This is a genomic window from Bacillota bacterium (assembly GCA_040757085.1).
In the GTDB taxonomy this organism is placed as follows: Bacteria; Bacillota; Sulfobacillia; order JACIYH01; family JACIYH01; genus JACIYH01.
The window spans coordinates 1-57671 of the sequence record JBFLXJ010000029.1; the positions used below are offsets into that span (position 1 = coordinate 1).

Below are 57671 nucleotides of genomic sequence, written 5' to 3' on the forward strand. Positions count from 1 at the left end.
CTGGCGGGGATGAGCAGGAAGATGCGGGAGAGGCTCACCACGCCGCGGGCAGTGCTGGCCGTGGACCGCTACCTGCGGGGGGACGACCCGGCCACCATCCGGCGGGAGCTGGCGGTGTCGCGGCACCTGTTCAGCAAGTGGTACCTGGGGTTCCAGTACGCGGTGGCCCTTTCTGACCGGCCCGCAGACGAGATCGCGGAAGCAATTGGCGAGCCCCCCGAGGTGGTGGCCGGCTGGCTGGGACTCTGGGCCCGCTACCGGGACAGCAAAGACGGTGCCCGGGAGAGGGTGCCCCAAAAGGGCGTGCTGCCGCCGCCCAAAGCACGCCCGGGGCAGGAGCGGGAAGCCTTCTTAGCCCTGCTGCGGCAGCGGCACGGCTACACCCCCGCCTCCTCGGAGCGGTTCTGCCAGGAGGTGAGCGACCTCGCCTACCGCATCTCCCGCCGGCACCGGGCCTCGGGCCAGGTGGTGTACTTCGGGGTGTCGAGTGCGGAGCCCCCGGGGAAGAGCCTGCGCGACTGCACCCTGCGGGAGGTCATCCTGGACTACGTCACCCCGGAAGATTGGGCCCTGGTGAACCGGGAGAGTCCCCAGGCGCTCAAGTGGGCGCGCCTGGAGCGTCTTGCCACCTCCGCCTACGCCCAATGCGTGGCCCTGTCGCTGGCCGACCTCGGCTTTTTGCTGGGGCTGTCCACCGACGCGGTGGCCGACTGCATGAAGGAGCACCCCAAGGTGGTGCTGCCCATCCGGGGCCGGGTGGCCGACATGGGCCCCACGCTGTCGCACGCGGAGAAGATCATCCGGCTCTACATGGACGGGTACACGGAGACGGACATCGTGCGCCGCACGGGGCACAGCTACGAGAGCATCGAGCGGTACCTGATCGACTTTGCCCGCGTGACCTACTGCCTGGACCTGGGCATGCCCGTGCCCGCGGTGAGGATGGCCGTGGGCAGGTCGCGCAGGCTGGTGGAAAAGTACGCGGCCCTCTACCGGGAGTTCACGGCCACGGACGACTACATCTTCCGCATGGCCAGGATCCGCCGGATGGCCGAGGCCCACCCCCCGGAGAAAAAAGGGGCGCAAAGGGAGGAGATACAGTGACCCGAGAGCGGAAGGGGAGCGAAAGGTACGCGACCCTTCCCGCAAGGGACCTTCTGCCAGTCCAGGTGTCCCACCTCAGGGCGCGGTTCGAACTGGCGCCCCAGTCATACCTCGCGGAAGCCGTGGCCCGGATGACCAACGAGGCCATGGAGGCCTGGGAGAAGCAGCACGGGATCGAGCGGGTCAGGCCGGGCGAGATGCTCGTCACCTACCAGGGCAAGAACGTGAGGCTGCCCCTGCTTGATCCCGGGACCATCTCCCGCCTCGGGGAGCTCAGGGTGGAGGCGGTGAAGCGCCAGATCGAGCACCTGGAACTCGAGCGGCTGCAGGTGGAAAACCCCGCCGCCACCGTGCAGGACGTGTGGCAACTCCTGGACCAGGGCGAACTGGCCCGGCAGCGGGGAGCCAAGGGCCAGGGCTTCCTCCCCGAGGAACCCATCTCCGCCGACCAGTTGCCCCAGGTGCCCAGGAGGCCCGAGGCCGCCGACCCGCCCAGGGAGGTCCTCACCCTCCTGGTCAGCAAGCTCGAGTCGGACTACGGGTGCAAGCCCGCCCAGGCCGAGGGGCTGGTCAGGACGGCGGCCGAGATCCGGGCCTGGTGCTGCCCGGAGGTATCGGAGCTACAGCCCGGGCAGGTGGTGTGGCTGGCCCACGGTACCCACCGCAGCCGCCGCACCGACCCACGCCTGTTCGTCCCCGTGGTGCTCACGCTCCTGACCCCCGAGGAGATGGAGCGCCCGCCGTCGAGCAGGGCGGAACTGAAGCGGCTCAAGATGAGGCAGCTCGAGCGCATCACGGCCGAGGCGTGGCGGCAGGACGGGGTGCTCACCACCGTGGACCTGGAGTGGATCCTGCACATCAGCCCGGGGCTCATCCGCGAACTCCTGGAGGCGTACCAGGAGCGGTTCGGGGTGCTGCTGCCCACGGCCGGCACGGTGCTGGACATGGGCAGAACGCTGACGCACAAGACGATCGTGGTGGAGCTGGCCCTGCAGGGTCTTTCCACCACCGAGATTGCCCGCAGGATCTACCACGCGCCCTCTTCAGTGGACGCCTACCTGCGCCTGTTCGACCGGGTGCTGATGCTGGTGTACTACCGCGTCCCCGAAAAGGCCATGCACCGCATCACCGGCACCAGCCCCGCTCTCGTGAAGGAGCACCTGGAACTGGCGAAGAAACACTTCCCCGACCCGGACGCCATCAAGAACTACCTGGTCAGCCGCGGCGTCAAGGTCGAGGAGCTTGCTTTGGGAGTTTAGCTGTAATCCCCTGATTGGCGATGTGCGGGCGCTGGGGCCCATGGTGGCGGTGGAACTGGTGAAGGACCGGCAGACCAAGGAGCCTGCCACGGCGGAGGCGGCTGCGATCATCCAGTATGCGTACGAACACGGGTTGATCCTGCTCAAGGCGGGCCGGTACGGGAACGTGCTGCGCTTTTTGCCGCCGCTGGTGATCAGCGACGAGCAGCTTGAGGAAGGGCTATCCGTGCTGCGTGACGCGGTGGCTTCCGTGGTGAGCAGGCGGAAGGGTGTTCCAGGGGAATTTTGCCCTGTTGTCCCTGAGCTCGGCTGAAGCGGCGAACTTCACCAACGGGGTGCCTGTGGTGGGCGCAGCTTTAGCATACTTGTTCCTGGGGAAGAAGCTAACGAGTGCCCAGCTGGTGGCGGGGATAGCCGTGGTTGCCGGCGTGTGGCTTTCTACTGCTGTTCCGCGGTGTGGGCGGAGATTTGGCCTGCCGGGAGCCCAGGGGTCCCGGAACAGGGTAGCAATGTAGGAGGCCCCTGGCGCAGGCGATGCGGGCAGTTTCCAGTCCTGGCATGGCTCCGCCCGCGTCAGTCGTAACGCGCCAAAGCTCTCCTGACCAAGTCGACGTTCCAGCGCGCAAGGTGCGCGATGCTCAGTTCTTCCATTCCCCGCACGTAAGTCTGCAGCCGGTCTCCGATGGGTTTCGTCCAATGCTCGCCGAGGGCGCTCGGGCCGAGCGCTACGCCCAGCACCGTCGCAACCTGGGCTGCGTTGCAGTCCACGTCCTGGCCAGCCAGGGCCACAATGCGCATGGTCTCGTCGAAGTCCCCGTTGCCGAACCAGAGGGCCACCACCTCAGCTGCCGCGTTCGGGTAGGCGTGGACCCAGTTGTACCGCTCCAGACGCTTCTCGCATTTCCTCCAGGCCGCCAGCCAGTCGCTTGCTTCCCTGCAGACCCCGAGAGCCTCCCGTACGACGGAATGGTATTCGCTCTCGGGGGGCAGCAGGTCGATGGCGTTCTGTACGATGCCCCGGATGTCCCCGCGTACGAAGGCCAGGGAGGTCATGACGGCGTTGAAGACCTCGCCCAGCACCCCGTTGCCCTCGTGGGAGATCACCCCGTCGATCCAGGCCAGCCGAGCGGCCTGCCGGGGATCCCCGGGCGCCACCAGCCCGCACACGGTGCCCCTCATCTGTGCCCCGATCCATTCGGAGAACGGGTTAGACCGGCGCCCGCTTTCCGGAGGATATACCCCCAGCTTCAGATTCCTGAGGGCGATGTCTTCGGCGGACCAACCGAAGGGGATCAGTGCCACCCATTCCTCGGCGATGTCTTGCGACGTCACGTGGTAGCCCCGGTACTCGAAAGCCTTGAGGAAGGCCAGTTCGTAGGTGATGTCATCGTTGAAGGTGTTGGGTTTGCGCACGTAGCCTCTGATATCGCCGAACACCTCCATGAGTCGGTCGGTGGTGTAGCCCTCCAGGGCGGTCCCGAGGGCGCCTCCGCACACCTGCGCCAACCAGCCGGCATAAACCCTTTCTGTGAACTGGGGTGTATGGGGCGAGACCGGGACGGGGTCAGGGAACCGAACGGCGGCGATGTGTTCCTCCCACGATGTCGGCGTGTGGAACTTCCAGTACGGGGAGCCTTCGTCCCTGGGCGCCTCCTGGAGGGTCTTCAAAATCAAGGAGGTCAACCGGTGAAGGGTTGCGAGGTCTCCCGTTTCCAGGGCCTTCAGGCCGTCTGCAAACAGCGCCTCGGCCTCTTCCACACGGCGGCCGCGGTTTTCCATGGATTGAATCGCCCCGGCCACCAGGCACTCGGGCGCCCCCGACCCGGGGACCTCGCTGCGCCAGTAAATCCTGATGCGCTCGTCCTCTGCGTCTCTCACCCTGAAAATGGAATCCCAGGTCTGTTCCTCTTCCGTGAGGATCCTGGGGACAGCTTGCCTGCGTTGCTCGAGTTCCCACTGCCACGCCTTGATCATGGTACGGGCTAGCCCCCCTGGTGCGGCAACATGGCTACTCTGGCGCACGAACCTGCCCGCGGTCAGTCGTATTTCTCCAGGGCCTCGAACAGCATCCTCATGAAGCGCTCGCGGTCAATCTCGAGGGCCACGTCGGCGTTGGGGGGCCTACCGGTCACCCCGTAAATGTCCACCACCGTGCGCCCGGTGGTAAACTCGCCGTGGCACTCGATGTCCACGCGCAGGTGGCGCGTCGTCAACATGGTGGGATCGATGACGGCCGCCACGGCCACGGGGTCGTGCAGCGGGCTTCCCCGGAAACCAAACCGCCGGTGGAAGAGGGCGTAGAAATCCAGCAGTTCGGCCACCATGCGGGCCACGCGCCGGTTCATGGCGTAGAGGGCCTGGACGTCTTCAGGATACACCTGGGCCTTGTGGGTGACGTCCAGGCCGACCATGGTGATGGGTACCCCCGACTCGAAGACGATACGGGCGGCCTCGGGATCGACCAGGATATTGAACTCGGCCGCCGGCGTCCAGTTGCCCTCGTATGGGGCCCCGCCCATGAGGGTGATCCTCTCGATGTTCTTCTTGATGTCGGGCGCAACGGACAGGGCCAGGGCCACGTTGGTGAGGGGCCCGGTGGGGATGAGGGTCACCGGGGCCGGGCTCCGCCGGAGCGTGTCCACAATGACGTCCACCGCCGACCGCGGACTGGGCCCGTACGCGGGCTCGGGCAGGATGGGACCGTCCAGGCCGCTTTCCCCGTGGACTTGCGGTGCCACGATCAGGGGTCGGCACAGGGGTTTGCCTGCTCCTGCTGCCACCTCCACCTCGATGCCGGCGAAGCTCAGGACGCGCAGGGCGTTGCGCAGAGTCTTGTCGAGGGTCTGGTTGCCGGCTACCACCGTCACCGCCCTGACGTCGAGGAGGTCGGAAGCGAAGGCCAAAAGGAGGGCTATGGCATCGTCGTGTCCCGGGTCACAATCGATGATCACGGGTTTACGCACGGGCATCATCCTTTCCGGCCCAGGCGGGCCAGGCGCACCATTTGTTGGCGGGCGTAGATGGCCAGGCCGAGGACGGTGGCCAAATAGGGCGTCATCTGGACGAACTCCGAAGGGACGCGCAGGGACTGCAGGTAGTTTGAAAAGGCCTCCACAAAGCCAAAGAAGAGGGAGGCCAGGAAGGCACCGCCGGGGGTGCGACCGCCCAGGGCGGCGGCGGCCAGCCCGATGAACCCCCGCCCCGCGGTCATGTCCCGGGCGAACCAGGATACGTACCCCATCGAAAGGTGGGCGCCGCCCAGGGCGGCCAAGAGCCCGCTCACACCCAGGGCGATGAACTGGATGCGGCGGACATCGAGCCCCACCGATTCGGCAGCGTGGGGATTCTCTCCCACCGCCCGCACGCGCAGGCCCAGCGGGGTACGGTACAGGAAGTACCACAGCAGCAGGACGGACAAGAGGGAGGCGTAAACCAGGACGTGCTGGTCGGAAAAGATGGGTCCGAGGACGGGTACGTGGTGCAGGAGCGGTAGCTTCACCTGAGGCAGTACCTTGCTGGCCAGCGAGCTGGAAACACCCTTGTCGTGGGCGACCACGTAGAGCAAAAAGACGGTACCGCCGCTGGCCGCCAGGTTGAGGGCGATCCCGGCCAGGATGATGTCCGTCTTCAGCTTGAGGGAGAAGTATCCCAGGATCAGGGCCATGAGGATGCCGGAGGCGATGGCCGCCAGCAGGCCCAGCCAGGCGTTTTGGGTAAGGGCACTGACCACCACGCCCGTGAAAGCGGCGGTGAGCATGATCCCTTCCAGGGCGATGTTGATGACTCCGGCCAGGTCGGACACCACGGCTCCCAGGGCGGCGAACAGTACCGGGGTGGTGACGCGCAGGATGGAGTAGGCAAACCCCGCGGTCAGGATAGACTCAAGCAGCGTCTGCATGCTCTCTTGCCTCCCTCACCACCATCCGGTGCCTGTAAGTGGCCAGGAACGCCTGCGCGGTGATGAGCAGGATCAGGATGGACTGGATCACGGTGACCATTTCGCTGGTCACGTCGGTCATGCGTGCCATGATGTCGGCCCCAGTGCGGAGGTATGCTAAGAAGAGGGCAGCCGCGGGAACCAGGAGCGGGTTGTTCCGGGCCAGGATGGCGACGATGATACCGTCAAAGCCGTAACCCGGCATGGCCTGCCACTGGAAGCGGCGGTAGATGCCCAGCATCTCGCAGGCCCCGGCCAGCCCGGCGACGGCACCGCTGATGGCCTGGGAGTAGATGAGGACGGAGGCTGTGTTGATCCCCGAGTAGTGGGCGAATTGCAGGTTGAGCCCGGTCATCCGCAGGGCATATCCCCAGCGGGTGCGGTAGAGGAAGCAATGTGAGAACACGACGGCGAGTAAGGCCACCAGGATGCCCCAGTGAATGCGGGTGGGTGGTAGGAACTGATGCAGCCAGGAACTGGCTTTGAGCGGCCAGGAAACCATGGCTCCGGCCTGAGAGTCCCGGAAGTGATAGTTGATGATGTATATGCCCAGGCGGTAGAAGATGTAGTTCAGCATGAGGGAGGAAACCAGTTCGCTGGCACCCCACCGGGCTTTGAGGACCCCGGGGATGTAGCCCACCAGCGCGCCGGCGGCTGCGGCAGCCAGGAGGGCGATCAGGGCGTGGATCACGGGGGGCAATTCCAGGGCGATGCCCACCACCGTCGCCGCCACTGCTCCGAAAAAGAGTTGGCCCTCGGCACCGATGTTGAACTGACTGGCCTGGAAGGCGATAGACACGGCCAGTCCGGTAAAGGTCAGGGGAATGGCCATCTCGATGAAATTGCCGAACCGGCGGGCGGACGTGAGGGGCCCGAAAATGAGGGTGCCAAAGGCCTCGGCAGGTTCCCCGGAGACCAGATAGGTCACCAGGAACCCCAGGGCCAGGGCCAGCACTACTGCCGCGGCAGTCCGGATGGCCTCAAAGAGAAACTCCCGCCTCACTTGGACCTGACCTCCTCGCGGTCGTCGGGGTCCGGTGTTTGCCGCTTGACACCGAGCATGTAAAGCCCCAGTTCTTCTTCCGTTACGTTCCTTGAGTCGGGGAACAGGGCCACGATCTCGCCACTGTACATGACGGCCAGGCGGTCGCTCAAGCCCATCACCTCGTTGAGATCGGCCGAGACGAGCAGGACCGCCACCCCTTTGCGGCAGTAGTCCATGAGTTTGCGGTGAATGAATTCGGTTGCCCCCACGTCGATTCCCCGGGTGGGCTGGTTGGCAATGATCACCCTGGGGTTAGAGGAAAGTTCCCGGGCAACGACTACTTTCTGGATATTTCCTCCCGAGAGCATCCTCACCGGGGTCCGGGTCGAGCGGGTCCGGATATCGAACTCCCTGATCAGGGCCCGGGCAGTTTCCGTCACCGCCCTGGGATCCATGAGGAGGCCCCGGTTGTAAGCTGGCGTGAAGAACCGATCGGAGATGAGGTTTTCTTCGATGCTGCCGCGTTCGGCCACCCCGTGGACCATGCGGTCCTCGGGGATGTGGGAGACCCCGCGGGCCCTGATCTCCCGCGGCGTGGCGTCGGTCACATCCACCCCATCCACCAACACCTTTCCCGCCGACGCTCTGCGCAGACCGGTGAGGATTTCGACCAGCTCGCGCTGGCCGTTGCCCTCCACCCCGGCGATACCCAGGATTTCGCCGGAGTACAGCACCAGGTCGATCCCCTTGAGCACTTCCTTGCCCGTCTCCGCCACATACCGCAGTCCCCTTATTTCCAGTACCGGCTCCCCGGGCTGGGTGGGCAGCTTGTCGATGCGCAATGCGACGTCACGGCCTACCATTAGACGCGAGATGTCGGGCTCCGTGGCCGAAGCAGTCTCCAGCACTCCCACCACCCGGCCGCCGCGCATCACGGTGACACGGTCGGAGATGGCCTTGACCTCGCGTAGCTTGTGGGAGATAAAAATGATGGTATGGCCGCGCTCTTTCAGGTTGACGAGGGCCGCGAAGAGTTCTTCTGTTTCCTGGGGGGTGAGCACGGCGGTAGGCTCGTCCAGGACCAGGAGCTCGGCACCCCGCATGAGGGCCTTGAGGATCTCCACCTTCTGTCGCATGCCCACCGGGATGTCCCGCACCCTGGCGGACGGGTCTACCGGGAGGTTGTAGTTCCTGGCCAGCTCGGCGGTCAATTCGACGGCCCGCGCGCTGTCGTAAAAGATGCCCCGCCGCGGCTCCAGGCCCAGGACCATATTGTCGGCGACGGTCAGCGAGGGCACCAGCATGAAGTGCTGGTGCACCATGCCGATACCGTGGGAAATGGCCATGTGCGGCGAGGTGATCTGGACGGGGCGGCCTTTGTACAAGATGGTGCCCCCGTCGGGTCGCTCGAGCCCGAACAGGATCTTCATCAAGGTGGTCTTGCCGGCGCCGTTTTCGCCCACCAGGGCGTGGATCTCGCCGGGCCGCACGGAGAAGTTGACCCCCCGGTTGGCGACCACGCCGTTGGGATACACCTTGGTGATGTTCCTCATTTCCAGCAGGATGTCCATCGAGACCCTCCCGGCGCTCCCGCCTCAGGGGGAGCAGGGGCCGGGCGAGATTTTAATCGCCCGGCCCCGCTGTACCTAGGGCTTGACCGAATTGCGCAGTTCGTCCAGCTTCTTGGTGTCCATGCCGAAGGCGGTGTCGACCACGATTTCGCCCTTGACGATCTTCTGCTTGATCTCGTCCAGCTTCGTCCGGAACTCCTGGGGCACGAGTTCGCGGTAGAACTCGTTGTCAGCCAGGCCCACGGCCTCTTCTTTCAGGCCCAGGTTCTCGGCCTGGCCGAAGGTGAGCTTGCCTTCCTTGTACAGCTTGATGGCACGTAGCAGGGAGTTGTCGACCCGCTTGAGCATAGAGGTGATGATCAGCTTAGCCTTGGCCGGGTCGGAGTCCTTGAACAGCAAGGCCTGGTCGGAATCCACGCCGATGGCGTACCGGTTCATTTCCTTGGCTGCATCCAACTGACCAAGCCCGGTCTGGCCCGCCACGTTGAAGCCGATGTCGGCCCCCATCTGGTACTGGGCCAGCGCCATTTCCTTGCCCTTGGCGGGGTTGGCGAAGTCCCCCACGTAGGAGATGGCCACCTTGATGTCGGGAACCACGCTCCTGGCGCCCTGGATGTAGCCGACCAGGAAGTCGTTGATGACCGGGATGTCCATGCCACCCAGGAAGCCGATGATCTTCTTGTCGTTGGCCAGCGGCATCTTCGACGTGGTCACCATGGCGGCCAGGGCACCGGCGAGGTAAGAGCCCTCGTTTTGCTTGTACAGGATGGAGTACACGTTGCCGAGGTTACCCTTGCTGTAGTCGACCGCCGTGTCGAAGATGACATACCGGTTGTTCGGGTACTTGGGGGCGATCTTTTCCAGGTGCTCGGTCATCTGCCAGGTACCGACGATGATCAGGTCCCACTTCTGTTCGGAGACGTCGGCCAGGGTGGGTTCCCACTTGCTGGGGTCAGTCCCCATCTCGATGATCTTGGCTTCGATGCCCAGTTCCTTCTTGGCGGCTTCGATGCCGGCGGCGGCGGAGTCGAAGAAGGACTTGTCGCCCAGCGTGCCGTTGATGAGGAGCACGACCCGCAGGGGCTTTTCGCCGCCCTGCTGGGAGCCGGTCTCTTTGGGCTCTTCTTTCTTGGCGCACCCGCCCAGAGCCAGGGCTCCCAGCACCAGGGCTGCGACCAGCAGAACGGACACCAGTTTCCTCACGTTCCGGACCTCCTTTTTGGCTGTTTTCTGACCGCTCAATCGGTCAGGGCTTTCAGGAACAATTCGCCCACGCGGCGCCTGTCCACGCCCAGGCACACGGTGGCGTTGGGCGGGCGACCGCTGAGACCGGCGTAGTCGACCGCGGTCAGCCCGCGGGCGATGGTCCCGCAGGTTTCCACCGCCACATGGGCGTGGGCCTTTTCGGTCATGATGCCCGGATCCAGCGCCACGGCGGCTGCGACCAGGTCGCAGAGGACGAGCCCTTTCAGCCCCAGGCGCTCCTGCACTAACCTGGCGAGGACGCGGCTAGCCTGGAAGAAAGTGCGGGCCAGGGGGCGATCCGAGCTCTGCAGGACATCCACCATCTCGGGTCCCAGTACCGCCTTCAGTGTGGTCTCCCAGGGCACCATGGTGATGGGGATCCCGGATGCGAACACGATGGCCGCCGCCTCGGGGTCGGCGTGGACGTTGAACTCGGCCACCGCGGTCGTGTTGCCCCGGGCGTCGCTGGTTCCTCCCATGAGCACGATGTGGTGGACCGCCCGGCAAAAACTGCGGTCCTGGGCGATGGCCAGGGCGAGGTTGGTCAGCGGACCCAGGGCGAGGATACTCAGCTGACTGGGATGGCGCCGTGCGCTTTCCAGGAGGAAGTCCACGGCGTGGCCCTCGGCGGGCCTGCGCGCCGGGTCGGGCAGGAAGGTGTTCCCAAAACCGTCTTCGCCGTGGACGTCGAGTGCGTGGTGGGGCGGCTCCAGCAGTGCCTGCTCGGCACCCCCGTGCACGGGGACGTCCGCGTCTAGCAACTCCACCAGGCGCAGGCTGTTCCTGAGCGTGTGGTGGAGAGGTGAGTTGCCGAACACCGCCGTGATGCCGATCACGTCCAGGCCCGAACGTATGGCGGTGATGATGGCCGCCGCATCGTCAATCCCGGGATCAGTGTCTATGATCCACTTCATCGTGGCGATCTCTCACTTCACCCCCTCTCCCGCAGGAATTGCTCCACCTCAGGCCGTGAGGGCATGGAGGTTTGGGCCCCGAACCTGGTAACGGACAGGGCCCCCACGGCGTTGGCGAAGGTCACCGCGTTGCTCAGGTCTTTTCCCTCCACCAGGGCCACCGCCAGGCCCCCGGCAAAGGCATCTCCGGCGGCAGTGGTGTCAACTGCCTCTACCGGGAAGCCGCGGCAGTGCTCGAACCGGTTGCCCTCGGCCAGCAGCGCCCCCCGTGGACCCAGCTTGATCAGTACCCGATTGGCACCCTGCCTGAGGAGGTCGGAGGCGGCCAGCTTGGCACTCTTTAAGTCCGTCACCTGGCGGCCGGTCAAGACCGCTGCCTCGCTCTCGTTGGGAGTGATGATGTCCACCTGGCGCAGGAGTTCAGGTGGAAGCGGCCGCGCCGGGGCCGGGTCGAGCAGAACCGTTACCCGCCTGTTGTGCGCCAGTTCCACCGCCTTGCGGACGGTGTCCAACGGTATTTCCAGCTGGAGCATGAGGACCCTGGCGGAAGCGATTACCTCGGCTGCAGTCTCCACGTCGGCCGGAGACAGCAAGCCGTTGGCGCCCGCTACCACCACGATGCTGTTCTGGCCGCTGTGCTCAACGATGATCAGGGCCGTGCCGGTGGGCACGCCCGGGGTCCGCAGGACCCCGTCTGTGTGTACTCCTGCCGCCCTGAGGCTGCCAACGAGGCTCTGGCCAAAGGGATCATCTCCCACCCGGCCCAGCATGGCCACTTTGCCGCCCAAACGGGCGGCGGCCACCGCCTGGTTGGCCCCCTTGCCCCCAGGTATCATCCTGAACTCGTCCCCGGAGACGGTCTCACCGGGAGCTGGTCGGCGTGCGGTGCGTACCACGAGGTCCACGTTGAGACTGCCGATGACGACTATATCCGCCTTCACCCGGTGTGCTCCTTCCCTCCACAAGATTCCCTGATCACCAGTTGGGGGGTCAGGAATACCTCTTGCGGGGGTCCGGTGACCCGGCCGTACATCCGCCGGATGAGCAGCTCGGTAGCCGTGACCCCCATCTGGTACGCTGGCTGGCTGACCGTGGTGAGGGCCGGCCTTACCAGCGACGCCAGCAGGATGTCATCGAAGCCCACTACCGCCACGTCGTCGGGCACCCGGCGGCCTGACTCCTCCAGGGCCCGGATGGCGCCGATGGCCATCAGGTCGTTGGCGGCAAATACCGCAGTCGGGGGATCTGGGGCCTCGAGCAGTTCTTTCATCCGCGCATAACCGGAAGGGTACCTGAAATCCCCCGCCCTGATGAGGGTTTCGTTTGCCTCCAGACCGGCCTCCCCGAGGGCCTCCAGGTAGCCCCTCAGGCGATCCCGGCTGGTGGTCAGTTGCGGTGGCCCGCTGATGTGGGCGATCCGCCGGTGCCCGAGGCGGATAAGATGGCGGGTGGCCTCCCGGGCGGACGCGACGTTGTCCACCAGGACCGCATCCACCCGGGCACCCTCGACCTGCCGGTCGATGAGGGCCAGCGGGAAATGCCCGCGCAACAACTCCCATACGGCCGTGCTGTCGCAAGAGCTGACCGTAAAGATGATGCCGTCGACCCGGCGCTCCCTGAGGGTCTTGACATAGGCCATCTCCTGGGCTGTGTCGCCGTCGGTGTTACACAGGACCACCGTGTAACCCATGGTGCTGGCTGCGTCCTCGACGCCGCGGGCGATGGTGGGGAAGAAGGGGTTGGTGATGTCGGGGATGACCAGGGCTATGAGACGGCTTCTGCCGGTAGCCAGGCTGCGGGCCAGGTTGTTGGGCTGATAGTTCAGCTCCTCTACTGCCCGCAGCACCTTCTGCCGGGTGGCGTTGCTGACGTACCCGTTGCTGTTCAGCACTCGGGACACCGTGGCCACTCCCACCCCGGCACGCCGGGCGACATCCCTGATCGTGGGGGGTTTCCTGTCGGTCCCCGCCGGATGGGACGATGGGGCAGCCGATCGAGGCTTGTCCACCAGCACGTGACCTCTCTTCCGGCATCAGGACTGCCCTGCGCCACGTGGAATCCGTTCCACAACCGTGCCAGAACTCGGGAATCGGTTCCACACTCTCGTGTACACTATTCGACGCGAGTGGTCACATTCCTCCCGTCAGGGTTAGCCGTGAGAGGTCGGGCCGTGTGCGCGTGAGGCAGGGCGAGCGCGGCAAGTACCGTTCCGTCGCTCAACGGGTGTCATACCCAGGGGGAACGAGCTCCTGGCCGGACCCACTGCCAGTTGACCTGCTGGGACTTGGTGGGTCTGGATGCCGGAAGTTCACGGGTCCCGGAGCAGGGTAGCAAGGCAGGGGTTATGGTAGGACACAAGGAGGACGGCTGCCGGAAACGGAGAGAGCGGCACTTGCCTGCCGCTCTCACACTTCCGTCCTGCCCGATTTACGTGCTGCCCGTATGTTCAAGCTCTGGGGGCGGTCCCCTGCAGCCACTGGGCGACCGAGTTGACGTCCTCGGGCCGGGCCGAGGGGTGCTTGTACCAGCCCTTGTCCTCCATGAACTTGTACAGTTCGTAGGCCATGCCCAGGTGCTCGGAAGCCTGCGAAAGGAGGTCGTTGCGCAGGTTGGGGTTGGAGGCTTCCGCGGCGGCCATGGTGGCCCGGGTGGCGAAGTACTTGCAGTCCTTCAGGCAGTCGCTGGCGATGTCGCGATCGGAGAAGATGCGTTCTGGGCTGCGGGCACCAAACTCGCGGGTCACGGGGCCCCCGATGGTGCCGACCTCTACGTCGGTGCCGCCCAGGCGCCCGTGGACGCCCAGGTGCCCTTCCAGCTTCCGGACGTTGTTGCGGAAGCGGTTGGAGTGGCTGTCGATCATGCTCCGCAGCCTGGGGTCCTGACACTGGTCCGAAAGGATGGTCAGCTTCCGCGCGGCGTCCTGCTGCTCCCTGATCATCTCGCTCAGTTCCGTGAGTTCCCTCTGGGTTGGCATTTCCCCACCTTCCTTTCCCGTGGTGATACCGTCAGTTATGCTTTCCCGGCCAGCCCTGTTTATTCGCACCATGGCCCCGCCCAGGAGGAATAGGCAGCCTGCTGGCCGTAATCCTCAATGAAGCGGCAGAGCCAGTGCGCGGCCGCGGGCGCCCGTCTGGCGAGGGTGCACCAGTTGGGCCGCGAGGGTGCCGGCCGGTGCATGACGGTGCCTATCGCGCGATGTTGCTCGTGGAGGGTTGTCGGTATGGCGAAGAAGCGCGTCATGTTCCTCTGTACCGGCAATTCATGCCGCAGCCAGATGGCGGCGGGGTTCGCCCGTCACCTGGGCGGTGACAGGTGGCAGGTATACAGTGCCGGCCTGGAGCCCGCCGGGCTCAATCCCCGGGCGGTGGAGGTGATGAGAGAACTGGGGATAGACATCTCGGGGCAGGTCTCCAGGGCCATCGATCCCGACCTCTTGCGTTCCATGGATCTGGTGGTTACTCTGTGTGGTGACGCCCGCGACCGGTGCCCCGTGACCCCTCCCCACATCCGCCGCCTGCACTGGCCGCTTCCCGATCCGGCCCGGGCGGAGGGGACGGAGGAAGAGATCATGGCCGTGTTCCGCCGGGTGCGGGACGAAATACAAGAGCTGGTTGCTCAACTGTTGCAGGAGGTGGCAGAGTGAACTTCGCCTTTGCGGGGGAAAGACAAACGCCGGCCCTGGACTGGCTGGCGGCGGGGCTGGAGGATGTGCTGCGCCGGCACGGTCATACCCTTGTGGACGCCGGCAGCGACGACATCCGGCTGGTGCTCAACTTCACGCGGGCGGAGCGGCCGGAACCCTACCGGCGCCGGTCGCAGGCGACTTTCGTGGTCTCCGTCATCCAGGTGCCGGAGAGACCGGCCGACATCCTCAGGGCTGCCTACCCGTTACTGGTGCAGTCGCTTTCCAACCTCCTGATCTACGTGGTGGGCGAAGAGCGGGCCGTCCGGGAGACATACTTCGTAACCCTGGAACGGGGCTACTATCCACTGGCCGTTGAGCCGGGGGACGCCGCCTACTTTGCCCGTATATACGAGCGCCTGGCACCGCTGGCCTCCTCGCGGCTGGTGATCAGGAACGAGTTCGTGCCCGACCTGCCCCCGGAACTGTGGAACGGGGACGAAGTCACCGAGCAATTGCGCTGGGCGAGCAGGAAGCTGGAGGAACTGGATCTGCTCCCCGCCCCGTTCCCCATCCGGGAAATCCTCTCCGAGAGGGATTTCCGGCACGTGCAGCACCTGTACGGGATCGGGGGCCTGAGTTACGGGAACCTGAGCGCCCGCCACGGACCCCGCAGTTACTGGATGAGCGCCAGCGGGGTGAACAAGGCCCGCCTGGAGACAATCGGGCGCGACATCCTGCTGGTGACCGGATACGACCCCGAGAAAAACGCCATGATCCTGAGTGTTCCCCCGCACGTGGAACCGCGACGGGTTTCGGTGGACGCCATTGAGCACTGGATGATATACACCACCCACCCCGAGGTGAAGGCCATCGTCCACGTGCACGCCTGGATGGATGGTGTTCCTTCCACCGAAGTGAACTACCCGTGCGGCACCTACGAGCTGGCCTGCGCGGTGGCCGACCTGGTGAGCAGGAGCCCCGACCCCGCCTGCGCGGTGGTGGGGCTGAAGAACCACGGCCTCACCATCACCGGCCGCAGCCTGCCGGAGATATTCGGACGGATCGAGGGCAAGATACTGCGCCAGGTGCCCATGTCCTGAGCGGTTCAGGCCGATGGCAGCCTGACCTCTCCCCTGACCGTTATCACAACCTCGTCTGTGGGGATGCTGGCTCCTGCTCGGGCAAGGGCCTGTCGCACTACGTACGTCATGCCGAAGCAGCAGGGGACTTCCATGTGCACCACGGTGATGCGCTCCGGGTGTGCCGTGCCCACGATGGCCGCCAGCTTCTCGATGTAGGCCGGGACATCGTCGAGCTTGGGGCACCCCACCAGCAGGGCCCGGCCGGGCAGGAAGCGGCGGTGGAAATCGGGGCAGGCGAAGGCGGTGCAGTCGGCCGCCACCACCAGGTCCGCGTTCTGGAGGAACGGGGCTCCCGGCGGCACCAGGTGAATTTGCAGGGGCCAGTTCCCCAGCGTAGATGACAGAGCCCTCACGGCCGCGCCCGGGCATCCACAGGGCAGCTCCGGTGCGGGAGGCGCCGCCCCATGCTCCATCACAGGTTCTGCCCTGTCTTCCACCATCGTTGCTGCGTGCGCGGAAGTTCGGGGGGGTGCGTGATCCGCGGGGTGGGGCGGGGCGAAGGGGTCAGCCTCCCGTTCCTCGACGGTGATGGCGCCCTGCGGGCAGTGGCCCAGGCACGCACCCAGGCCGTCACAAAGGCGGTCATCCACGAGGCGGGCCTTGCCGTCAACGATCTTCAGGGCCCCTTCCGCGCAGGCGGGGATGCACAACCCGCAGCCGTTGCACTTTTCCTCGTCAATCCTCACGATAAGCCTCTTCATTTTCCTGCTCCTTTCTCGCCGGCGGGAGGGGAGTCGAGCTGGTCCCGCTCCCGGCGGGGTGGCATTCCTCTGGCGATTTCCCCCAGACACTGTTGGGCGTAAGCGCACCAGGCGGCACAACCGGGGTCGAAACGGGGGTTGAAGACCCGGCTGCCGCAACGTGGGCAGCACACGGATATGTCGTCTTTCCAGAACTCCAGGGTGTTGCCGCAGTGGGGGCAGGGGTGCTCGAATATGTCGGCGGGCATCCAGAAACGCCTGTCCTGGCCGGGGCATCGCATGGACACGGCAGATCACCACCTGCGGATTCCTAACCAAGTTAGTTATAAATCTTCCTCGTGCCCCTGTCAATACCTGCGGGAGTCTATCTGCCCTTTTCCCCTGGTTTTGCGCTTGATTTTGCTTCGGGCAGGGAGTACATTAGCAACCGATGAGGTTAGGAATCAGGTGATTAGTGATTGCTGGTAACCAGGAAAGCAGAGTATGCCATCGCCGCGCTGGTGGATCTGGCCCTCCAGGAAGGGAGAGAGCGGGTGCCCTCCCGGGAGATCGCTCGGCGGCAGGGCATTCCCGTCAATTTGATCGTCCAGTTGCTCGGGCGCATGAGAGAGGCGGGGTGGGTGGAGGCAGCGCGAGGGCCGGCGGGCGGGGTGCGACTGGTGCGCGATCCTGGCGAGATCTCGCTGCGCCAGGTGATCGAGTTCTTTGAAGGGCCAGTGGGCATCACCCGGTGCCTGGTGTACGAGGGAAGTTGCCAGAACCAGCCCACCTGCCCCTTGCGGGGGATCTGGGCCCGCGCCCAGGCGCGGATGCTGGAGGTGCTCGACAGTACCACCATCCGCGACCTGGCCGAGGCGCGGCGCGTGCTGGAGCGCGCCGGGTCTTGACGGATGGGCGGGGGACGTGCTATCAAGTTGCGATAAGGGGAGTAGCCCCCCGCACCAGCGGTTGTTGCCGCAACTGCGGGGCGCCGGGACCGTCAGCACGGAGTAATCCCGGCCCGGCGATGGCAAGGGCGAGACCTTCCGGGCCTCTGGCCGCGGGGGGTCTTTTTTGTTCCGATCATCGCCGGCTGCTCGCCCGGGGAATCATGTAATGGAGGTACACGAGGTGAAGCGTTTCTTGCCCGTGGTGCTGGCCTTCCTGGCCGCCATGCCCTGGATCGTGCTTCGGCTGATCGGGTACCACTACAGCCCTCCGGTGACGGCGGCCCTATCGGGGCTGGCAATCCTCGGTGCCGCCTTCCTTCTCTCCTGGGCAGCCGAGGTGGCCCAGCTGGAGATATCGGCCGCGCTTGCCGTGGCTATCCTGTCGCTGATCGCTGTACTGCCGGAGTATTCGGTGGACATGTACTTCGCCTGGCAGGCGGGCAAGGATCCCACCTACGCCCAGTACGCCGCCGCCAATATGACCGGGGCCAACCGGTTGCTCATCGGGCTGGGCTGGAGCACCGTACTCCTTCTTTACTGGTGGAAGTCGAAAAAGCCGGTTCTCCACTTCGAAAGGAAGGACGCGGTGGAACTGGGCGCCCTCACGATCGCCACCGTGTACGCCTTCCTGCTTCCCATCAAGGGAACCCTCTCCCTCCTGGATAGCGTCATCCTGATTGCCATCTTCGTCATGTACATCCGGGCCACATCCCGACAGGGGGTGGAGGAACCGGAACTGATCGGCCCCGCCGAGGCGCTTGCCGCATTGCCCCGGGGGCCCAGGCGGGCCGTTACGGTGGCCATGTTCCTCTACGCGGCCTTCGCCATCTTGATGTCGGCGGAATGCTTTGCCGAAGGCCTGGTGGAGACGGGTACCATGCTGGGCATCGACGAGTTCTTCCTAGTGCAGTGGCTGGCACCCCTGGCCTCGGAGGCCCCCGAGTTCATAGTGGCGGCCCTCTTCGCTCTGCAGGGGCGAGCTCACCTGGGTGTGCGCACCATGATTTCTTCCAAGGTCAACCAGTGGACCCTGCTCATCGGCATGCTGCCCCTGACCTACGCTGTTTCCACCAGCAGTATCCATCCTCTGGTTCTGGACCACCGCCAAGTGCAGGAAGTGCTTCTCACCGTGGCCCAGAGCGCCTTCGCCATCGCCGTCCTGGCCAACATGGACTACACGGTGGGGGCAGCCCTGGCCCTCATGGTGCTGTTTGTGAGCCAGCTTCTGACCCCGCACCTGCACTTCGTGTTCAGCATCATCTACCTGTTCCTCACTGCGGGGTTGCTGGTTGTGCAGAGGAAACGCGTGGCGGGCGTGGTCATGGCCGTGGGCAACATCCTCCGCCCGGGCGTCGTCCCTGCGGGGGAAGGGGAAACCGCATCCGGGGCTCCCGAACACGTCACTGAGTAGCGCGGTGCGATCGCGGGCTACCGGCTCGCGGATGACGAGTGACCCCCGGCCTTTCGCCGAGCCGCGTGTCGCTGTTCTGGCCGGCTACTGGCTACCGCTGCCGCCCTGCGCCGCGCTGGCTGGAATTCCCGCCGCGAATGGAGTAGAATTGGGGACGAGCCTGGCAGGTATTGCCGGGCCCGATTTCCTCCGGGGGCTATGGGATGAGGGCCAGCCTGCGCGGCAGGATCATGGGCGGGTACGTGCTCATCACGGCCCTGGCACTGGTCGTGGGGATGTGGTCGGCTTTCAACTACGTCCGCTTCTCGGGCCAGTTGAACGCCATGATGGTGCAGAACTACCGCAGTGTGGTGGCAGCCACCCATATGGTGGCGGCACTGGAGAGACAGGACAGTGCGGCCCTCATGTTGCTGCTCGGCGACCCGGAGTCAGGGGCACTGTTCGAGCGGGCCCGGACGGATTTCCTGGGATGGCTGGCCCGGGCAGAAGATAACGTCACCCTGCCCGGAGAAGGGGAAGTGGTGGCCCGCATCCGGGCGCGCTACCTGGATTACTGCCGTGCCCTGGAGACCATCTGGGGAGACCGCGACCACGCCCTGCCGGCAGACACCGTGAGTGCGGCCTATCGAGGCCTGGTGTTGCCGCGGTTCGATGCCGCCCGCCAGGCCTGCTGGGAACTCTTCGCCATGAACGACCAGGCCATGAGCAACGTGCAGGCCCGCATGACTGCGGCCAGCGCTCGGGCCGCCTGGTCCACCCTGCTGGTGGGGGTGATGGCTCTGGTGATGGCCGTGGTGCTGGGATTCACGGTGTCAGAGGTTATTGCCCGTCCCGTGCGGCGCCTAGCCGAATCCGCCCGCCGGGTGGGGGAGGGGCACCTGGATGAAACCATAGAGGTGCGGGGCCGGGACGAGGTCGGGCTGCTGGCTGCTGAGTTCAATGCCATGGTGGAAAAACTACGGGAAGTGCGGGCCTCCAACGTGGCCCGCCTGGCGGCCAGCCGGCGCAAGCTGGAGGCGGTCATAGACGCCATCGGGGATGGTCTGGTGGTAACCGACACCGCCCTGCGCATCGAATCAGCCAACCCCGTGGCCCAGGAAGTGTTCGGATGGAAGGGGGACGACCTGGCCGGTCGGCCTTTTTCGCACGTGGTGCATGATGCCCGGCTGGTGGAACTGGTGGAGCGCGAGGCGGCCCGGGCTTCCTCCCCTCCGGATGGCGAACCCAGCGAGCCGGTACTGGTTGAGCACGCTCGGGGCGGGAGACGCCGCTGCTACCTGGCGGAGGCCACCGCTGTCCGGCTCGGCGAGGAGGTGCTCGGGGTGGTGCTCCTACTCCGGGACGTAACGGCCGTGGAAGAAGTGGAGCGGTCCCGGTCCCGGTTCATGTCGGCCATTTCTCACGAATTGCGTACTCCTCTGGCATCGCTGACCATGGGGATCGGCCTCCTGGCCGAGAGCAAGGTCTTGCGGGGATGCCCCAGGGAGGCGGAGCTGGTGGACATCCTGAAGGAGGACTCCCGGCGGCTCTCCCGCCTGGTGGACGAACTCTTCGAGTTGAGCAGGTTGCAGTCGGGGCAGTTGCCCCTTAGCTTTACCCGGGTGGAGGTGGCGGAGATGGTAGAGAGCGCCACCCTGCCTTTCGTGGCCCAGGCCGAGGCCCAGGGGGTGGAGTTGCGCCGGGAGGTCCCCGCCGGTTTGCCAGCGGTGCGTGCCGATCGAGAGAAGGTGACCTGGGTGATTTCCAACCTGGTGGCCAACGCCCTGCGCTACACACCGGCCGGGGGCCGGATCGCCGTATCCGCGGAGCCCCACGGGGCTATGGTCTACGTCAGCGTTGCCGACACCGGGATCGGCATCCCCAGGGAGAAGCAGGAGGCCATCTTCCAGCCTTATGTTCAGTTGGAGGACAGGGCCGGGGGAGGTGCGGGCCTGGGCCTGGCCATTTCGCGGGATATCGTGCGTGCCCACGGGGGCCGTCTCTTTGTGGAAAGCGAACCTGGCCGGGGCAGCAAGTTCACGTTCAGCCTCCCTGTGGAGCCTTGAATGCAGGAGGTGGGACCGTTGGCCAGGATCCTGGTGGTGGATGACGAGAAGAACATAAGGGTGACCCTGCAACAGTGCCTGGCGGATGCCGGGCACGAGGTGGACCTGGCGGTGAGCGGGGAACACGCCCTGGAGAAGCTGGAGAAGGGCGAATACGATCTGGTGCTGCTGGACATCAAGCTTCCCGACATAGACGGGGTGGAGGTGCTGCGCCGCATCAAGCACCGCCGGCCGGAGCAGGCGGTGGTCATGATCACCGCTTACGGTACCATCGAGACGGCGGTGGAGACCATGAAGCTGGGGGCGCTGGACTACCTGCAGAAACCCTTCACCCCCGAGGAAATCCGGAACGTGGTCGCCACGGTGCTGGCGAGGGAGCGGGTGACGGAAGAAGAAGCGGAGCAGTCGTTCCGGGCCGCAGTGGAGTACGCCAAGGCCTGCATTGCCCGTTCCCGCCCCGAGGACGCCATCCCTCACCTCAAGCGTGCGGTCTCGCTGAATCCCAACCATCCCGAGGCGTACAGTCTGCTGGGGCTGGTGGCGGAGCTGCGGGGGGACGTGCTGGGAGCCCTCAAGATGTACCGGGCGGCGCTGGCGGTGGACCCGGGATACCGTCCGGCCCTGTCCAACCTGGAGCGCGCCACCGGTTGGCGATATACGCCGCCTGCCCCGCAGCTCTGATTTTCCGGCGGCGAGGGAGAAGATGCGGCTCGGCCGGTCAAGCGAAGAGCCCTGAGTTTGGCTGACGAGCGAAGGGCGTGGCGAGGGAAGGGGCGAGCATGTACATCATAGTGGCAGGATGCGGGAGCCTGGGGGCGGAACTGGCACGCACCCTGGCCGACGAGGGGCATGACGTGGTGGTGATCGACCGGGACCGGACCGCTTTCGAGCGGTTGGGTCCTGGTTTCGACGGGGTCACGGTATCGGGAACCGCCATCGACGCGGACGTTCTGCGACAGGCGGGGGCCGACCGGGCGGACGCCCTGGCGGCGGTGACGGGCAGCGACCAGGTCAACCTTATGGTGGGGCAGGTGGCTTCCCGGCTGTTTGGCCTGCGCCGGGTGGTGATACGGGTTTCCGATCCCCAACTGGAAGAGACATACCGTCGCCTGGGATTTCAGACCCTGCGCCCGGGGAAGTCCGCGGTGGCCCAGGTGCGGTGCCTGCTTGGCGCCGGGGCGCTCATGCACCTTCTGGCCCTTGGCACGGGTGACGTGGAACTGGTGCAGTTTGCAGTCCGTCCCTCGCTGGCCGGGGAGCCGCTGGAGCGACTGGTGATTCCGGGCAAATGCCACCCCGCGGGGGTAGTGCGACGGGGGAGGGTGCTCCTGCCGGGTCCCGATCTCCGCCTGGAGGAAGGAGACGGTGTCTTGGCGCTCATCCGCCTGGACGCCCGTGCCGCGGTCTTGGCCTGGATCCATGAAGAGCCATAGAGGGATGCCCGGGGGAGGATCAGGCATGCGAGTGGTGGTGGTAGGGGGAGGCAAGGTCGGGTTCTACCTGGCGCGCACACTCCAGGAGAAGCATCACCAGGTGAGCGTGGTGGAGAAGAATCCGCGACGGGCGGTCATGCTGGCCGAGCAGCTTCCCGTGCTGGTGATCGCCGGTGACGGGACCAACCCCGCTTACCTTGCCGACGCGGGGGCCGATCGGGCCCAGGTGCTGGCGGCCGTCACCGGGCTGGACGAGGTCAACCTGGTGGCATGCCAGGTGGCCCGGGAGGAGTTCGGGGTGCCGCGCACCATCGCCCGGGTGAACAACCCCAAGAACCAGCATGTGCTGCAACAACTGGGCGTGGACATAGCAGTATCGAGCACGTCCATCATCGCCCGCTTCATCGAGCGGGAGACCAGCATGGGTGCCCTGCGGGAACTGCTCACCTTTCACCGGGGCGAGATGGCCCTCGTGGAAGCACAGCTGGACGAAGGTGCGCCAGCTGCCGGGCGGACAGTCAGGGAGCTGGCCGCTCACCTGCCCGCGGATTCGGTCCTGGTAGCGGTGGTGCGGGGCGAGCACGTGGTATTCCCGCGGGGAGATACCGTTCTGCTTCCCCACGACGGGGTGCTGGCCCTCACCACCACGGAGAGGGAAGAGGCCCTCATGCGCGCCCTGGTGGGCAGGGGGGCAAAGGCTGCCAGCACTCGCCGCCCGGGTGGCGGCACGACCCGGGCCGATGGGCCCGCGGCCGGTGGTGGCGCCGCGCTCGACGGGCCCGCACCGGGCGGTGGTAGCTCCCGGCCCCGGCCGGTTGCGCCCGGGTGGAGAGGGTGAGCGAACGTGAGCCTGGCAGGGCGTGCGGCTGAGCGATTGGTGCCCAAGCGCCCCCTCTGGAATGGCGTGGCGGGCATCCTTGTGGAAGTGGGCGCGGTTGCCCTGTATCTTTTGGTGCTCTTCGTCCTTTGTGCGGTGGTGACCCGGATGTGAGCCGGCAAGACCTGGCGACCGTGGGGCTCCAGACCGGTCGGGTGCTGTGGGGTGTGGCGGCCCTGATGGTCATCCCCATGCTGGTGGCGGTGGCCTCCCGCGAATGGGCGGTGGTGGCCGACTTTCTCAGCGGGGCCGGGGTGGCCCTGGTGGGGGGTTCGGCCCTGGTCATCTTCTGCCGGCGCACTCCCCGGAGGGTAACCTGGACCCAGGGGATGGTCACCGTGGCCGTTTCTTGGTTGGTGGCCATGGTGATATGCGCCATCCCCAGTTGGTTGAGCGGTCACTACGGTTCCTTCGGCGATGCCTGCTTCGACGTCATGAGCGGGTTCACCACCACCGGCCTCGTTCTGATTCAGGACCTCGACCATGTCTCCGACGGCCTCAACACCTGGCGGCATCTGCTGTCGTACCTGGGAGGCCAGGGAATGATTGTCCTGGCCCTCACTTTCCTGGCGCGGGGGCTGCCGGGCGGATACAAGCTCTACGTGGGGGAGGGCAAGGACGAGCGACTGCTGCCCAGCGTCGTCCACACTGCCCGCGCCATCTGGGGGATCAGCCTGGTGTACCTGGCATTGGGTACGCTGGTGCTGAGCATGATCGCCTGGCGCGAGGGCATGGCCCCTTACCGGGCCTTCCTGCACGGCATGTGGGTGTTCATGGCTGCCTGGAGCACGGGTGGTTTTGCTCCTTACAGCCAGAGCATCCTTTTTTACCACAGCGCCCCCTTCGAAGTGGCCACCATGGTGTTCTTCGTCCTGGGCTCATTGAACTTCGGCCTTCACCATGCGGTGTGGACGGGAAACCGGCGCGAGGTGCTGCGCAACCTGGAAACCCAGGCCTTTGCCGCCACCTCCACCGCGCTGTCCCTGATGGTGCTGGGGGTGCTGGCCGCCCGGGGCGTGTACACTTCTGCCGTGGATCTGTTCCGTAAGGCGGTATATCAGGTCCTCTCCGCCCACACAACCACGGGATTCATGACCGTGTATCCCGCCCAGATCCCGGGGCAGTGGGGTGACCTGGCCCTGCTGGGACTGACTCTGGCCATGGTACTGGGCGGGTCCGCCAGCTCCACCGCCGGTGGGTTCAAGGGCATCCGGGTGGGGCTGGCGGTCAAGACCCTCTCCCATGAGGTGCGCCGGCTGCTGGTGCCGGAATCTGCCCTGGTGGTCACCAGGTTTCACTTTTTCCGGGATTTCACCCTGGAGGGTCATCACGTGCGGGGGGCACTGTTCATCATGGGTCTGTACAGTCTGACGTTCGCGGTGGCAGCCACCGCTACCGTGGCGGCTGGATATCCCCTCGACCGTTCCCTTTTCGAGGCGGCGTCCGCCACCGGGAACGTGGGTCTCACGGTGGGCATCACTTCTCCCACCATGCCCTGGTTTCTCAAGGCGCTGTATGTGGTGGTGATGTGGGCGGGGCGGCTCGAGTTCATGGCGGTCCTGGTACTCCTGGGATACGCGGTCTACCGGCGGAGGCTACCTTGATGATCGGGCGCAGGCTGGGGACGCGGATACTGCTGACTGTCGGCCTGCTATGCTGGCTTGTGGGGGCTGTATTACCGGCGACAGGGGCGGCCGGCGCCGGGCCCGCGGGGGGAGGGTCCTTTCCTGGCGAGGATACCGTCCTTACTCCCACCGGCCTTACTTCGGACCCCGGCAGGTACCACGGAAAGCCGGTGACGCTGAAGGGGGAAGTGATCGGGAGCGTCATGCGCCGGGGCGACCACGTCTGGCTGAACGTGGGGGACGGCGTGTCAGCGGTGGGGGTATGGGCGCCCGCGCAGCTTGGGGAAGCGATTCGGTTCACGGGCGGCTATGCTTCCCGGGGGGACACGGTGGTGGTGACGGGACTGTTTTCTGCCGCCTGCCCCCTGCACGGTGGCGATTCCGACCTGCATGCCTTGGCGTGGTGGGTGGTGGAAAGGGGATATCGCAAGGAGTACCCCCTCCCGACCTGGAGATGGGGGCTGGCTCTCTCCCTGGCGGCGGGCGGCGCGCTCCTCACGTTGGTGGCCTGGCGGGCCTCCCGCATCTGACCGGCTATTCGGGGATGGCCCGGTGGGCGAGTCCCACGGCCACGTCGTCCAGGTGAAGGAGGCCCACCCCGGCGAATACGGCCACCGCCAGGTGCTCGCCCCCCTTGGCCACCGCGATCTTGCCCCCCACGTTAAGCCCCATGGCCCGGGTGCCCATCTGCACCATGGCCTCCCGGGTGGCACCGGCCACTGCTCCCAGGTGCAGGTGGGTGTCACGGATGACGCCCTCTCGCTTGGCGGCCACCAGTGCCCTCTCTACCGCTTTGGGGATGGTGGAGTAGAATTCTCCCCCGAAGTCCACCGCCACCGTTCGTATGCCGTGTTCGCTTAGGGTGCGCTTCAGTTCTGCCTCTTCTTCACGGGAGATGGACAGGGCCATGCGTATGGCAGCCCGGGCCACGGTCAGGTTGTCCGGTCTTGTCGACACATTAGCACCTCCCGGCTGATCTGCACGGCGGAAAGCCCGGCACTGTACCACAGGGAAGCCAATCCCAGCAGGGCACCCCCCAGGAAGGTGGCACCCGGACCCCAGGCCGCCCACAGGAGGCCTCCGGCAAAGGGAACCAGTACCCCGGCGATGTGGTTGACGGTACCACCCGCCGCCAGGGTGGACGCCAGGTCTTCGGGTGGGGCGATCTTGGCCAGGTGGCTGGAGATCGCTATCTCGAATCCGAACATGGCGCTGTCCAGGACGTAAACGCAATAGAGGAGCCGGGGGTAAGGGAGGAAGCCGTAGGCCAGGAAGAGTGGGATGATGACGGCATAGTTGAGCATGAGGCTGCGTTGCTCACCCCAGCGGTCTATGAGGCGTCCCAGTAGGGGCCGGGTGAGGATGGCCACCACGTTGGAGATGGCCATGAGCACCATCATCACGGTGAGGGGGGTGTGGTACAGCTTTACCAGGGCAAACGCGGCAAAAGTCATGTACATGTGGCGCCGGGACCCTGCCAGGAAGGTGAGGACGTAGTAGGAGATGTAGGCCCGGCGGAACAGCAGAGGGCGACGGAGTCGACCCCCACCGTCGCCCCCCTGGAAGTAGAGCGCGAGGGCCCCGGCGCAGGCTGCGCCGGCACCCAGCGCGAAGAAGGCGCTGTAATTGTAAAAGCCCAGCCCCCGGGTGAGGAACAGCACCACTCCCATGGCAAGCAAAGAGGCAGCGGCGGTGACGGAGTTCACCTGACCCAGGCGAGTGGCCCTTTCCTGCGGTGAGGCGATGCGCAGCACCATGGCGGACTGCAGGGGGTAAAATAGGTGGAATCCCACCGATACCACCAGGGTAGCCACGACCAGGTGCCAGAAGGTGCTGGTCAGGGCGTACAGGCCCAGGCCCAGGGCGGTGACGAGCAGGGTGAGTGCGGTGAAGGTGGACTGGCGGAAAAACACTGCGGCCGCCCCCAGCACCACCGTGAGCAATCCCGGTATTTCGCGGATGCTCTCCACCACTCCCAACTGGTCCGCCCCGATGCCCAGCACCTGCGCCACGAAGTTGGGATATACCCCCCGCTGCACCCCCAGCGCGAACTCCAGGGCCAGGGTGGCCAGGGCCACGTTGCGGAATTCTTTGCTCACCTGAGCCTTTGCGGGAGAGGGGCCCTCAGGGCGGGCGATGGGTGAGGGCGACTTCAGGAAAGCCGTGAAGTAACGCATACCGGAATGTTCGCCGTCCGTGCTTTATTCCCTGCGCCCTGACTCGAAGAGGCGTCGGTATTCCTCCAGGGTCAGGAATACCTCGCGGGGACGGGTGCCGTCGTACGCGCTCACGAACCCGCGGGCCTCCATCATGTCTATCAGGCGGGCGGCCCGGGTGTAGCCCACCCGCAGACGCCGTTGCAGGAGGGAAGCGGACGCCTGGCGGGCTTCCACCACCACCCGCACCGCCTGCGGGAACAGGTCATCTTCCATCTCCTGGGTCTCTTCCCCGGTTTCAACCTGCAGGATACGCTGCTCAAACTGGGGGCTGGCCTGAGCAGAGCAGTGGGTGACCAGGGCTTCCAGTTCCTGCTCCGAGATATACGCTCCCTGGGCCCTGATCGGTTTGGTGGCTCCCATGGGCAAGAAGAGCATGTCGCCGCGCCCCACCAGGCGCTCGGCTCCCGGCATGTCCAGGACGATCCGAGAATCCACCTGGGAAGCTACGGTAAACGCCACCCGGGAAGGGATGTTGGCCTTGATGGTGCCCGTCACCACATCGGCGGACGGGCGCTGCGTGGCCATCACCAGGTGGATGCCCGCCGCCCGCCCCATCTGGGCGAGGCGCTGCACGGCTTCCTCTAGTTCCACGGGAGCCACCGTCATCAGGTCGGCCAGTTCGTCGATCACTACCACGATGAAGGGGAGCGCGGCCAGGGGATTGCCGTCCTTGATCATGGCCTGGTTGTAGCGTCCGATGTCCCGTACCCCGGCGTCGGCGAAGAGCCGCCAACGCTGGACCATTTCTTCTACCACCCACCGCAGCACCCCGGCTGCCTTCTTGGGCTCGGCCACCACCGGCGCCAGCAGGTGGGGAATCCCGTCGAATACGCTGAGTTCCACCACTTTGGGGTCGATGAGGATGAACTTGACTTCGTGGGGGCGGGCTTTGAAGAGGATGCTCGAGATGATGGCGTTCAGGCACACGCTCTTTCCGGAGCCCGTGGCCCCCGCGATGAGCAGGTGCAGGAGGCTATCCAGGGTGGGGACCACCGGTCGCCCGGCCACGTCCTTCCCCAGGGCGATGGTGAGCGGGGAGGGGGATTGCTGGAACTCGGGGGTCTCCAGCACATCGCGCAGGGTGACCATGGAGATCTGGCGGTTGGGGACCTCGATGCCCACGGCGGATTTGCCGGGTATCCGCGGCTCGATGCGCACGTCCGCCGCCGCCAGGGAGAGGGCGATGTCGTCGGCCAGCGCCGTGATGCGTGATACCTTGACGCCCGGCCCCGGGTGGACTTCGAACCGGGTGACGGCGGGGCCCCGGCTGACCTCCACAACTTGGGCCTGCACACCAAAGGAGGCCAGGGTTTCCTCGATCAGGCGGGCCTTGTCGGCGATCTCCCGGTCGCTGCGGGGCAGGCGCGAGCGACCCTTCTCCAGAAGAGTCAGGGGCGGCAACTGGTACAGCTGAAAGTCAAGGGTCAACTGACGTTCGTTCGCAGCCCGGGTCTGCCGGCGGGCGCCAGCATGGGGAGAGGAACCCGGTGGTGCCTGCGGGGGCTGCCCGGCCGGCACCCCCGTCGGGGGAGCCCCCTGCCCGCCGGGCACCCCGGGGGTGGCCGCCTGCCCGCCGGGTGCCCCGGGGGTGGGCGGTTCCCGGGTGGCCAACTGCTCGCCCGGCAGGGCGGGCCCCGCCACGGGAGGGGCAGGAACGGGCACATGGGCCGGCAACCCGCTGCCGGTGGGGGTCAGGGATGCTTCCTCTTCCGTCGACTCGATCAGTTCCTGCGGTACCTCCACGAAGAACAGCCGGCGCAGGCCGTGCACCAGCCTCCTCCATGCTCTGGCCGCCAGGCGGGCAGTCCGGGCAGTCAGCCCCAGTAACTGGGCGACGGTGACGTGCGTCAGGGCCAGAGCACTTGCCAGGGCAGCGGCGCTTCCCACCAGCCACGCCCCCGCGCTGCCGAAGGCCCGGGTGAGTGCCAGCCAGACTACCCGGCCCAGGACGCCCCCGCCCATACCCAGGCGGGCGGCCTCCCATTCCTGGAGGCCCGAGAAGCGGTTAACCGATAGGGCCCAGGCGTGGACAGCGGCTGCCCCCAGCAGGAGGAGTCCCGTGGCTCCCAACCAGCGTCTGACTCCGGCGAAGCCCCGATGGCGCCACACCAGGCCGGCACCCAGAAGGAGCAGGGTCGCCCCCAGGCCGTAAGCGGCATCGCCGAGCAGGAGGCGCAGGATCCGTTTCAGCCAGACCCCCACAGGTCCCGTAGATGACGGGAACCCGAGGGCGGTCATCACCAGTCCCCCGCCCACCAGGGAAGCGATACCCCAGAGTTCGTAATACAGGGCATCACGGGGCCTGGCATGCGAATCCTCTCGGTCTCCTCTACCCCTACCCCCTCTTCCCCTCTGTGTCCGGGCCCTGCCCGTGTTGCGGCGGCTCAAGGCATTCCCCCCAATATATGTTCGCAAGAGGCGACCGGATTCCTGCCACCTATCGCCTCCCGTCCCAATTCTACCCAACGTCAGTAAGGATGCAGGTAGGTGGCCGCCAGGGTGATGATCCCGACTGCCCAGCAGTAGTAGGCAAATGACCGCAGGGATCCCTGCCGCACCAGACGCAGCATCCAGCGCACGCTGATCACGCCCACCAGGGTGGCGGTTACCGCCCCCACCAGGAGTGGCGCGGCTGCGAGGGCCAGGCCGCCGCTGCCCAGGGCATCCAGGGCGTCCACGGCGGCGGCTCCCAGGATGGCGGGGATGGAAAGCAGGAACGAGAAGCGGGCGGCGGCATCCGGTTCCATCCCGCAGGCCAGGCCGGCTGCGATGGTGAGGCCGGAGCGGGAAAGCCCCGGCACGATGGCCAGCGCCTGGGCGGTGCCGACGGCCAGCGCCTGGCGTCCCCTCACCGCAAGGAGGCGGGTGCGACCCCCCGAAAGCGAGGGAGTGACGGCCAGGACCGCGCCGGTGACCAGCAGGGCCCAGGCCGCCGCACGGGGAGATGTGAACAGCCGCTCGAAGAAGTCCTTGCCCGCCAGGCCTATGACCCCGGTGGGGACCAGGGCCAGCAGGATCATGGCCAGGAGCTGGCGCTGGCTACGGCGCTGGTGGGCAAACCGAATCTGGCGAGGGGGAGGCCCGAAAATCGCGTGAAGCAGCATCTTCACGTCGGGCCACAGGGCGATGAGAACGGCCAGTAGGGTCCCCAGGTGCACGGCCACCTCGAAAGTGACACCCGGCATCTTCACCCCGGTCAGCCCCTGCAGGATTACCAGGTGGCCGGAGCTGGACACGGGGAGAAACTCGGTCAGACCCTGGACGACCCCCAGGACCGCAGCCCATGTCAGGGACACGTACCTCACCGTCCTTTTCGTTCCGGACATGAACAGCCAGGCGCCGCCTAGGAGACGGCTGTCCCATCGGGAACGGTCCCATTATAACGCGCGGGTGCGCCACAGGGCCACGGGAAGGCCGAGCAAGACCAGGAACCCCACGTAACCTGCCAGAGGGTAGATGGTTACCACCAGGCGGGGGAATCCCAGGCGGCTGGCCAGAAGTGCCAGTATTCCCATCCCCGCCAGAACCATGGCCCGCCATAGCCCCGCCCTCGTCGCCTGCCGGGGGGTCAGGCGCCGCTCCAGGGCGAACAGGTTGGCTACCGCTGTGGTGTAGATCTCGGCGAACAGGACCAGGGCGTAACCGGTGCGGGCCCATGGGGGTAGCGATCGGGCAGCCTCCAGCATGGGGATGGCCAGGGCTGCGGAATCCGGCAGGCTGCTCAGGACGGCCAGATGGACGGCCAGAGCCGCCACCCCCAATCCCATTCCCCCCAGGATACCTCCGGCCACCACCGTTCGCAAGGACTGCGTGCCTGCCCCCAGGGGCGCCAGTACCCCCAGGGAGAGGAATAGATTGTACGAGGCGTAGAGGGCTGTGGCTACCCCCCAGGAGGGGTGGGCAGCTGCCCCGGGCTGCCACCATCTCCAGCCGAGATGGATGCCTCGGGCGACGACGGTGGAAATGGAGACCGCCAGCACCGCTGTCACCAGTAGGGGCACCACCACCCTGTTCGCGGCCACCACCCCGCGCAACCCAAACGCCACCGTCGCCACTGCAGCCAGCACCAGGACCGCTGAACCCAGCCAGTTGGCGAGCCCCAGGTGTTCCTGGAACAGGGCCCCGGAGCCGGCCGTCATCACCACCATGCCTCCGAATAGCAGGAAGGCCATGGTCCCATCGAGCAAGCGCCCCACCAGCGGTCCGGCCAGGGTGAGGAGGGCGTCCCCAAAGGACCTGGCTCGGGTGCGTCTTCCCAGTTCGCAAATGGCGGCGCCGCCGGCCATGAGGAGCAGGGCGGCCAGCAGCACGCCGCCGGTGCCCCGTCCCCCGAACTGACTGAAAAAGCGTAAGACCTCCTGGCCTGAGGCGAAGCCGGCTCCTACCACTGTCCCCATGTACGTGGCTGCCACTCCCCAGAGGGACGGTCCGGCCCGGCCCGGCCGGAGCGGTGGGCGGACAGCCGCGTGCTCATCCTGTGCCAAGGTGAGTGCCTCCAGTGGGACCGCGCCAGGAGGGGCGGGCAGGGAGGCCCAGCACCCGCCGGCAAGGTAAGGGCTCCCTGGTACCCGGAGCCCCTTCACATGAATTGTAGGCCCGCAGAGCCGCGGCTATTCGCTCCGGGCTGCGTCCGGCGCCGGGGCTGTCAACGTGGGTGCCAATGTGGTACACTCGCGTCGGCGCAGATGTCGATGCGCCGGTTGAATCGCAGGTGGCAGGGGTGGGGGGAAGCGATGGGCGAGCAGGAAGCCAGGTTGCGAGAAGAGATGGTGCGTTACGGCAACCTGCTCCTCGAGCGCGCGCTGGTCACGGGGACGGGCGGGAACATAAGTGTTCGCCTTCCGGATGACAGGGGGATGTTGATCACCCCCAGCGGGATGCCTTACGCCGAGATCGGGCCGGAAGACATCGTGAGGGTGGATCTTGCGGGTAACGTGCTGGGCGGGACGCGCCGGCCCTCGATCGAGAGACTCATGCACCTGGAGATATACCGGCGCCGGCCCGATGTGGGGGCCATCGTGCACGCCCACCCTCCGTTCTGTACCGCGGTGGCGGCGTGTCGCCGGGACCTGGAGCCCATCACCGACGTGATTGCGGCCGTCTTCGGGGGTCCCGTGCGCACTTCCGCGTACGCCCGCGTGGGCACTCCCGAGTTAGCGTGCAACGTGGCTGAGGTCCTGGGCCAGGGGCGGGCGGCCCTCATCGCCAACCACGGCGCGGTGACGGTCGGGCCCGACCTGGCTTCGGCATTTGACCTCTGTATCATACTGGAATCCTGTGCCCAGGTCTTCGTTTACGCCCATCTGTTGGGGCAGCCGGTGGTCTTGCCGCCGGAGGTGGTAAGGGAGGAGAAAGAGGACCTGGCCAGGCGCTACGGGCAGCGCTGACCCGGACCCGGCTTGCCGTTTGTTCAGCGGAGCAGGGGAACCACGCGGCCGGGTTGGAGGTCAGGTCGCAGGAAGTCGGCGGGATCGGTGGAGATGAGCCTGACCACGCGGGCCTGGGTGGCGGAAATGGGCTCCACCAGCAGACGTTTTCCGTGGTAGGTTATCTCGATGATATCGCGGTCGTAACTGCGGGGATCGATCATCACCGCCTCTTCGGCCATGGGCGTCCACAACATGTGCTTCACCCCGGCTGTCGTGTTTTAGCACCGTCCTGTTGTGGGGCGGACGAGGTCGGGGGAACGTCACCGGCGGGGGCCGGGGGTGCGGGAACGTTGCCGGCGGGGGCTGGCTGGCCTGCGGCACCTTGCGGCCGGTCTCGTCCGGGGTTCTTGGCCTGGTGTTTCCTCTCGGCAATGAGATCCTCCAGCCTGGCCAGGGCTTCCTGGAGCCCGCCCACCTCGTCTATAAGGCCCACGTCCACGGCGTCCTTGCCCACCAGCACCGTGCCGATGTCGCGGGCGAGTTCCCCGGTGCGGAACATCAATTCGCGGTACTTTTCTTCGCTGATGCGGGAGTGGCTTACGACGAACTTTACCACCCTGTCCTGCATTTTCTCCAGGTACTCGAAGGTCTGGGGGACCCCTATGATCATGCCGCTGAGTCGGATGGGATGGACCGTGACGGTGGCGGTGCTGGCGATGAAGGAGTAATCGCACGCGATGGCCAGGGGCATCCCTATGGAATGGCCTCCTCCCAGGACCAGGGAAACCCGGGGTTTCTTCATGGAAGCCAGCATCTCGGCGATGGCCAGCCCGGCCTCCACATCCCCACCCACGGTATTGAGGATCACCAGGAGTCCTTCTATGGAATCGCTCTGCTCGACGGCCACCAGCTGGGGGAGGACGTGCTCGTACTTGGTGGTCTTGTTCTGGGAAGGGAGCAGGATGTGCCCCTCGATCTGACCCACAACCACCAGACAGTGGATGTTGCTGGGCACACCGGGCACGGAACTGTCCTCGGCCCAGGCGGCCACGGGACCGGGAGCGGGTTTGTCGGGGGTGCGCCGGCGCTTCCCTGCTCTTGGGGCAGGCGCGGGCGTCGTTCCGGGTGCGACGGGCCCCGGCGCCGCCCCGGGTGGTTCCCGTACGGGAATCGTCGTGCCCAGCCGTGTCCTGTCTGCCACTGTACCCCTCCCCAGGCCTGCAGGTGAAGCCAGGGGTTATTATCCCCCGCATGCTGCGGTTTGTGGCCTGGTACGTACGGGAGACGCGCTGCCTCCCGAGGCAACGCGGGGTCTTGTCAGGAAGGCCTTCTTGTCTGTATAATGCCGCGCAAGGAGGACGGCAGTTTCCTCTCCCCGGCCCGAGCGGGCGGCAGGTTGCGCAATCCGGGCGGGCGGGGCAAATACGGCGGTAGGACGGTAGGGCGGTAGGGGCCGGCGGCAGTGCGCATCGCACCCCCTACGGGGTGTTTTGTGTTATCTGGCCCTCCGTGCGCCGCGGGGAGGTGTTCTCTTGCGGAGGCGAGGCGTTTTGTTGCGTGGGGTGCGAGGAGCTATTTTGATCCCGGACGATGCCGGAGGGGGACGCGCGGCAGTGCAGGAACTGCTGCGGGCCCTGGTGGACGCGAACGGAATCCTGTTGGAGGATCTGGCAGCCGCGCTGTTCAGCCTTCCCCCGGAACTGGCCGGGTTGCGGGCAGCACAGGCAGCCCGCGAGATGGGGTGGGATCATGTTCCCCTCTTTGAGTTGAGCCAGCCCGCCCGTGCCGATGACCTGCCCCGCTGCCTGCGGGTGCTGCTCTTGTGGAACACCGACCGTTCCCAGGGCGACGTCCGCCACATCTATCTGGGAGAGGCAGTCCGGCTGCGCCCGGACCTGGTCTGTGGGGAGGAGGAGGAACGGTGATCGTAGTCATGCTACCCTCTGCTACGGCGGAGCAGACGGACAGAGTGGTCGGAGAGGTACGCAGCCGGGGCCTGGAAGCGCACGTTTCCCGGGGGGAAAAGTGCACCGTCATCGGGGTGGTAGGGAACACTGCAGACATCGACCCCGAAGATCTGGGTGCCCTGCCGGGCGTCGAGCGGGTGGTGAGGGTGATGAAACCCTACCGGCTGGCTCATCGCGAGGCCCAGCCGGGGGGGACGCGGGTCACGGTACGCTGGAACGGCGGCAGCGTCACCGTGGGAGGAAAGGAGATCGTCCTGGCGGCGGGACCCTGCGCGGTGGAGGATGAGCAGGGCCTGCTGGAGACGGCCCGGGCCGTGAGGCGCTCAGGGGCAGTTATGCTGCGGGGAGGGGTGTTCAAGCCTCGCACCTCTCCGTACAGCTTCCAGGGCCTGGGGCGGGAGGGATTGCTCATGCTGGCCCGTGCCCGGGAGGAGACCGGCCTGGCCATTGTGACCGAGGTCATGGCTCCCGAACAGGTCCCCCTGGTGGCGGCTTACGCGGATATGCTGCAAATCGGCACCCGCAACATGTTCAACTACCCGCTCCTGAAGGCGGCGGGCAGAACCTCCCGCCCCGTGTTGCTCAAGCGGGGGATGATGGCCACCGTGGAAGAGTGGTTGCTGGCGGCCGAGTACATCCTGGCGGAGGGGAACCCCAACGTGATCCTGTGCGAGCGGGGGATCCGGACTTTCGAAGGGTTCACCCGTAACACCCTGGATCTGAGCGCGGTACCGGTGGTGAAATCCCTTTCTCACCTGCCGGTGTGGGTTGACCCCAGCCACGGGACGGGCCGGGCCGATCTGGTGATCCCCATGGCCCGGGCAGCCGTGGCCGCCGGGGCCGACGGGTTGCTGGTGGAGGTGCACGGTTCTCCGGCCGCGGCTCGCTCCGATGGTGCCCAGTCTCTCACGCCGGACCAATTCGACCGCCTGGTGGAAGAGTGCCGGGCAGTGGCCGGGGCACTGGGGCGCAGCCTGGCGACACCCTGCGTTGACGTTGCCTGCCAGGAGGCGGCCGGATGATGGGCGGCGGTGATCCTCACTTTAGCTGGAAGGGGCGGCCCGTCGGGGTGGTCGGTCTGGGCCTGATGGGAGGGTCGTGGGCGGGGGCGGCCCGCCCACTAGTGGGGACCCTGCACGGTTGCGATCGGGCCCCGGAAGCGAGGGCGGGCGCCCTGGCCCGGGGGCTCGTCGATGCCGCCTGGGAGGCACCCGGTCCCTGGCTGGGGCATTGTGACCTGGTGGTGCTGGCGGTGCCCCCCGGGGTTGCAGGCGAGATGGCCAGGTCCTGCCTCGACTACATGAAGGCTGGGTCCATCCTCACCGACGTATGCAGCGTCAAGGAAGCGGTGGTCGCAGAGGTAGCACCCCTGTTGGAGGGAAGAGGAGTGAGCTACGTTCCCGGACACCCCCTGGCGGGAAAGGAAAGGTCTGGCCTCGATGCCGCCTGCCCCGATCTCTTCCGGGGGGCTCCCTACGTGTTGTGCGATCCCTTGCCCTCCGGGAGGGCGGAGCCCGCCTGGCAGGCACTGGCCGTCCTGGTACGGGCCATGGGGGCGCGACCCGTGCGTGTTGGGCCTGATGATCACGACCGCCTGGTGGCAGCTTCCAGCCACCTGCCCTACCTGGTGGCGGTGGCCATGACCCGGGTGGTGGGGGCAGTGCAGGCAGGGGGAGTGCCCGCCACCGCCCTGGTTTCCTCCGGGTTCCGAGATACCACCCGGGTGGCCCTGTCGCCCCCCGACCTGTGGGCCGACATCCTGGTGCGCAATCCGGCCCTGGGCGAGGTCGCCCGGATGGTGCTGGCCGAGCTGCAGATGATCCTCGGGGTCGTCCGGGAAGAACCGGGTGGACTGGCCCGTCTGCTGGAAGAAGGCCGGGCCGTGCGCGACCAGATAGACCGGCAGCGTCCGGAATATGAGCGACACGGGCTGCCCCGGACCCGGGACTGCCGGCCGAAGGGTGGGGAGGGATCAACGTGAGCCAGGTTACGGTATATCCGGCCGGGGTTGGCCTGCAGGGAACCCTGGAACTCCCCGGCGACAAATCCATTTCCCACCGCGCCGCCATCCTGGCGGCCATGGCGGACGGGACGTCTTCCATCGGAGGATTCTCGCCCAGCGATGACTGCGGCCGGACCGTGTCCGCCCTGCAGGCTATGGGGGTGGAAATCGAGCGGCGCGGGGACAGCCTCACCGTCAGGGGAACCGGTGTGGCCTGGCGGGAACCGGCCGGGGTAGTGGACCTGGGGAACTCGGGCACCAGCATGCGTCTTCTCGCGGGCGTGCTGGCGGGCGTGCCGGGATTCCGGGTGCTGGATGGAGATGATTCCCTGCGGCGCCGCCCCATGGGGCGGGTGGTGCATCCCCTGCGCAGCATGGGGGCAGACATCGACGGGCGGCAGGAGGGTAATCTGGCTCCCCTGGCCATTCGAGGCCGGGCCCTCACGGGAAGGGAGTTCACCCTCCCCGTGGCCAGCGCCCAGGTGAAATCCTGCCTCTTGCTGGCGGGCCTGCTGGCCGATGGGGAAACCTGGGTGGAGGAGCCCCTGCGCACCCGCGACCATACTGAACGCATGCTGCCCCTGGCGGGAGTCACCGTGAGCAGCAAGGGTAGGGCGGTGGGCGTGCGGGGTCCCTGCCGTTTGCGTCGCTTTGAGGTGCACGTGCCCGGGGATCCCTCCGCGGCGGCATTCCTGGTGGTGGCATCCTGCCTGGTGCCGGGCAGTCGCGTGGTCCTGCGGCGGGTGGGGCTGAATCCCCACCGCACCGGCTTTTTGCGGGTGCTGGCCCGCATGGGTGCCCGCCTGCGGGTGGTGCCGGGAGACGGCGCAGGGGCCGGGGGCGAACCCGTGGGTGACCTGGAGGTACTCAGCGCCCGGCTGCAGGCCACCGAGATCGGGCCGGAGGAAATTCCGTCCCTCATCGACGAACTGCCCGTGCTGGCGGTGGCCGCCTGCGCCGCCAGCGGCGTCACCCGGGTTCGGGGCGCCTCCGAACTGCGGGTGAAGGAGAGCGACCGCCTGGCGGCGGTGGCGGGGGAGCTTTCCCGGCTGGGGGCCCGCATCGCGGAGACTCCGGACGGCTGGATCATCGAGGGGCCCTGCCGCCTGCACGGGGGCAGCGTCTCGTCCTGGGGTGATCACCGGCTGGCCATGGCCTGGGCGGTGGCAGCACTGGCCTCCGAGGGTCCGGTCGAGGTGGCGGGGGCAGAGGCGGTGGCCGTTTCCTACCCCGGCTTCTTCGCCGACCTGCGGGCCCTGGGCGCCACCATTGAGGCGGAAGAATCCCGCGGAGACGGTGACGGATATGAACCCCGGGCGTAGTTGCTTTCTCATCGGATACCCCGTATCCCACAGCCTCTCCCCGGCCATGTTCCGGGCGGCCTTCTCTGCCCTGGGCCTGGACTGGACCTACCGGGCCATCCCGGTTCTCCCCGGGCAGGTGGGGGAGGCCCTGGCTCGCCTTGCGGAAGAAGGAGCGGTGGGAGTCAACATCACCATGCCCCTCAAGCACGAGGCCCTCGCCCACGCTACCTGCATCACCCCCCGGGCCCGGGCGGTGGGGGCGGCGAATACCCTCACCCGCCTGGGGGACACGGAGTGGGAAGCCGACAATACCGACTGGCCCGGGCTGGGGCGGGCTCTGGCGGAGGTGGCCGACCCCGGCGAACTGGCGGCCGGGAGCCGCCCGGGAGTGGTCTTCGGGGCCGGGGGGGCTGCGGCCGCCGCCGCCTTCTGCCTGGCGGAGATGGGCCTTCGCGTCGTGGTGGTGAACCGCGACGCGCGTCGAGGCATATGCCTGGCCGACCGGGTACGGGGGCAGTACCTGCCCTGGGGGGATGGCTCCCTTCCCGGCGTGCTGGCGCGGGCCGCGGTGGTGGTGAACGCTACTCCCCTGGGGATGGGGGACCGGCGGGGGGAAAGCCCCCTGCCCCCCGGCACGGTGCTGTCACCGGGGTGCGTGGCCTGCGACCTGGTGTACCACCCGGTGGAGACGGAGTTTGTAACCCGGGCACGGGAGCAGGGGGCCAGGGTTGTGACGGGTCTGGCTGTGCTCCTCTGGCAGGGGGTGCTGGCCTTCCAGAGGTGGACCGGGCAGCTCGCCCCCGTGGAAGCGATGCGCCATGCCCTTACCGGAGCGGAGCAAGGAGGGACCTCGCGTTGCGTTATCTGACGGCCGGGGATTCCCACGGCCCGGGTTTGGTGGTCATAGTGGATGGTGTTCCGGCCGGGGTACCGCTGGAACCCGCCCACATCGAGCGGGACCTGGCCCGCCGGCGGGCGGGTTACGGCCGATCTGGCCGGATGAGCCAGGAAACAGAAAAGGTGCAGATCTGGGGTGGTCTCTACCGGGGGGTGACAACGGGGGCACCCCTGGGAATCATCATCCCCAACCGGGTGGGTCCCCGGGTGGCGGGGCCCGAGGTCTACCGGATCCCCCGTCCCGGCCACGCCGACCTGGCCGGGTTTCTCAAGTATTCCCCTCCGGACCTCTTCCCCGTACAGGAACGGGCCAGCGCCCGCGAGACGTCCGCCCGCTGCGCGGCGGGGGCAGTGGCCAGGAGGTTACTGGAGGAGGTGGGGGTGCGCGTGTTCAGTCTGGTCACCAGCATCGGCGCGGTTACTGCCCCCGGGGTCGGTGCCAACGAACTCGCAGAGGATCTGCCTGCCGGCGGGCCCGATCTCACTGCCGGGGGCCAGGTGGGTTGGGACGATCTGGCTGCCAGGGCCGAGGCGTCTCCCGTCCGTTGCCCCTGGGAGGGGGCCAGTTCCGCCATGCAGGAGGAGATTGCCCGCGCGGCTCGCGCCGGCGACACCCTGGGCGGTACCTTTGTGGTGGTGGCCACCGGGGTGCCTCCCGGACTGGGCACCTACGCCCAGAGGGACAGGCGCCTGGACGGCCGTCTGGCGGCGGCGGTGATGTCCGTTCCCGCCATCAAGGGGGTGGAAATCGGCCTGGGGTTTGCGGGTGCCTCCCTGCCCGGGTCGCGGGCCCACGACTCCATCCTGCCGGGATTCGTCCGCCCCACCAACCGGGCGGGTGGGCTGGAGGGCGGGGTGACCACCGGTCAGCCGCTCTTGTTGCGCGCGGCAATGAAGCCCATACCCACCCTCCCCGGGGGGTTGCCCTCGGTTGACCTGGTGACGGGGGAAGCAACGCGCGCGCCTGCCCAGCGGGCCGACGTGTGTGCTGTGCCTGCTGCTGCGGTGGTGGCCGAAGCCGCGGTGGCCTGGGAACTGGCCCGGGCCCTCCTGGAGCGTTACGGAGGAGACCGGCTGCAGGACATAAAGGCGGGTATGGGGAGATGAAGGTCTACCTAGTGGGTCCCACCGGTGTGGGCAAGACCACCATCGGCAGGCTGCTGGCATCCCGGCTCAACCTGGCCTTCCTGGATGCCGACGAGTTGATCGCTGCTCGGGCGGGGGTGCCCATCCCGAGGATCTTCTCCCGCGAGGGCGAGCAGGGGTTCCGGCGCCGGGAAAAGGAGACCGTCCGGCTGATCACCCAGCTGGGGAGCGCGGTTGTGGCCCTGGGGGGTGGCGCGGTGCTCGACCCGGACATCCGGGAATGGTTGACGCAGTCGGGTAAGGTGGTATCCCTGGTGGCCGACCCCGATCTCCTGGTGGACAGGATCGGGCGGTCGCCCCGCCCGGGGTTGCCCCGTCCCGCGGACGCCGCCTTCGCGGACAAGGCCCGGCAGGCCTTGGGGGAACGCATGCAGGCGGCGGCTGGCCTGGGCCCCTCCGTGGACGTCTCCGGGCTGACGCCCGACGAGGCGGCGCTCCGGGTGCTGCTCGCCCTCCGGAATCCTGCCAGGACGGCGGCGTGCCACGGCAGGTGGGAGATGATACTTCGGCTGGGCAGGACCGACTGCCTGGTACGGGGAGAGCCGGGGGCAGTGCGGAGTGCTTCGCTTGAGATCCCCGTCGACCGGGTCTCTGCACTCCTGGTGGTCAGTTCCCCCGTACCGTATTGCCTGTACGGCGGTGGCCTGGTGGCTAGGTGGCGCGAGGCGGGTTGGCCGGTGCAGGTAAGCCTGGTCCCCGACGGGGAAGAGGCCAAGCGACCCCGCTGGTTGTGGCACCTGTGGCGAGCCTGGGCCCGGTTGCGGGTGGACAGGGAGGCCCTCGTGGTGGCGCTCGGGGGAGGGGCCGTGAGCGACCTGGCAGGCCTGGCTGCCGCTACCTATTTGCGGGGGATATCCTGGGTGGTGATACCCACCACCCTGCTCGCCCAGGTGGACGCGTCGCTGGGAGGCAAGGTGGCGATCGACCTGCCCGAGGGCAAGAACCTGGCGGGTGCCTTCTGGCAACCCCGGAGCATCCATGTGGACGTGGAGGTGCTGGGCAGCCTGCCCCGGGAGCAAATCCGGTCCGGCCTGGCCGAGGTGGTGAAATGCGCCCTCATCGAGGGCGAGGGGTTCCTGCGTCTGCTGGAGGAGGAGGCAGACGCCCTGATGGGGGCAGATCCCAGCGTCCTCGGGGAAGTGGTGCGCCGCTGCCTGTCCGTGAAGGCGGCCGTGGTGGAGCGGGACGATCAGGAACGGGGCCCCCGCCAGATCCTCAACCTGGGGCACACGGTGGGACACGCCCTGGAGCGGGAGACGGGGTGGGACCACGGCCGGGCGGTGGCGGTGGGTCTGGTGGCCGCCTGCGAATTGGCCGGTGCGGATGGACTGGCCGAGCGGGTGCGGACGCTCCTGGTACGGCTGGGGCTGCCGGTGAGGCTGCCCGTGGGGCTGGCTCATCGGGTGGGACGCCGCATGTGGTGGGACAAGAAGGTGCGGCAGGGTCAGTTGAGGTTCGTGTTACCCCGAGCCCCCGGGGACGTGTGCTGGGGAGTGGCGGTGGACCCGGACCGGGTGCGGGAAGTCCTGCGGCAGATGGAGGGGTAAAGCGTGCGGATCTGGGTGTTGCACGGGCCCAACCTGGGGGAGCTGGGGAAGAGAGAGCCAACCGTTTACGGTACCACTGGCCTGGAGGAAATCGACCGCCGGCTCCGGGAACGGGGGCACGAACTGGGCGTGGAGGTTTGGTGTGCACAGTACGATGGGGAAGGAGAGCTGGTGAGCGCCATCCACCGGGCTGGCCGCGAGGCACAGGCGCTGGTGATCAACCCGGGCGCTTACGCTCACTACAGCCTGGCCATCGCCGATGCCATCCGGGCTATCACTATCCCCTGCGTAGAGGTGCACCTGAGCAACGTCTGGGCGCGAGAGCCCTTTCGGCACACCCTGGTGACTGCTCCGGCCTGCCGCGGCGTAATCGCGGGGCTGGGGGTGCACGGTTATTTGCTGGCCCTGGAGGCAGCCGCCGCCCTGGCCACCGGCGCGTAGTGCTGGATCCCGGGGCGTTCCCCTTCCGCACGGTGGATAAATGCCACCGGGCTGGTGACACTACTGGCAGAAGGGCCGAGGGGGACGCTGCTCCCGGGATATCCGGGAGGTGGTTTGCCGAGCAGAAGGGGGTGTGGTAGGGTGACCGCCCAGATGCGGGGCTCCCAGTTGAGTGCCCTGGAAAAGCACTACATCGAGGAACAGCTCAAACACGAGCGGCTGTGCCTCACCAAGTGCAACACCTTTGCCAACCAGTTGCAGGACCCTCAGTTGCGGCAGGTGGTCCAGAACCTGGGGCAGCAGTGCCAGGGGCACGTGCAGACCCTGAGCAACCTGCTGCAGCAGAGCGGTTTCACGCCTCCCGCGTAGCAGCCCCGGGGGTATTGGCCGCGCGGGAGGCAGGCCGGATCCTCCGGGCACCCGGGAGTGAGGCCGTGCGGAGAGACGCCAGGGACCAGAGGATGGGAAAAGGGGGATGGCAATGCCTTTTGGCGGTATGAGCGACCGGGACATGGTGGGGGACCTGCTGGCTACGGTGAAATCCATGTCCAGCACCTACCACCAGGCCATTCTGGAGTCTGCCAACAACAACGTGCGGCAGACCATGGAGACCCTGCACGACGACCAGGTCAACCAGGCCAAGGTCCTTTTCGACGCTATGCAGGCGCGGGGATGGTATAAGGTGGAGCCCGCCCGTCCCACGCCTCCGGGCTAGCGGCCGCCCGGCCGAGGGGATCATCCCCTACGTCAGGGAGCTGGCGATACTGGTTCCCCGGGATAGCGGCCCACGATGCGTACGGGCGTGCCCAGGGGGGCCAGGTCGTACAGCTCCTCGACGTCCTGGTTGTACATGCGGATGCAACCGTTGGACACCCAGTGGCCGATGCTCCAGGGCGCATTGGTACCGTGGATGCCGTAGCGCCCCCAGGGCACGTCCAATTCCATCCAGCGGGTACCCAGTGCCTCCCATTCCGGATGGCGGATCTTGGCGACAATGTGCCATCGCCCTCGGGGGGTGGGGGTGGAAGGCCGCCCCACCCCGCACGGGTACACCTTGTAAAACCTGCCCATCCGGAAAAACGTCAGTAAGCGGGCCTCGACGTCGATCAGGATTTCCGGTGATTCGGCGACCAATACCCAGTTCCTGGGTCGGAACACGTGCTCACCCGCATCATCCTATGCGGCGGACGTCGAGAGTCGCTATGGGCTTGCCGCGGCGCGTCAGGGTCACGCAGCGCAGCGGGTCACCGCCGCCAGAGGAGTTCTGAGCCCAGGATGCAGAGGGCGACCGTGATCACCACCCCGGAAGACACGAGCAGGCTTTCCTGCCAGGTGATGGCGCCTGATACGGACTCCACGTACGCCCAGAGGAAGCCGGCCAGCAGGGCCAGGCTGGAGACGGCCACGAATAACAGTTCCCAGCGCCGCTTGCGCGCCACGAAGGCCATCTTCTCCTCCCAGGTCAGTTCCTGCCACGACTTGCCCTTCACCGTGGGCGGAAGCCCTCTCGTTTCCCGAGCGAGGCGGCGGTACCCGATGGCAACGGAGACCAGCACCGCCGTCGCCACCAGGGCAGCGAATATGGCAAGCACGTCCGCACCCGGGAAATCCATCCGCTTCCCACCACTGGTAATCTTATCACACACCAGCTGCCGCAGGTGCATAGACAGATCTTTCCTCGCTGGGCTAAAATAGCCCCGGGACCGGGAGGGGGGTGCTGTGTTGAGCAGGGAAGTCGAGGTGGGGGCAGAGCTGGAAGATGAGGTGCGATCCCAGATCCAGCCCAAGCGGGAGATCCGTTCTCGGGGCAGGGGGCTGGTCCTGGTGTACACCGGCAACGGCAAGGGAAAGACCACCGCTGCCTTTGGACTGGCCCTGCGGGCCGTCGGGCACGGGGAGGCAGTGTACGTCGTCCAGTTCATGAAAGGACCCGAGCGCACATATGGAGAAGCAGAGGCGGCCCACAAGTTCCTGGGGGAATGGCTCACGGTGGTGCAGTCGGGCCGCGACCAGTTCGTCGACCGTGCCCGTCCCGCCCCGGAGGACCGCGAACTGGCCCGGCAGGGGCTGGAACTGGCCAGGCGCGCCATGCTGTCCGGCCGTTATCAACTGATCGTGCTGGACGAGGTCAACGTGGCCGTCGACTTCGGATTGCTGTCCATTAAAGAAGTGCTTGACCTGCTGGATGATCGCCCTCCGGACGTGGACGTAGTGCTCACGGGGCGGTATGCTTCCCCCGAGTTGATAGCCAGAGCAGACATGGTTTCCGAAGTGCGGGAGATCAAGCACCACTACCGGGAAGGGGTGGCGGCACGGGCCGGCATAGAATTTTGACGCGGGTGCGGTATTATTTACCTGCAGGGGGAAAGGGCTCCGGGCGCGAACCAAAGAATACTTTCCCCTGACAGGAGGAGGACGGTTTGACCGGCGACGTGCGTGACGTGCAGAGGCCGGTATCACGCCCGCCCCGACCCAAAGGCAGGCAGATATCCCCGGACGTGGTGGTCGAGGCCTGGGATCGGTGCGCCCCGGAGTGGGCGCAATGGGTGCGATCCGGCCGGGATGCTGACCGGGAGTGCCTGCTGGACCCGGTCATGCTGAGGTTGCTGGGGGGATTGAAGGGCGCCCGCGTGCTGGATCTGGGTTGCGGCGAGGGGTATTTTAGCCGGGTCATGGCCCGCCGGGAGGCCAGCGTGGTGGGAGTGGACATCTCTCCGGTCATGATTTCGCTGGCCCAGGAGGAGGAACAGCGTCACCCCCTGGGCATCACTTACTGCCAGGGGGATATCACCGACCTGGCCGTCTTCGCCAAAGAAACGTTCGACGCCGCGGTTGCCTACCTTTCGTTGTCCGATTGCATCGATCACCAGCTTGCCCTCCGAGAGGCAGCCCGGGTGCTCAAGAAGAAGGGACGGCTGGTGTACTGCCTGCCTCATCCCTGCTTCTTCACCCCGGGGGCTTCCTGGGAGCCCAGGGATCGCCTGCGGGTGTCCGGCAGCGACCATGACAAGCTGCACTGGAAGGTGGATCGTTACTTCCACCGGGAGCGGGTGGACTGGGTGGTTTATCCCAACCTGCCCGCCAGCACCCCCCATTTCCACCGCCCCCTGCAGGATTACCTTGATGCGACCTGGGAGGCCGGGTTGCAGGTGACGGCTATCGTGGAACCGGTGCCTTCCCCTCAGTTGCTGGCAGAGAGCCAGACCTGGGAGAAGTACCTCCGCATCGGTTTTTACCTAGTAGTGCAGGCGGAGAAGACCCGTTAGTCAAAGGGAGGGACGCGAGGTGTCTGTGCAAGCGCCCGTTGTGAGTGCACCGCGGGGGCTCGAGATGTCCTGCCGGGGGTGGCAGCAAGAAGCGGCCCTGCGCATGCTCATGAACAACCTGGACCCCGAGGTGGCGGAGAAGCCTTCCCAGCTCATCGTGTACGGGGGGACGGGGAAGGCGGCCCGCAACTGGGAATGTTTCCATGCGCTGGTGCGCAGCTTGCGTGAGCTGGGAGATGACGAGACCCTGCTGGTGCAGTCGGGTAAGCCGGTGGGGGTATTCCGCACTCACCACCTGGCTCCCCGGGTGCTCATCTCCAACGCCATGCTGGTGCCGGCCTGGGCCACCTGGGAGAACTTCTGGGACCTGGAAGAGCGGGGCCTGACCATGTTCGGGCAAATGACGGCCGGCTCCTGGATATACATCGGCACCCAGGGTATCCTCCAGGGCACGTACGAGACACTGGCCGAACTCTCCCGCCAGCATTTCGGTGGCACCCTGAAGGGGAGGCTGGTACTCACCGCCGGGCTCGGGGGCATGGGGGGAGCCCAGCCCCTGGCCATCACCATGAACGAGGGTGTGGGCATCATCGTGGAGGTGGACCCGGCCCGCATCGAACGTCGCTTGCGCATGGGGTTCTGCCAGCGGCAGGCCACCCTGGACGAAGCCATCCGTATGGCAGAGGAGGCGAAGGCGAAGGGAGAGGCCCTTTCTATTGCCGTCCCTGGCAACGCCGCTGACATCTATCCGGAGATGGTGCGGCGGGGCGTGATCCCGGACGTGGTGACCGACCAAACCTCGGCCCACGACCCCCTGGGCGGATACATCCCCCGCGGGCTGACGGTTGAGGAGGCGGCTGAACTCCGTCGCCGCGACCCCGATGCCTACGTCAAGCGGGCCTACGAGAGCATGGCGGTGCACGTGCAGGCCATCCTGGAGATGAAGAAGCGGGGGGCCATCGCTTTCGATTACGGCAATAACCTCAGGCAGGGAGCTTACCGGGCGGGAGTGGAGGATGCCTTTTCCTACCCCGGCTTTGTGCCTGCCTACATCCGGCCCATGTTCTGCGAGGGGAGGGGACCGTTCCGCTGGGTAGCGCTGTCGGGTGATCCCCAGGACATATACGTTACGGACGAAGTGGTGTGCCGGGAGTTCGCCGGCAATCAGACCCTGGTGCGCTGGATCCGCCTGGCGCAAAAGCAGGTGCCATTCCAGGGGCTGCCGGCACGGGTGTGCTGGCTGGGGTACGGGGAGAGGGCCCACTTCGGCCTCATCATCAACGACCTCATCCGGAAGGGGAAGATCAGCGCCCCCATCGTCATCGGTCGCGACCACCTGGACACGGGCTCGGTGGCCTCGCCGCGCCGGGAGACGGAGGGGATGAAGGACGGGTCGGATGCCATCGCCGACTGGCCCATCCTCAATGCCCTCCTGAATGCGGTGAACGGGGCTTCCTGGGTGTCGGTACATCACGGAGGAGGGGTGGGAATCGGGTATTCCATTCACGCGGGCATGGTGGTGGTAGCCACGGGGACGCAGGAGGCAGCCTGGCGACTGGAACGGGTCTTGGACAGCGACCCCGGTATCGGGATCGTGCGCCACGCCGATGCCGGGTACGAGAAGGCCATCGAGACCGCGCGAAAGAAGGGGATCCGGATACCCATGCTGTAAGGGGGGCTGGGGACGGTGGAGTTCGAACTGGGGCCCGAGCAGAAGCAGATCAGGGAGCTGGCCCGCGAGTTCGCGGAGAAGGAGCTGGCGCCGGGAGCCGCAGAGAGAGACCGCACCGGACATTACCCTCAGGAACTCATCGACAAGATGGCCGCGCTGGGATTCTTCGGTCTTCCCATCCCCGAGGAAGAGGGGGGCGCGGGAGCGGACTACGTGAGCTATGCCGTTTTGGTCGAGGAGCTGGCCCGGGTGTGTGCCTCCACGGCGCTGATGGTGGCAGCGCACACCTCCCTGGGCTGCGGGGCCCTGCACCTGTTCGGAAATCCCGCTCAAAAGGAGCGGTGGCTCTACCCCGCCGCCCAGGGGAGGATGTTGCTGGGGTTCGGGCTCACGGAGCCCGGGGCGGGTTCGGATGCGGGGGCCGTACGTACCCGGGCCCGGCTCCAGGACGGGGAGTGGGTCATCGACGGCAGCAAGGTGTTCATCACCAGCGGGGCGCGGGCCGGGGCAGTGGTGGTGGCAGCAGTGACCGACCCCGGAGCGGGGCACCGCGGCATTTCCACCATCATTGTGCCGCGAGAGGCCCCTGGATTCCGGGTGGGAAGTATTTTCGATAAGCTGGGGGTACGCGCTTCGGAGACGGCGGAACTGATCTTCGAGGAATGCCGGGTTCCCGAGGAAAACCTGCTGGGACAGCGGGGCCGCGGCCTGGTTCAGTTCCTGACCGTGCTGGACGGGGGGCGCATCGCCATCGGCGCCATGTCCGTGGGAGTGGCCCAGGCCTGTTATGATGCTGCCTCCCGGTACGCCCGCGAGCGGTACCAGTTCGGGCGGCCCATCGCCGCTTTCCAGGCCATCTCTTTCCGGCTGGCGGACATGGCCACGCGCATCGAACTGGCCCGCTGGGCGGTGTACCGGGCTGCCTGGTTGCGAGACCGGGGCCTTCCTCATACAAAGGAAGCGGCCATGGCGAAGTTGTTCGCCTCTGAGACGGCCATGGATGCCGCTCGGGACGCGGTGCAGATTCACGGCGGCTACGGTTACACCAGGGAATACCCGGTGGAGAGGTACTTCCGCGACGCCAAGGTACTGGAGATAGGCGAGGGCACGTCCGAGGTGCTCCGCCTGGTGATATCCAGGCAACTGGGATTGGGCGGTGACAAGGGGTGATCCAGATTGGCCGGTCGGGTGGCCCTGGTTCTTCCTGCGCCCGGTTTACGGGCCGCGGCCCAGGAACTGGTCGCCGAGACGGGTGAAGATGCCCTGATCTATACGGGTGCGGAATTTCACCCCGAGCGCGTGGTGGCCAGGGCGCTCGAGGAAGGGGCGATGGTAATCGTCGCCCCTCCTCCCCTGGCCCGGGGGTTGCGCCAGGTGGGACTGTTGCCGGTGGTGGAAGTAGAACCCACCCCCTTCGAGCTGCTGGAAGCCCTGGTGCGCGCCCGCCAGGCCGGGCGTCCCATCGTGCTGGTACATTACTCCCGCAGCGGCCTCGATGGGGACATGCTCTCAAGCCTCACCGGGGTACCGGTCACGTGCCTGTCGTTGCCGCGGGATGCGGGTAAGGTTAGGGAACACCTGGAAGGCCTTTCCCCCCGGGGAGTCGTGGTGGTGGGGGGCGAGACCACGGTGAACCTGGCCGCGGGTCTGGGACTGGCCGGGGTGGCGGTAACACCGGGTAAGCCCGCCCTGGAGGAGGCCCTCAAGAGGGCCCGCGCCGTGCTGGCAGCCATGAGCCATGCGCAGGGAACCGTTTCCTGCGGCTCCGGGCCCGCAGCCGGGGCGAGGGATGGGGCCGGGAGTCCGGTTAGAGGCGCCGGCGATGGAACGCACGAGGTCCGCGCTGGGGAGGAGATGGGACGGCCTCCCTGGGAAGAGGTAGTGGCCATCAGCCCGGCCATGAGCCGGGCGGTGGCGCTGGCGCGTCAGATCGCCACCAGCCTCCGCCCGGCCCTGGTTTGGGGGGAGCTGGGCGCGGGAAAGAGTTTCATGTGCACGTACATACACCGCCACGGTCCCCTGGCCGATCAGCAACTTGTCGTGGTTTCCTGCGCGGGTAGCCCTCACTCCCTGAAGGAGAGATTGGGGAAAGCGATGGATAGAGGGAACGGGTTGCAGGGAACCCTGGTCCTGGAACAGGTTGAGGAACTTCCCTCCGAATGGCAGGCCGCCCTGCTCGGCCTTCTCGAGCAGGAGGGGAGCGGCATCAGGGTGCTGGCCACCACCCGGGGAAAGCTCAAGCAGGCCGTGGACGAGGGCAGGTTCCGGGAAGACCTGTACTGGCGGCTGGGTGAGCTCCAACTGCGCGTACCTCCTCTGCGCGAGCGGGCTGAGGATCTTGAACCGCTCCTGGCAGCTTTTTGGGCGGAATTAGCCGGACAAGCCCTGACACTCACTCCCGCGGGCCGGGAGCGTCTGGCCCGCTACCACTGGCCCGGGAACGTGCGCGAGTTGCGCAACTTCGCCCACCGGTACTGGTTGCTGTGGAAGGGGCTACCCCTGTTCCCACCCGAGGAGCGGGAGAAGATGGCCCTGGATGATTTCCTGTCTGCGGTGGAGGAGGAGTCGGTGCACGCTCCCATCCAGGTGGTGCCAGGTACACTGGAGAGCATGCAGGCCCAAATCATGTACGAGATGGCCCGGCGGATCAAAGGTAGCAAGGCGGAAGTGGCACGCCGGCTGGGGATCAGCCGCACCACCCTGTGGAAAAGGCTCAAGGAAGCAGGACGGGCCACGGCCGGCGGAGAAGGGATATCTTAAACTGGCGAGGAGGTGTGGGCGATAAGGCAGCGCACCCGGCTTTCTCTTCTGATACTCGGGATCGTACTCGGCGTCTTACTGGTGGTGGCGGTCGCCAGCGCCTACGTGTACACGGAGTGGCTCTGGTTCCGTCACCTCGGCTACGTGCAGGTAATCTGGCGCGTCTGGCTGTCCCGGTTGTGGGTGGGGGCAGCGGTGGGACTGCTGTACGCCCTCTTCCTGGGAGGCAACCTGTACTGGGCCCAGCGGCAGCGGCACCTTGGGGTGCAGGAGGCGTGGGGAATACCTCCCCTTCCTCCCGGATTCGGCATGCTGGTGTGGGTGGCCAGCATCGGGGTGGGATTCATCGCCGGGCTGTCCTCGTCCGGGCAATGGCCGCTGGTCCTGTCTTACCTGAACCAGGTCGGCTTTGGGCTGACCGACCCCCTCTTCGGGCGTGACGCCGCGTTCTACGTGTTTTCCCTGCCTTTCTTCCGCCTGGTGTACGCCCTGGTATCGACGCTGCTGGTGCTCTCGGTCCTGGGGTCGGCAGTCATCTATTTCCTGACCGGGGGGCTGGTGGGGGCAGCGGGCCGTATCTCCATCGGCAGGCAGGCCAGGTGGCACCTCTCTTTGCTGGTGGCGGGGTATTTGCTGCTTAAGGCCTGGGGATACTGGCTCGACCGCTACGGCCTGCTCTTTTCGGAGCGGGGAACCGTGTTCGGCGCCGGGTACGCGGACGTGCACGCCGTCTTGCCGGCCCTCAATGTGCTCACCGGGCTGGCCGTGGTGGTGGCGGCAGCGGTGGTGTTCACGGCCCGCCTGCGCAGCCTGCGTCCCTTGCTGGCTGCCCTGGGGCTGCTCGCGGCCCTCTCGCTGGTGGGCGGTACCATTTACCCCGCGGCCGTGCAGCAGTTCAGGGTGAACCCCAACGAAATCGAGAAGGAAAAACCCTTCATTAGCAACGATATCAGGTATACGCGCCTGGCCTACAACCTGGATGCGATTCGGGAGGTAGCCTTCACACCCCGCGATAGCCTTACCTATGAGGAACTTATGGCAGCCCCGGGCGTCGTGGAGAACATTCGCTTGTGGGACTACCAGCCGCTCAAACAGACTTACGGGCAATTGCAGGAGATCCGCCTGTATTACACATTCCCCGATACCGATGTGGATCGTTACACCGTGGACGGTCGGTATCGCCAGGTGCTGGTGGCGGTGAGGGAACTCAACCTGGGCAACCTGCCGGCCGAGGCGCGCACCTGGATCAACGAGCGGCTCAAGTACACCCACGGGTACGGGATGGTGATGAGCCCGGCCAACCGCTTCACCCAGGAAGGGATGCCCGAGTTCTTCATCAAGGATATCCCTCCCGTAGCCACCGCGGATGTGCGGGTGACTGAGCCCCGCATCTACTACGGGGAACTCACCAACCAGTGGGTGGTGGTGAATACCCGCGAAAAGGAGTTTGACTATCCCCGCGGGGACGTCAACGAATGGTACACCTACGAGGGCCGGGGCGGCATCCCCATCGGTAACTGGCTGAACCGGCTGGCATTCGCCGTGCGCCTGGAAAGCTACCAGTTGCTGTTTTCAGGTGCCATTACCCCGGAGAGCCGGGTGATGCTTTACCGGAACATTGCCCAGCGCACCCATCGCATAGCGCCGTTCTTGCGCCTGGACCGCGATCCCTATCCGGTGCTCCACGAAGGACGCATCTTCTGGATCCTGGACGCCTACACCACCAGCAACAATTTCCCTTACTCGCAGCGCTCGGCCGAGGGCTTCAACTACGTGCGCAACTCAGTGAAGGTGGTGGTGGACGCCTTTAACGGCGACATCACCTTCTACATGTTCGACCCGGCTGACCCCATCGTGCAGACGTACGGGCGCATCTTTCCCGGCCTGTTCCGCCCCGCCGAAGAGATGCCGGCCGGGCTGAGGGCCCACGTGCGTTACCCGGTCGATCTCTTCCGGTGGCAGGCCAAGATGTATGCTGCCTACCACATGCAGGACCCCTTCGTGTTCTACAACCGGGAGGACCTGTGGAACATCGCCCAGGAGATATTCGGGACCCAGACCGTGGAAATGGAGCCTTACTACCTGATGATGGAGCTTGACCCCAAAGTGGGTCCCGAGTACATCCTGCTTCTGCCTTACACCCCCAACGAGAAGCGCAACATGATCGCCTGGATGGCCGCCCGCTGCGACGGTCCCCACTACGGTCAGCTCCTGGTGTACAAGTTCCCCAAGGAGCGGCTGGTGTTCGGACCCATGCAGATCGAGGCCCGCATCGACCAGGACGCCCGCATATCCCAGGATCTGGCCCTGTGGGGAGCCAAGGAACTGGTATTCCGGGGCAATCTGCTGGTGATCCCGGTCAAGGAATCCATCCTCTACGTGGAGCCGCTCTACCTGCAATCTCCCGAGACCAAGCTGCCCGAACTTAAGCGCGTGATCGTGGGGTACGGCAACGTGGTGGCGATGGAGCGCACCCTGGAAGACGCCCTGCGGGCGGTGACGCTGGGCGTTACCGCACCGCCGACCGGCCCCACCACCGGACCCCCGGCGGTGGAGACGGTACCCGACCTCATCAGGAGGGCCAACCAACTGTACCGCACCGCTCAGGAACGGCTCCGGGCGGGCGACTGGGCCGGCTACGGCCAGGCCGTGGGGGAACTGGGAGAACTGCTCCAGAGGCTCCAGGGTATGACCGGAGGGACCTCCCCGTGACCTCCTTCCTGAAGGACCAGGTGCGACAGGCCATCGCGGCCCGGGCTCCGGAAGTGATTGCCCTGGCCGAAGAAGTGTTCCGCCATCCCGAACTGGGATTCAAAGAAACCCGCACGGCGGCCCTGATGGCCGAGAGGCTGGCGGCCCTGGGCCTGCGGCCCGAGACGGGGCTCGGCATCACGGGAGTGCGGGCGGTGCTGGATTTCGGTCGCCCCGGCCCCACGGTGGCCATCCTGGGGGAACTTGACGCCGTGGTGTGCTACCAGCACCCAGCTGCCGATCCCGAAACCGGGGCCGTACACGCCTGTGGCCACCACGGGCAACTGGCCGCTGTGTGGGCGGCGGCGGCCGGCCTGAGCATACCCGAGTTGCGCCCGCACCTTTGCGGTCGGGTGGTGTTCTGGGCGGTTCCCGCCGAGGAGTACGTGGAGATAGAGTTTCGCCAGCGCCTGCGCAAAGAAGGAAAGATCACGTTCCTGGGGGGCAAGCAAGAGCTCATCGCCCGGGGGCTGCTGGATGATGTGGACCTGGCCATGCTTTGTCATGCCGACTCGGACAACCCGGGGCGCAAAGCCAAGGTAGGGGGGACGTGCAACGGCTTCATCGGCAAGCTGGCCAGCTTCGAGGGAAAGGAGGCACACGCGGGGGGCGCTCCCCACCAGGGCGTGAATGCCCTCAACGCGGCCATACTCGGGATCATGGGGATTCACTGCCAGCGGGAAACATTCCGGGACGAGGATCACGTGCGGGTACATCCCATCCTCACCAGGGGCGGGGACCTGGTCAACATCGTACCCGCTGACGTGCGCCTGGAAACGTACGTGAGGGCAGCCACCACCGAGGCCATGGCGGACGCCAACCGCAAGGTTAACCGGGCCCTTCGGGCAGGTGCCCTGGCAGTGGGCGCCCGGGTGCACATCGAGGACCTCCCGGGGTACCTGCCCATGCGCAATGACCCTAATCTCACCCGGGTATTCTCGGAAAACCTGGGCTTGCTCATCGGCCCGGAGAACATCACGTGCGAGGAGCACATGAGCGGATCCACGGATATGGGGGATGTCAGCCACCTCATTCCCGCCATCCATCCTTCCATAGGGGGTATCGCCGGGCGGGCTCACGCCCGCGACTTCCGCGTGGTCGATGGGGAGATGGCCTACGTCATACCCGCCCAGGCCATGGCCATGACGGTGGTCGACCTTTTGGCCGGGGATGGGGGGTTGGCGTCGCGGATCATGGCAGACTTTCGACCCCCGGTGGCGGACCGGGAAGAATACGTGAGATTGTGGGAGAAACTCATCGCTCCCGAGGGGGTTTCCTAGCCGGTGGCGGTTAAGGTGCGTATCGAGGAACTGCAGGGGTATGTGGGTCAGGAGGTCCAGATCCAGGGCTGGCTTTACAATCTGCGTTCCAGCGGCAAGATCCACTTCCTGATCGTGCGGGACGGTTCCGGATTCGTGCAGGCGGTTGCCGCGGCCTCCGAACTCGACCCGGAAACCTTTGCTTTGGCGGGCCGGCTGCCTCAAGAGTCAGCCATCCGCGTGCGCGGCACGGTGAGGGAAGACCGCAGGGCGCCCGGAGGATACGAGTTGAGCCTGAGCGGGCTGGAAGTGGTGCAGCTCGCCGAGGCTTATCCTATCACCCACAAGGAACACGGGGTGGATTTCCTCCTGGAACGGCGGCACCTCTGGCTGCGCACCCCGCGGCAGCAGGCCATAATGCGCATCCGGCACACGGTCCAGAGTGCCATCCGGGAATTCCTGGATGGACGGGGGTTCTTGTGCGTGGACGCCCCCATCCTCACCCCGGCGGCCTGCGAGGGCACTACCACCCTGTTCCGCACCGATTACTTCGGTACTCCGGCCTACCTGAGCCAGAGCGGCCAATTGTACAACGAGGCCACCTGCGCCGCCCTGGGCCTGGTGTACTGCTTCGGACCCACCTTCCGGGCCGAGAAGTCCAAGACCCGTCGCCACCTCATGGAGTTCTGGATGGTGGAGCCCGAGATGGCCTACTGGGACCTGGACCAGAGCATGGCCCTGGGCGAAGAAATGGTTTCCCACGTGGTGCAGCGGGTGCTGCGGGACAGGAGGCGGGAACTGGAGCAACTGGAGAGGGACACCGCCCCCCTGGAGAAGGTGGTCCCGCCCTTCCCCCGCATCTCTTACGACGAAGCACGTGAGATCCTGTCGCGGAACGGCCGTGACCTCCCCTGGGGGGAAGATTTCGGGGCGCCCGACGAGACCATCATCTCGCGTTCCTTCGAAAAACCGGTGTACGTGCACCGGTATCCCGCTCAATGCAAGGCTTTCTATATGAAGAGAGATCCGGACCGACCGGAAGTGGCCCTGTGCGCCGACCTGCTAGCTCCGGAGGGATACGGGGAGATCATTGGGGGCGGGCAGAGGGAGGACGACCTGGAGACCCTGGCGGCCCGGGTGCAGGAACTGGGCCTTCCCGCCGAGAGCTACGCGTGGTACCTGGACCTGCGCCGGTACGGTAGTGTCCCCCATTCCGGGTTCGGCCTGGGGATAGAGCGTACGGTGGCGTGGATATGTGGGCTTGAGCACGTGCGGGAGGCCATTCCCTTCCCGCGCATGCTGTACCACCTGAGTCCGTAGGCTGTCCTGAGCGGAGATTCTTTCCCGGCGCCGAGCGGGGGGTTGGATACTGTGCGAGAAATTGGGGAATTGCTCAGGCGTACCCGGGAAGAAAAGGGACTTACCCTGCGAGATGCCCAGGTTGAGACCAAGATCCGCACCCGGTACCTGGAGGCCCTTGAACGGGGCGACGACAGCGTGGTGCCCGGCGAAGTTTATTTCCGTGGCTTCTTGCGCAGTTACGCCAATTTCCTGGGCCTGGACGGGCAGGAACTCGCCGCCCGCTACAAGGCCCTCAAGGAAGCCGAACGCGTCAGGGAGATTCCTCCTCCCGCCCCGCGAAGGAAGGCGACGCGGTTTGCCCGGTCCCTGCCCGCCACCGCCCTCGTGATCTTCCTGATAGCGGCTTCATTCATCGCCTGGTGGGCCTGGCAGTCGAGGCTGGTGATTGGTCCTGCCACGCCCGGGCAGACTTTACCTTCTCCGAGTCCGGGTGGCGGTCAACCGGGCGGCCCCGGGCCTGAACCCGGGTCCCCCGGCGGTCCGGGCACCGGCCCTGGCGGCGGTGGCGAGCCGGGCGGCGGTGCTCCGGGCGTGACCGTGGAAAGGATATCCGGCCCGCCGGGGACGGTGAGCTTCCTGGTGCGGGGAGCCAGCAGTTTGGAAGTGAAGGCATCCTTTGCCGACCGGTGCTGGGTGCGGGTGATGGCAGATGGCCTCCTGCGCGAGGAGACCACCTTCATATCGGGGCAGGAGAAACTGTGGCGGGCCGATGCGGTTCTCAAGCTCAGGGTGGGGAATGCTGGTGCCGTTGTACTGCATGTCAACGGCATCGAGACGGGCCGGCCGGGGGGCACGGGGGAGGTAATGGAGGTGTTAATCGAGGTCGCCCGTTAGCCTCGGGTTACAGCCGCCGCTGTCACCACCAGCGCCATGTCAGACGGCCCGCCGCGCAGACCCTACATACTATGGCCGGTGAGCCCATATCTTCGTCCGGGGGGCATCATTGGTGTCGTCCCGGCGCTGCGCATTTGTCCTGGTGGTGTTGCTGGTTTGGAACGGGATGATCCCGTCCCCGTCCAAAGCGGAGGATTACGGCGAGGTACCTGGCCTAGCCGAGGATGATGGTGAGATGCCCGCCCTCGTGGAGGCGCCGGTGGCCGGGGGCCAGCCTGACCTCGACTGCCGGGCTGCCGTCCTCATGGAGTGGACGACAGGTGCGGTACTGTATGCCCGGCGCGCATCGGAGAAGCGCGACCCTGCCAGCCTGACCAAGATAATGACCGCCATCGTGGCGCTGGAGCGCGGCTCCCTGCCCGAACCGGTAAGGGTCTCAGCCACCGCCGCCTGGATGCCCGGATCGGTGATCGGCCTGAGGGAGGGGGAGGAATACACACTGCGCGACCTGCTCTACGGGCTCTTGCTGGAGTCCGGGAACGACGCCGCCGTGGCCATCGCCGAGCACGTAGCCGGCAGTGAGCAGGAATTCGCCCGGCTGATGACAGAGAAGGCCCGGCAGATCGGGGCCCTTTCCACCCAGTTCCGCAACCCGCACGGCCTCACCGAGCCCGGGCACTACAGCACCGCTTACGATCTGGCCCTCATCACCCGCTACGCCATGACCCTGCCCCTGTTCGCCGATATGGTGGCCACAGTGCAGAGGCAGGTGAGCGACTTGGGAGACGCGTCCGCGGCGGGCACACTGCACAACACCAACCGCCTCCTGGGCGTGTACCCTGGCATGGAAGGGGGCAAGACGGGCACCACAGCCGCGGCGGGTGCCTGCCTGATCACTTCTGCCCTCCGGGACGGCATGCGTCTTATCAGCGTGGTGCTGGATGCGGGGGACAGATGGGAGGATACCCGGAGGTTGCTCGACTGGGGTTTTGAGAACTTCACCGTGGTCAGGCGGGGGCATGCAGGGGAACTGTACCGCACTATACCGGTCGCTGGGGGTATCTCCCGCAGCGTAGACCTGGTGCTTTCCCGTGACCTGGTGGCCGTGATCCACAGGTCAGAAGGGGAGCGGGTGGGGTTACGCGAGGAGGTGGCCACGCGGGCGGTCAGCCCGGTACGCAAGGGTCAGCCCCTGGGGAAGCTGATCCTGCTGGCCGGCGACAGGCACGCGGCAGAAGTAATCCTGGTGGCCCGGGAAGCCGTGCCCCCGGTCACCCTCTTCTGGCTGTTCTGGAAAGGCTTCTTTCCCGCCCTGCGCCTGCTTCACGAGGCTGGCCTGACCTGAACTCCCCCTGGTTTTGCAGGTCGATCCCAATACGGTTGATCATTTGCCCCCCATAGTATACCTGGGATAGAATAATGCGGGCTATTGCCGGCAATCCCTTGCGGGGGGGAAGGTGCGGTGAACGGGGGGCAGGATGGGGTGAAGCTGGCCGTTTGTGGCAAGGGCGGGGTGGGGAAGACCACAGTGGCTGCTCTGCTCGTAGAGGTTTATGCCCGCAGGGGGTACCGGGTGCTGGCCGTGGATGCCGATCCCGATGCCAATCTGGGGTCCGCCCTCGGTTTTGACCCCGGAGAACTGGCGCGCGTAGTACCGGTGGCGGCCATGGATGAACTGATCGCCGAGCGCACGGGAGCCAGGCCGGGGTCGGTGGGTGGGTGGTTTGCTCTCAACCCCAGGGTGGATGATTTGCCCGATAGGCTGGGGCTGATGCGGGACAACATCAGGCTGCTGGTGATGGGCGGGGTGAAGCCGGCCGGCAGCGGCTGTGCCTGCCCGGAAAACGCGCTCCTCCAGGCCTTGCTTCGCCACCTGGTGCTGCAGAGGAACGATACGGTGGTGGTGGATCTGGAAGCGGGGCTGGAGCATGTGGGGCGGGGCACGGCGCGGGGCGTAGACGCCTTCCTGGTGGTGGTAGAGCCGGGAAAGCGCAGTTTCCAGACCGCACGGGCGGTGGCGGGCGCCGCCCGAGCCCTGGGGGTGAAGCGCGTGCTGGGCGTCGCCAACAAGG

At 66.5% G+C, this 57671-nt stretch carries 57 protein-coding genes and 1 pseudogene (1 of these 58 running past the window's edge); 37 read left to right on the forward strand and 21 right to left on the reverse strand.

What is annotated here, in order from left to right; all coding sequences use genetic code 11:
* The 4 genes and pseudogenes from AB1446_11060 to AB1446_11075 all read left to right on the forward strand — a co-directional run.
* A partial coding sequence (locus AB1446_11060) for a DUF1670 domain-containing protein (GenBank protein MEW6547432.1) occupies positions 1–1104 on the forward strand: 1104 nt, incomplete at its 5' end.
* On the forward strand, positions 1101–2363 hold the full coding sequence (locus AB1446_11065; GenBank protein MEW6547433.1) for a DUF1670 domain-containing protein: 1263 nt from the start codon (positions 1101–1103) through the stop codon (positions 2361–2363). The genes AB1446_11060 and AB1446_11065, both read left to right, overlap by 4 nt.
* Before the next feature lie 10 nt (positions 2364–2373).
* Positions 2374–2676, forward strand: a pseudogene (locus tag AB1446_11070) (aminotransferase class III-fold pyridoxal phosphate-dependent enzyme).
* A gap of 31 nt (positions 2677–2707) precedes the next feature.
* Positions 2708–2878: a hypothetical protein gene (locus AB1446_11075; protein ID MEW6547434.1), complete on the forward strand. Its 171-nt coding sequence runs from the start codon at positions 2708–2710 to the stop codon at positions 2876–2878.
* Between the two features lie 58 nt (positions 2879–2936).
* Here the strand turns inward: AB1446_11075 and AB1446_11080 are convergent, their stop codons facing one another.
* The 10 genes from AB1446_11080 to AB1446_11125 form a co-directional block, all read right to left on the reverse strand.
* Positions 2937–4337 (reverse strand): ADP-ribosylglycohydrolase family protein, encoded by a 1401-nt coding sequence (locus AB1446_11080; protein MEW6547435.1) that lies wholly within the window; start codon positions 4335–4337, stop codon positions 2937–2939.
* 62 nt (positions 4338–4399) lie between these two features.
* Positions 4400–5326, reverse strand: coding sequence for a nucleoside hydrolase (locus AB1446_11085; GenBank protein MEW6547436.1), 927 nt, complete (start codon positions 5324–5326; stop codon positions 4400–4402).
* A gap of 5 nt (positions 5327–5331) precedes the next feature.
* Positions 5332–6261, reverse strand: coding sequence for an ABC transporter permease (locus AB1446_11090; protein MEW6547437.1), 930 nt, complete (start codon positions 6259–6261; stop codon positions 5332–5334).
* The gene (locus tag AB1446_11095) at positions 6245–7303 is read right to left on the reverse strand and encodes an ABC transporter permease (GenBank protein MEW6547438.1); all 1059 of its coding nucleotides are present in this window, start codon (positions 7301–7303) and stop codon (positions 6245–6247) included. The genes AB1446_11090 and AB1446_11095 overlap by 17 nt, the downstream gene beginning before the upstream one ends.
* Complete coding sequence (locus tag AB1446_11100) at positions 7300–8856, reverse strand: ABC transporter ATP-binding protein (GenBank protein ID MEW6547439.1); 1557 nt, start codon at positions 8854–8856, stop codon at positions 7300–7302. Before AB1446_11100 ends, AB1446_11095 begins: the two co-directional genes overlap by 4 nt.
* Before the next feature lie 75 nt (positions 8857–8931).
* A complete protein-coding gene (locus AB1446_11105; GenBank protein ID MEW6547440.1) occupies positions 8932–10059 on the reverse strand; it encodes a BMP family ABC transporter substrate-binding protein in 1128 nt (375 codons plus the stop codon).
* A 35-nt stretch (positions 10060–10094) separates the two neighbouring features.
* The gene (locus tag AB1446_11110; protein MEW6547441.1) at positions 10095–11015 is read right to left on the reverse strand and encodes a nucleoside hydrolase; all 921 of its coding nucleotides are present in this window, start codon (positions 11013–11015) and stop codon (positions 10095–10097) included.
* 17 nt (positions 11016–11032) lie between these two features.
* Positions 11033–11956, reverse strand: coding sequence for a ribokinase (rbsK, locus tag AB1446_11115; protein MEW6547442.1), 924 nt, complete (start codon positions 11954–11956; stop codon positions 11033–11035).
* Positions 11953–12957 carry a LacI family DNA-binding transcriptional regulator gene (locus AB1446_11120; protein ID MEW6547443.1) on the reverse strand — a complete coding sequence of 335 codons (1005 nt, stop codon included), beginning with the start codon at positions 12955–12957 and terminating at the stop codon, positions 11953–11955. The genes rbsK and AB1446_11120 overlap by 4 nt, the downstream gene beginning before the upstream one ends.
* 504 nt (positions 12958–13461) lie before the next feature.
* A complete protein-coding gene (locus tag AB1446_11125) occupies positions 13462–13989 on the reverse strand; it encodes a spore coat protein (GenBank protein ID MEW6547444.1) in 528 nt (175 codons plus the stop codon).
* 246 nt (positions 13990–14235) lie between these two features.
* On the opposite strand from AB1446_11125, the gene arsC reads away from it, so the two are divergent.
* Both arsC and AB1446_11135 read left to right on the forward strand, forming a co-directional pair.
* A complete protein-coding gene (gene arsC / locus AB1446_11130; GenBank protein ID MEW6547445.1) occupies positions 14236–14658 on the forward strand; it encodes an arsenate reductase (thioredoxin) in 423 nt (140 codons plus the stop codon).
* Complete coding sequence (locus AB1446_11135) at positions 14655–15740, forward strand: class II aldolase/adducin family protein (protein MEW6547446.1); 1086 nt, start codon at positions 14655–14657, stop codon at positions 15738–15740. The genes arsC and AB1446_11135 overlap by 4 nt, the downstream gene beginning before the upstream one ends.
* A 5-nt stretch (positions 15741–15745) precedes the next feature.
* Here the strand turns inward: AB1446_11135 and AB1446_11140 are convergent, their stop codons facing one another.
* Both AB1446_11140 and AB1446_11145 read right to left on the reverse strand, forming a co-directional pair.
* Positions 15746–16483 (reverse strand): 4Fe-4S binding protein, encoded by a 738-nt coding sequence (locus AB1446_11140; protein ID MEW6547447.1) that lies wholly within the window; start codon positions 16481–16483, stop codon positions 15746–15748.
* Positions 16480–16770, reverse strand: a complete 291-nt coding sequence (locus tag AB1446_11145) for a hypothetical protein (GenBank protein ID MEW6547448.1) — start codon at positions 16768–16770, stop codon at positions 16480–16482. Before AB1446_11145 ends, AB1446_11140 begins: the two co-directional genes overlap by 4 nt.
* Before the next feature lie 171 nt (positions 16771–16941).
* Between AB1446_11145 and AB1446_11150 the strand changes: the two genes are divergently transcribed.
* The 9 genes from AB1446_11150 to AB1446_11190 all read left to right on the forward strand — a co-directional run bounded on the left by AB1446_11150 (position 16942) and on the right by AB1446_11190 (position 25333).
* Positions 16942–17370: an Rrf2 family transcriptional regulator gene (locus AB1446_11150; protein ID MEW6547449.1), complete on the forward strand. Its 429-nt coding sequence runs from the start codon at positions 16942–16944 to the stop codon at positions 17368–17370.
* Between the two features lie 223 nt (positions 17371–17593).
* On the forward strand, positions 17594–18823 hold the full coding sequence (locus tag AB1446_11155; GenBank protein MEW6547450.1) for a sodium:calcium antiporter: 1230 nt from the start codon (positions 17594–17596) through the stop codon (positions 18821–18823).
* A gap of 203 nt (positions 18824–19026) precedes the next feature.
* On the forward strand, positions 19027–20868 hold the full coding sequence (locus tag AB1446_11160; protein ID MEW6547451.1) for an ATP-binding protein: 1842 nt from the start codon (positions 19027–19029) through the stop codon (positions 20866–20868).
* A gap of 18 nt (positions 20869–20886) precedes the next feature.
* The gene (locus tag AB1446_11165) at positions 20887–21549 is read left to right on the forward strand and encodes a response regulator (protein MEW6547452.1); all 663 of its coding nucleotides are present in this window, start codon (positions 20887–20889) and stop codon (positions 21547–21549) included.
* Positions 21550–21647: 98 nt separating this feature from the next.
* Positions 21648–22301, forward strand: a complete 654-nt coding sequence (locus tag AB1446_11170; protein MEW6547453.1) for a TrkA family potassium uptake protein — start codon at positions 21648–21650, stop codon at positions 22299–22301.
* Between the two features lie 25 nt (positions 22302–22326).
* Positions 22327–23139, forward strand: a complete 813-nt coding sequence (locus AB1446_11175; protein MEW6547454.1) for an NAD-binding protein — start codon at positions 22327–22329, stop codon at positions 23137–23139.
* A 6-nt stretch (positions 23140–23145) separates the two neighbouring features.
* Positions 23146–23292, forward strand: coding sequence for a hypothetical protein (locus AB1446_11180; protein ID MEW6547455.1), 147 nt, complete (start codon positions 23146–23148; stop codon positions 23290–23292).
* Complete coding sequence (locus AB1446_11185; GenBank protein MEW6547456.1) at positions 23289–24782, forward strand: TrkH family potassium uptake protein; 1494 nt, start codon at positions 23289–23291, stop codon at positions 24780–24782. The genes AB1446_11180 and AB1446_11185 overlap by 4 nt, the downstream gene beginning before the upstream one ends.
* Positions 24782–25333, forward strand: a complete 552-nt coding sequence (locus AB1446_11190) for a hypothetical protein (GenBank protein ID MEW6547457.1) — start codon at positions 24782–24784, stop codon at positions 25331–25333. Before AB1446_11185 ends, AB1446_11190 begins: the two co-directional genes overlap by 1 nt.
* Before the next feature lie 4 nt (positions 25334–25337).
* Here the strand turns inward: AB1446_11190 and AB1446_11195 are convergent, their stop codons facing one another.
* The 5 genes from AB1446_11195 to AB1446_11215 all read right to left on the reverse strand — a co-directional run bounded on the left by AB1446_11195 (position 25338) and on the right by AB1446_11215 (position 31506).
* Positions 25338–25712, reverse strand: coding sequence for a HutP family protein (locus AB1446_11195; GenBank protein ID MEW6547458.1), 375 nt, complete (start codon positions 25710–25712; stop codon positions 25338–25340).
* A 23-nt stretch (positions 25713–25735) separates the two neighbouring features.
* The gene (locus AB1446_11200) at positions 25736–26902 is read right to left on the reverse strand and encodes an MFS transporter (protein ID MEW6547459.1); all 1167 of its coding nucleotides are present in this window, start codon (positions 26900–26902) and stop codon (positions 25736–25738) included.
* Between the two features lie 102 nt (positions 26903–27004).
* Positions 27005–29260, reverse strand: a complete 2256-nt coding sequence (locus AB1446_11205; GenBank protein ID MEW6547460.1) for a DNA translocase FtsK — start codon at positions 29258–29260, stop codon at positions 27005–27007.
* Positions 29261–29490: 230 nt separating this feature from the next.
* Entirely contained in the window at positions 29491–30348 is an 858-nt protein-coding gene (locus AB1446_11210; protein ID MEW6547461.1) for an undecaprenyl-diphosphate phosphatase, read from the reverse strand.
* A 51-nt stretch (positions 30349–30399) separates the two neighbouring features.
* Positions 30400–31506: a hypothetical protein gene (locus tag AB1446_11215; protein MEW6547462.1), complete on the reverse strand. Its 1107-nt coding sequence runs from the start codon at positions 31504–31506 to the stop codon at positions 30400–30402.
* Between the two features lie 249 nt (positions 31507–31755).
* Between AB1446_11215 and AB1446_11220 the strand changes: the two genes are divergently transcribed.
* Positions 31756–32409 (forward strand): class II aldolase/adducin family protein, encoded by a 654-nt coding sequence (locus AB1446_11220; protein ID MEW6547463.1) that lies wholly within the window; start codon positions 31756–31758, stop codon positions 32407–32409.
* Between the two features lie 23 nt (positions 32410–32432).
* Here the strand turns inward: AB1446_11220 and AB1446_11225 are convergent, their stop codons facing one another.
* Both AB1446_11225 and AB1446_11230 read right to left on the reverse strand, forming a co-directional pair.
* A complete protein-coding gene (locus AB1446_11225) occupies positions 32433–32645 on the reverse strand; it encodes a YlzJ-like family protein (protein ID MEW6547464.1) in 213 nt (70 codons plus the stop codon).
* A 5-nt stretch (positions 32646–32650) separates the two neighbouring features.
* Positions 32651–33592, reverse strand: a complete 942-nt coding sequence (locus tag AB1446_11230; GenBank protein ID MEW6547465.1) for an ATP-dependent Clp protease proteolytic subunit — start codon at positions 33590–33592, stop codon at positions 32651–32653.
* Between the two features lie 331 nt (positions 33593–33923).
* Here AB1446_11230 and AB1446_11235 point away from each other — a divergent pair, with 331 nt between their 5' ends.
* From AB1446_11235 to AB1446_11280, 10 genes are all read left to right on the forward strand, one after another.
* Positions 33924–34316 (forward strand): chorismate mutase, encoded by a 393-nt coding sequence (locus AB1446_11235; GenBank protein MEW6547466.1) that lies wholly within the window; start codon positions 33924–33926, stop codon positions 34314–34316.
* Complete coding sequence (gene aroF, locus AB1446_11240) at positions 34313–35380, forward strand: 3-deoxy-7-phosphoheptulonate synthase (GenBank protein MEW6547467.1); 1068 nt, start codon at positions 34313–34315, stop codon at positions 35378–35380. The genes AB1446_11235 and aroF overlap by 4 nt, the downstream gene beginning before the upstream one ends.
* On the forward strand, positions 35377–36339 hold the full coding sequence (locus AB1446_11245) for a prephenate dehydrogenase/arogenate dehydrogenase family protein (GenBank protein MEW6547468.1): 963 nt from the start codon (positions 35377–35379) through the stop codon (positions 36337–36339). Before aroF ends, AB1446_11245 begins: the two co-directional genes overlap by 4 nt.
* Positions 36336–37682, forward strand: coding sequence for a 3-phosphoshikimate 1-carboxyvinyltransferase (gene aroA / locus AB1446_11250; GenBank protein MEW6547469.1), 1347 nt, complete (start codon positions 36336–36338; stop codon positions 37680–37682). The genes AB1446_11245 and aroA overlap by 4 nt, the downstream gene beginning before the upstream one ends.
* Complete coding sequence (locus AB1446_11255; GenBank protein MEW6547470.1) at positions 37666–38532, forward strand: shikimate dehydrogenase; 867 nt, start codon at positions 37666–37668, stop codon at positions 38530–38532. The genes aroA and AB1446_11255 overlap by 17 nt, the downstream gene beginning before the upstream one ends.
* Positions 38520–39668, forward strand: a complete 1149-nt coding sequence (gene aroC / locus AB1446_11260) for a chorismate synthase (GenBank protein ID MEW6547471.1) — start codon at positions 38520–38522, stop codon at positions 39666–39668. Before AB1446_11255 ends, aroC begins: the two co-directional genes overlap by 13 nt.
* Positions 39665–41254 carry a bifunctional shikimate kinase/3-dehydroquinate synthase gene (locus AB1446_11265; protein MEW6547472.1) on the forward strand — a complete coding sequence of 530 codons (1590 nt, stop codon included), beginning with the start codon at positions 39665–39667 and terminating at the stop codon, positions 41252–41254. The genes aroC and AB1446_11265 overlap by 4 nt, the downstream gene beginning before the upstream one ends.
* Before the next feature lie 3 nt (positions 41255–41257).
* The gene (aroQ, locus tag AB1446_11270; GenBank protein MEW6547473.1) at positions 41258–41695 is read left to right on the forward strand and encodes a type II 3-dehydroquinate dehydratase; all 438 of its coding nucleotides are present in this window, start codon (positions 41258–41260) and stop codon (positions 41693–41695) included.
* Positions 41696–41836: 141 nt separating this feature from the next.
* A complete protein-coding gene (locus AB1446_11275) occupies positions 41837–42064 on the forward strand; it encodes a spore coat protein (GenBank protein ID MEW6547474.1) in 228 nt (75 codons plus the stop codon).
* Positions 42065–42176: 112 nt separating this feature from the next.
* Positions 42177–42410, forward strand: a complete 234-nt coding sequence (locus tag AB1446_11280; protein MEW6547475.1) for a spore coat protein — start codon at positions 42177–42179, stop codon at positions 42408–42410.
* A 32-nt stretch (positions 42411–42442) separates the two neighbouring features.
* Here the strand turns inward: AB1446_11280 and AB1446_11285 are convergent, their stop codons facing one another.
* Together AB1446_11285 and AB1446_11290 are read right to left on the reverse strand one after the other, a co-directional pair.
* Positions 42443–42853, reverse strand: a complete 411-nt coding sequence (locus tag AB1446_11285) for a L,D-transpeptidase (GenBank protein ID MEW6547476.1) — start codon at positions 42851–42853, stop codon at positions 42443–42445.
* 86 nt (positions 42854–42939) lie between these two features.
* Positions 42940–43308, reverse strand: a complete 369-nt coding sequence (locus tag AB1446_11290) for a hypothetical protein (GenBank protein ID MEW6547477.1) — start codon at positions 43306–43308, stop codon at positions 42940–42942.
* Between the two features lie 181 nt (positions 43309–43489).
* Between AB1446_11290 and cobO the strand changes: the two genes are divergently transcribed.
* From cobO to AB1446_11345, 11 genes are all read left to right on the forward strand, one after another.
* Positions 43490–44029 carry a cob(I)yrinic acid a,c-diamide adenosyltransferase gene (cobO, locus tag AB1446_11295; protein MEW6547478.1) on the forward strand — a complete coding sequence of 180 codons (540 nt, stop codon included), beginning with the start codon at positions 43490–43492 and terminating at the stop codon, positions 44027–44029.
* A gap of 86 nt (positions 44030–44115) precedes the next feature.
* Positions 44116–44961 (forward strand): class I SAM-dependent methyltransferase, encoded by an 846-nt coding sequence (locus tag AB1446_11300; protein MEW6547479.1) that lies wholly within the window; start codon positions 44116–44118, stop codon positions 44959–44961.
* Between the two features lie 25 nt (positions 44962–44986).
* Positions 44987–46633 carry a urocanate hydratase gene (gene hutU / locus AB1446_11305; protein MEW6547480.1) on the forward strand — a complete coding sequence of 549 codons (1647 nt, stop codon included), beginning with the start codon at positions 44987–44989 and terminating at the stop codon, positions 46631–46633.
* Between the two features lie 15 nt (positions 46634–46648).
* Positions 46649–47803 carry an acyl-CoA dehydrogenase family protein gene (locus tag AB1446_11310; protein ID MEW6547481.1) on the forward strand — a complete coding sequence of 385 codons (1155 nt, stop codon included), beginning with the start codon at positions 46649–46651 and terminating at the stop codon, positions 47801–47803.
* Between the two features lie 6 nt (positions 47804–47809).
* A complete protein-coding gene (locus AB1446_11315; protein MEW6547482.1) occupies positions 47810–49393 on the forward strand; it encodes a sigma 54-interacting transcriptional regulator in 1584 nt (527 codons plus the stop codon).
* A 12-nt stretch (positions 49394–49405) separates the two neighbouring features.
* Entirely contained in the window at positions 49406–52105 is a 2700-nt protein-coding gene (locus tag AB1446_11320; GenBank protein ID MEW6547483.1) for a UPF0182 family protein, read from the forward strand.
* A complete protein-coding gene (locus tag AB1446_11325) occupies positions 52102–53424 on the forward strand; it encodes an amidohydrolase (GenBank protein MEW6547484.1) in 1323 nt (440 codons plus the stop codon). Before AB1446_11320 ends, AB1446_11325 begins: the two co-directional genes overlap by 4 nt.
* 3 nt (positions 53425–53427) lie before the next feature.
* The gene (gene asnS, locus AB1446_11330; GenBank protein ID MEW6547485.1) at positions 53428–54723 is read left to right on the forward strand and encodes an asparagine--tRNA ligase; all 1296 of its coding nucleotides are present in this window, start codon (positions 53428–53430) and stop codon (positions 54721–54723) included.
* Positions 54724–54774: 51 nt separating this feature from the next.
* Positions 54775–55599: a RodZ domain-containing protein gene (locus AB1446_11335; protein MEW6547486.1), complete on the forward strand. Its 825-nt coding sequence runs from the start codon at positions 54775–54777 to the stop codon at positions 55597–55599.
* A gap of 112 nt (positions 55600–55711) precedes the next feature.
* Positions 55712–56944 carry a D-alanyl-D-alanine carboxypeptidase family protein gene (locus AB1446_11340; protein MEW6547487.1) on the forward strand — a complete coding sequence of 411 codons (1233 nt, stop codon included), beginning with the start codon at positions 55712–55714 and terminating at the stop codon, positions 56942–56944.
* A 117-nt stretch (positions 56945–57061) separates the two neighbouring features.
* On the forward strand, positions 57062–57671 hold the 5' portion of the coding sequence (locus AB1446_11345) for an AAA family ATPase (GenBank protein MEW6547488.1). Its footprint extends 218 nt past the window's final position; 610 of the gene's 828 nt are visible here — the first part of the coding sequence; it begins with the start codon at positions 57062–57064; the stop codon falls past the right edge of the window.

Coding starts and splice junctions, on each gene's coding strand:
- AB1446_11080 (MEW6547435.1), bottom strand. CDS start 4,337: ATGATCAAGGCGTGGCAGTGGGAACTCGAGCAACGCAGGCAAGCTGTC.
- AB1446_11090 (MEW6547437.1), bottom strand. CDS start 6,261: ATGCAGACGCTGCTTGAGTCTATCCTGACCGCGGGGTTTGCCTACTCC.
- AB1446_11100 (MEW6547439.1), bottom strand. CDS start 8,856: ATGGACATCCTGCTGGAAATGAGGAACATCACCAAGGTGTATCCCAAC.
- AB1446_11110 (MEW6547441.1), bottom strand. CDS start 11,015: ATGAAGTGGATCATAGACACTGATCCCGGGATTGACGATGCGGCGGCC.
- AB1446_11125 (MEW6547444.1), bottom strand. CDS start 13,989: ATGCCAACCCAGAGGGAACTCACGGAACTGAGCGAGATGATCAGGGAG.
- arsC (MEW6547445.1), top strand. CDS start 14,236: ATGGCGAAGAAGCGCGTCATGTTCCTCTGTACCGGCAATTCATGCCGC.
- AB1446_11140 (MEW6547447.1), bottom strand. CDS start 16,483: ATGAAGAGGCTTATCGTGAGGATTGACGAGGAAAAGTGCAACGGCTGC.
- AB1446_11160 (MEW6547451.1), top strand. CDS start 19,027: ATGAGGGCCAGCCTGCGCGGCAGGATCATGGGCGGGTACGTGCTCATC.
- AB1446_11170 (MEW6547453.1), top strand. CDS start 21,648: ATGTACATCATAGTGGCAGGATGCGGGAGCCTGGGGGCGGAACTGGCA.
- AB1446_11175 (MEW6547454.1), top strand. CDS start 22,327: ATGCGAGTGGTGGTGGTAGGGGGAGGCAAGGTCGGGTTCTACCTGGCG.
- AB1446_11190 (MEW6547457.1), top strand. CDS start 24,782: ATGATCGGGCGCAGGCTGGGGACGCGGATACTGCTGACTGTCGGCCTG.
- AB1446_11195 (MEW6547458.1), bottom strand. CDS start 25,712: ATGGCCCTGTCCATCTCCCGTGAAGAAGAGGCAGAACTGAAGCGCACC.
- AB1446_11205 (MEW6547460.1), bottom strand. CDS start 29,260: ATGACCGCCCTCGGGTTCCCGTCATCTACGGGACCTGTGGGGGTCTGG.
- AB1446_11210 (MEW6547461.1), bottom strand. CDS start 30,348: ATGTCCGGAACGAAAAGGACGGTGAGGTACGTGTCCCTGACATGGGCT.
- AB1446_11220 (MEW6547463.1), top strand. CDS start 31,756: ATGGGCGAGCAGGAAGCCAGGTTGCGAGAAGAGATGGTGCGTTACGGC.
- AB1446_11225 (MEW6547464.1), bottom strand. CDS start 32,645: ATGTTGTGGACGCCCATGGCCGAAGAGGCGGTGATGATCGATCCCCGC.
- AB1446_11245 (MEW6547468.1), top strand. CDS start 35,377: ATGATGGGCGGCGGTGATCCTCACTTTAGCTGGAAGGGGCGGCCCGTC.
- AB1446_11255 (MEW6547470.1), top strand. CDS start 37,666: ATGAACCCCGGGCGTAGTTGCTTTCTCATCGGATACCCCGTATCCCAC.
- AB1446_11265 (MEW6547472.1), top strand. CDS start 39,665: ATGAAGGTCTACCTAGTGGGTCCCACCGGTGTGGGCAAGACCACCATC.
- AB1446_11280 (MEW6547475.1), top strand. CDS start 42,177: ATGCCTTTTGGCGGTATGAGCGACCGGGACATGGTGGGGGACCTGCTG.
- AB1446_11290 (MEW6547477.1), bottom strand. CDS start 43,308: ATGGATTTCCCGGGTGCGGACGTGCTTGCCATATTCGCTGCCCTGGTG.